This is a genomic window from Parendozoicomonas sp. Alg238-R29, from assembly GCF_947331445.1.
Taxonomy (GTDB): Bacteria; Pseudomonadota; Gammaproteobacteria; order Pseudomonadales; family Endozoicomonadaceae; genus Sansalvadorimonas.
This window is the reverse complement of the sequence record NZ_CAMZOG010000013.1, coordinates 1-57,671: the sequence shown is the minus strand read 5'-3', so window position 1 is coordinate 57,671 and position 57,671 is coordinate 1. Positions and strand designations below refer to the sequence as shown.

The 57,671-nt window shown below is 47.7% G+C and carries 53 protein-coding genes (1 of these 53 running past the window's edge); 17 read left to right on the top strand and 36 right to left on the bottom strand.

What is annotated here, in order from left to right; translation table 11 throughout:
* From sctE to QMA35_RS05390, 5 genes are all read right to left on the bottom strand, one after another.
* A protein-coding gene (gene sctE, locus QMA35_RS05410) for a type III secretion system translocon subunit SctE (RefSeq protein ID WP_281646113.1) crosses the window boundary here: on the bottom strand, window positions 1–526 show its 5' portion. Its footprint begins 1,262 nt before the window's first position; 526 of the gene's 1,788 nt are visible here — the first part of the coding sequence; it begins with the start codon at window positions 524–526; the stop codon falls past the left edge of the window.
* A 5-nt stretch (window positions 527–531) separates the two neighbouring features.
* A complete protein-coding gene (locus QMA35_RS05405) occupies window positions 532–1,026 on the bottom strand; it encodes a SycD/LcrH family type III secretion system chaperone (protein ID WP_281646112.1) in 495 nt (164 codons plus the stop codon).
* A gap of 32 nt (window positions 1,027–1,058) precedes the next feature.
* Window positions 1,059–1,679: a hypothetical protein gene (locus QMA35_RS05400; RefSeq protein WP_281646111.1), complete on the bottom strand. Its 621-nt coding sequence runs from the start codon at window positions 1,677–1,679 to the stop codon at window positions 1,059–1,061.
* A gap of 26 nt (window positions 1,680–1,705) precedes the next feature.
* The gene (locus QMA35_RS05395) at window positions 1,706–3,202 is read right to left on the bottom strand and encodes a hypothetical protein (RefSeq protein WP_281646110.1); all 1,497 of its coding nucleotides are present in this window, start codon (window positions 3,200–3,202) and stop codon (window positions 1,706–1,708) included.
* Between the two features lie 141 nt (window positions 3,203–3,343).
* Window positions 3,344–3,763 (bottom strand): CBS domain-containing protein, encoded by a 420-nt coding sequence (locus QMA35_RS05390; protein WP_281646109.1) that lies wholly within the window; start codon window positions 3,761–3,763, stop codon window positions 3,344–3,346.
* Window positions 3,764–3,930: 167 nt separating this feature from the next.
* Between QMA35_RS05390 and ppa the strand changes: the two genes are divergently transcribed.
* From ppa to QMA35_RS05330, 12 genes are all read left to right on the top strand, one after another.
* Complete coding sequence (gene ppa / locus QMA35_RS05385) at window positions 3,931–4,455, top strand: inorganic diphosphatase (RefSeq protein WP_281646108.1); 525 nt, start codon at window positions 3,931–3,933, stop codon at window positions 4,453–4,455.
* Between the two features lie 117 nt (window positions 4,456–4,572).
* Window positions 4,573–6,432 (top strand): protein-disulfide reductase DsbD, encoded by a 1,860-nt coding sequence (gene dsbD, locus QMA35_RS05380; RefSeq protein ID WP_281646107.1) that lies wholly within the window; start codon window positions 4,573–4,575, stop codon window positions 6,430–6,432.
* 136 nt (window positions 6,433–6,568) lie between these two features.
* Window positions 6,569–7,012 (top strand): type II 3-dehydroquinate dehydratase, encoded by a 444-nt coding sequence (gene aroQ, locus QMA35_RS05375; RefSeq protein ID WP_281646106.1) that lies wholly within the window; start codon window positions 6,569–6,571, stop codon window positions 7,010–7,012.
* A gap of 44 nt (window positions 7,013–7,056) precedes the next feature.
* Entirely contained in the window at window positions 7,057–7,509 is a 453-nt protein-coding gene (accB, locus tag QMA35_RS05370; RefSeq protein WP_281646105.1) for an acetyl-CoA carboxylase biotin carboxyl carrier protein, read from the top strand.
* A gap of 17 nt (window positions 7,510–7,526) precedes the next feature.
* Window positions 7,527–8,867: an acetyl-CoA carboxylase biotin carboxylase subunit gene (gene accC, locus QMA35_RS05365; RefSeq protein ID WP_281646104.1), complete on the top strand. Its 1,341-nt coding sequence runs from the start codon at window positions 7,527–7,529 to the stop codon at window positions 8,865–8,867.
* A gap of 126 nt (window positions 8,868–8,993) precedes the next feature.
* Window positions 8,994–9,881: a 50S ribosomal protein L11 methyltransferase gene (gene prmA / locus QMA35_RS05360; protein ID WP_281646103.1), complete on the top strand. Its 888-nt coding sequence runs from the start codon at window positions 8,994–8,996 to the stop codon at window positions 9,879–9,881.
* A 77-nt stretch (window positions 9,882–9,958) separates the two neighbouring features.
* Window positions 9,959–11,026: a zinc-ribbon and DUF3426 domain-containing protein gene (locus QMA35_RS05355; protein WP_281646102.1), complete on the top strand. Its 1,068-nt coding sequence runs from the start codon at window positions 9,959–9,961 to the stop codon at window positions 11,024–11,026.
* A gap of 296 nt (window positions 11,027–11,322) precedes the next feature.
* Window positions 11,323–12,327 (top strand): tRNA dihydrouridine synthase DusB, encoded by a 1,005-nt coding sequence (gene dusB / locus QMA35_RS05350; RefSeq protein WP_348650929.1) that lies wholly within the window; start codon window positions 11,323–11,325, stop codon window positions 12,325–12,327.
* 35 nt (window positions 12,328–12,362) lie between these two features.
* Window positions 12,363–12,635: a DNA-binding transcriptional regulator Fis gene (gene fis / locus QMA35_RS05345; RefSeq protein ID WP_348650930.1), complete on the top strand. Its 273-nt coding sequence runs from the start codon at window positions 12,363–12,365 to the stop codon at window positions 12,633–12,635.
* A gap of 176 nt (window positions 12,636–12,811) precedes the next feature.
* On the top strand, window positions 12,812–14,398 hold the full coding sequence (gene purH / locus QMA35_RS05340; protein WP_281646100.1) for a bifunctional phosphoribosylaminoimidazolecarboxamide formyltransferase/IMP cyclohydrolase: 1,587 nt from the start codon (window positions 12,812–12,814) through the stop codon (window positions 14,396–14,398).
* A gap of 77 nt (window positions 14,399–14,475) precedes the next feature.
* On the top strand, window positions 14,476–15,759 hold the full coding sequence (gene purD / locus QMA35_RS05335) for a phosphoribosylamine--glycine ligase (RefSeq protein ID WP_281646099.1): 1,284 nt from the start codon (window positions 14,476–14,478) through the stop codon (window positions 15,757–15,759).
* An 89-nt stretch (window positions 15,760–15,848) separates the two neighbouring features.
* Window positions 15,849–18,227: a response regulator gene (locus QMA35_RS05330; RefSeq protein ID WP_281646098.1), complete on the top strand. Its 2,379-nt coding sequence runs from the start codon at window positions 15,849–15,851 to the stop codon at window positions 18,225–18,227.
* A 30-nt stretch (window positions 18,228–18,257) separates the two neighbouring features.
* On the opposite strand, the gene hemE is transcribed toward QMA35_RS05330, so the two are convergent.
* Window positions 18,258–19,313, bottom strand: coding sequence for a uroporphyrinogen decarboxylase (hemE, locus tag QMA35_RS05325; protein ID WP_281646097.1), 1,056 nt, complete (start codon window positions 19,311–19,313; stop codon window positions 18,258–18,260).
* A 429-nt stretch (window positions 19,314–19,742) separates the two neighbouring features.
* Here hemE and QMA35_RS05320 point away from each other — a divergent pair, with 429 nt between their 5' ends.
* Window positions 19,743–20,117: a RidA family protein gene (locus tag QMA35_RS05320; RefSeq protein ID WP_281646096.1), complete on the top strand. Its 375-nt coding sequence runs from the start codon at window positions 19,743–19,745 to the stop codon at window positions 20,115–20,117.
* Window positions 20,118–20,193: 76 nt separating this feature from the next.
* Here QMA35_RS05320 and QMA35_RS05315 read toward each other — a convergent pair whose 3' ends face one another.
* The 9 genes from QMA35_RS05315 to QMA35_RS05275 form a co-directional block, all read right to left on the bottom strand.
* On the bottom strand, window positions 20,194–21,612 hold the full coding sequence (locus QMA35_RS05315; RefSeq protein WP_281646123.1) for an FAD-dependent oxidoreductase: 1,419 nt from the start codon (window positions 21,610–21,612) through the stop codon (window positions 20,194–20,196).
* A gap of 120 nt (window positions 21,613–21,732) precedes the next feature.
* Entirely contained in the window at window positions 21,733–26,190 is a 4,458-nt protein-coding gene (gene gltB, locus QMA35_RS05310; protein ID WP_281646095.1) for a glutamate synthase large subunit, read from the bottom strand.
* A gap of 347 nt (window positions 26,191–26,537) precedes the next feature.
* Window positions 26,538–27,617 carry a 3-dehydroquinate synthase gene (gene aroB / locus QMA35_RS05305; protein WP_281646094.1) on the bottom strand — a complete coding sequence of 360 codons (1,080 nt, stop codon included), beginning with the start codon at window positions 27,615–27,617 and terminating at the stop codon, window positions 26,538–26,540.
* 41 nt (window positions 27,618–27,658) lie between these two features.
* Window positions 27,659–28,174, bottom strand: a complete 516-nt coding sequence (aroK, locus tag QMA35_RS05300) for a shikimate kinase AroK (RefSeq protein WP_281646093.1) — start codon at window positions 28,172–28,174, stop codon at window positions 27,659–27,661.
* A gap of 10 nt (window positions 28,175–28,184) precedes the next feature.
* Entirely contained in the window at window positions 28,185–30,308 is a 2,124-nt protein-coding gene (pilQ, locus tag QMA35_RS05295; protein ID WP_281646092.1) for a type IV pilus secretin PilQ, read from the bottom strand.
* A gap of 112 nt (window positions 30,309–30,420) precedes the next feature.
* Window positions 30,421–30,945 (bottom strand): pilus assembly protein PilP, encoded by a 525-nt coding sequence (locus QMA35_RS05290; RefSeq protein WP_281646091.1) that lies wholly within the window; start codon window positions 30,943–30,945, stop codon window positions 30,421–30,423.
* Window positions 30,945–31,562 (bottom strand): type 4a pilus biogenesis protein PilO, encoded by a 618-nt coding sequence (gene pilO, locus QMA35_RS05285; RefSeq protein WP_281646090.1) that lies wholly within the window; start codon window positions 31,560–31,562, stop codon window positions 30,945–30,947. Before pilO ends, QMA35_RS05290 begins: the two co-directional genes overlap by 1 nt.
* Window positions 31,559–32,125 (bottom strand): PilN domain-containing protein, encoded by a 567-nt coding sequence (locus QMA35_RS05280; RefSeq protein ID WP_281646089.1) that lies wholly within the window; start codon window positions 32,123–32,125, stop codon window positions 31,559–31,561. The genes pilO and QMA35_RS05280 overlap by 4 nt, the downstream gene beginning before the upstream one ends.
* The gene (locus QMA35_RS05275) at window positions 32,125–33,189 is read right to left on the bottom strand and encodes a pilus assembly protein PilM (protein ID WP_281646088.1); all 1,065 of its coding nucleotides are present in this window, start codon (window positions 33,187–33,189) and stop codon (window positions 32,125–32,127) included. The genes QMA35_RS05280 and QMA35_RS05275 overlap by 1 nt, the downstream gene beginning before the upstream one ends.
* Before the next feature lie 186 nt (window positions 33,190–33,375).
* Between QMA35_RS05275 and QMA35_RS05270 the strand changes: the two genes are divergently transcribed.
* On the top strand, window positions 33,376–35,832 hold the full coding sequence (locus QMA35_RS05270; RefSeq protein WP_281646087.1) for a penicillin-binding protein 1A: 2,457 nt from the start codon (window positions 33,376–33,378) through the stop codon (window positions 35,830–35,832).
* Between the two features lie 85 nt (window positions 35,833–35,917).
* Here QMA35_RS05270 and QMA35_RS05265 read toward each other — a convergent pair whose 3' ends face one another.
* Complete coding sequence (locus QMA35_RS05265) at window positions 35,918–37,186, bottom strand: malic enzyme-like NAD(P)-binding protein (protein WP_281646086.1); 1,269 nt, start codon at window positions 37,184–37,186, stop codon at window positions 35,918–35,920.
* Between the two features lie 327 nt (window positions 37,187–37,513).
* Entirely contained in the window at window positions 37,514–37,729 is a 216-nt protein-coding gene (rpmE, locus tag QMA35_RS05260; protein ID WP_281646085.1) for a 50S ribosomal protein L31, read from the bottom strand.
* 289 nt (window positions 37,730–38,018) lie between these two features.
* Between rpmE and QMA35_RS05255 the strand changes: the two genes are divergently transcribed.
* Window positions 38,019–40,280 carry a primosomal protein N' gene (locus tag QMA35_RS05255; RefSeq protein WP_281646084.1) on the top strand — a complete coding sequence of 754 codons (2,262 nt, stop codon included), beginning with the start codon at window positions 38,019–38,021 and terminating at the stop codon, window positions 40,278–40,280.
* On the opposite strand, the gene QMA35_RS05250 is transcribed toward QMA35_RS05255, so the two are convergent.
* The 11 genes from QMA35_RS05250 to QMA35_RS05200 all read right to left on the bottom strand — a co-directional run bounded on the left by QMA35_RS05250 (window position 40,277) and on the right by QMA35_RS05200 (window position 47,291).
* Window positions 40,277–40,984, bottom strand: a complete 708-nt coding sequence (locus tag QMA35_RS05250) for a 16S rRNA (uracil(1498)-N(3))-methyltransferase (RefSeq protein ID WP_281646083.1) — start codon at window positions 40,982–40,984, stop codon at window positions 40,277–40,279. The two genes, QMA35_RS05255 and QMA35_RS05250, sit on opposite strands and share 4 nt — an antisense overlap.
* A gap of 48 nt (window positions 40,985–41,032) precedes the next feature.
* Window positions 41,033–41,824 carry a twin-arginine translocase subunit TatC gene (gene tatC, locus QMA35_RS05245; RefSeq protein WP_281646082.1) on the bottom strand — a complete coding sequence of 264 codons (792 nt, stop codon included), beginning with the start codon at window positions 41,822–41,824 and terminating at the stop codon, window positions 41,033–41,035.
* 34 nt (window positions 41,825–41,858) lie between these two features.
* Window positions 41,859–42,326: a Sec-independent protein translocase protein TatB gene (gene tatB / locus QMA35_RS05240; protein ID WP_281646081.1), complete on the bottom strand. Its 468-nt coding sequence runs from the start codon at window positions 42,324–42,326 to the stop codon at window positions 41,859–41,861.
* 15 nt (window positions 42,327–42,341) lie between these two features.
* Window positions 42,342–42,593, bottom strand: a complete 252-nt coding sequence (gene tatA, locus QMA35_RS05235; protein ID WP_281646080.1) for a twin-arginine translocase TatA/TatE family subunit — start codon at window positions 42,591–42,593, stop codon at window positions 42,342–42,344.
* A 41-nt stretch (window positions 42,594–42,634) separates the two neighbouring features.
* Window positions 42,635–42,970 (bottom strand): histidine triad nucleotide-binding protein, encoded by a 336-nt coding sequence (locus tag QMA35_RS05230; RefSeq protein ID WP_281646079.1) that lies wholly within the window; start codon window positions 42,968–42,970, stop codon window positions 42,635–42,637.
* A gap of 13 nt (window positions 42,971–42,983) precedes the next feature.
* Entirely contained in the window at window positions 42,984–43,337 is a 354-nt protein-coding gene (locus QMA35_RS05225) for a phosphoribosyl-ATP diphosphatase (RefSeq protein ID WP_281646078.1), read from the bottom strand.
* Between the two features lie 32 nt (window positions 43,338–43,369).
* Window positions 43,370–43,765 (bottom strand): phosphoribosyl-AMP cyclohydrolase, encoded by a 396-nt coding sequence (gene hisI, locus QMA35_RS05220; protein ID WP_281646077.1) that lies wholly within the window; start codon window positions 43,763–43,765, stop codon window positions 43,370–43,372.
* Between the two features lie 10 nt (window positions 43,766–43,775).
* Window positions 43,776–45,380 (bottom strand): ubiquinone biosynthesis regulatory protein kinase UbiB, encoded by a 1,605-nt coding sequence (gene ubiB, locus QMA35_RS05215; RefSeq protein ID WP_281646076.1) that lies wholly within the window; start codon window positions 45,378–45,380, stop codon window positions 43,776–43,778.
* A gap of 3 nt (window positions 45,381–45,383) precedes the next feature.
* The gene (locus tag QMA35_RS05210) at window positions 45,384–46,046 is read right to left on the bottom strand and encodes an SCP2 sterol-binding domain-containing protein (protein ID WP_281646075.1); all 663 of its coding nucleotides are present in this window, start codon (window positions 46,044–46,046) and stop codon (window positions 45,384–45,386) included.
* On the bottom strand, window positions 46,043–46,801 hold the full coding sequence (gene ubiE, locus QMA35_RS05205; RefSeq protein ID WP_281646122.1) for a bifunctional demethylmenaquinone methyltransferase/2-methoxy-6-polyprenyl-1,4-benzoquinol methylase UbiE: 759 nt from the start codon (window positions 46,799–46,801) through the stop codon (window positions 46,043–46,045). The genes QMA35_RS05210 and ubiE overlap by 4 nt, the downstream gene beginning before the upstream one ends.
* A gap of 103 nt (window positions 46,802–46,904) precedes the next feature.
* The gene (locus QMA35_RS05200) at window positions 46,905–47,291 is read right to left on the bottom strand and encodes a DUF971 domain-containing protein (protein ID WP_281646074.1); all 387 of its coding nucleotides are present in this window, start codon (window positions 47,289–47,291) and stop codon (window positions 46,905–46,907) included.
* Window positions 47,292–47,423: 132 nt separating this feature from the next.
* Between QMA35_RS05200 and QMA35_RS05195 the strand changes: the two genes are divergently transcribed.
* Complete coding sequence (locus QMA35_RS05195; RefSeq protein WP_281646073.1) at window positions 47,424–48,533, top strand: Wzz/FepE/Etk N-terminal domain-containing protein; 1,110 nt, start codon at window positions 47,424–47,426, stop codon at window positions 48,531–48,533.
* A 133-nt stretch (window positions 48,534–48,666) separates the two neighbouring features.
* Window positions 48,667–49,770 (top strand): Wzz/FepE/Etk N-terminal domain-containing protein, encoded by a 1,104-nt coding sequence (locus tag QMA35_RS05190; RefSeq protein ID WP_281646072.1) that lies wholly within the window; start codon window positions 48,667–48,669, stop codon window positions 49,768–49,770.
* A gap of 83 nt (window positions 49,771–49,853) precedes the next feature.
* Here QMA35_RS05190 and hslU read toward each other — a convergent pair whose 3' ends face one another.
* From hslU to trpE, 8 genes are all read right to left on the bottom strand, one after another.
* Entirely contained in the window at window positions 49,854–51,191 is a 1,338-nt protein-coding gene (gene hslU, locus QMA35_RS05185; protein ID WP_281646071.1) for an ATP-dependent protease ATPase subunit HslU, read from the bottom strand.
* Window positions 51,192–51,232: 41 nt separating this feature from the next.
* The gene (gene hslV, locus QMA35_RS05180) at window positions 51,233–51,775 is read right to left on the bottom strand and encodes an ATP-dependent protease subunit HslV (RefSeq protein ID WP_281646070.1); all 543 of its coding nucleotides are present in this window, start codon (window positions 51,773–51,775) and stop codon (window positions 51,233–51,235) included.
* Between the two features lie 206 nt (window positions 51,776–51,981).
* On the bottom strand, window positions 51,982–52,386 hold the full coding sequence (locus tag QMA35_RS05175) for a hypothetical protein (RefSeq protein WP_281646069.1): 405 nt from the start codon (window positions 52,384–52,386) through the stop codon (window positions 51,982–51,984).
* Window positions 52,387–52,699: 313 nt separating this feature from the next.
* Window positions 52,700–53,509: an indole-3-glycerol phosphate synthase TrpC gene (trpC, locus tag QMA35_RS05170; RefSeq protein WP_281646068.1), complete on the bottom strand. Its 810-nt coding sequence runs from the start codon at window positions 53,507–53,509 to the stop codon at window positions 52,700–52,702.
* A gap of 23 nt (window positions 53,510–53,532) precedes the next feature.
* Entirely contained in the window at window positions 53,533–54,570 is a 1,038-nt protein-coding gene (gene trpD, locus QMA35_RS05165) for an anthranilate phosphoribosyltransferase (RefSeq protein ID WP_281646067.1), read from the bottom strand.
* 54 nt (window positions 54,571–54,624) lie between these two features.
* Window positions 54,625–55,221 carry an aminodeoxychorismate/anthranilate synthase component II gene (locus QMA35_RS05160; RefSeq protein ID WP_281646066.1) on the bottom strand — a complete coding sequence of 199 codons (597 nt, stop codon included), beginning with the start codon at window positions 55,219–55,221 and terminating at the stop codon, window positions 54,625–54,627.
* Window positions 55,221–56,099, bottom strand: a complete 879-nt coding sequence (locus QMA35_RS05155; protein ID WP_281646065.1) for an ion transporter — start codon at window positions 56,097–56,099, stop codon at window positions 55,221–55,223. Before QMA35_RS05155 ends, QMA35_RS05160 begins: the two co-directional genes overlap by 1 nt.
* 53 nt (window positions 56,100–56,152) lie before the next feature.
* Window positions 56,153–57,625: an anthranilate synthase component I gene (trpE, locus tag QMA35_RS05150; protein WP_281646064.1), complete on the bottom strand. Its 1,473-nt coding sequence runs from the start codon at window positions 57,623–57,625 to the stop codon at window positions 56,153–56,155.
* Between the last annotated feature and the right edge of the window lie 46 nt (window positions 57,626–57,671).

The following is a 57,671-nucleotide window of genomic DNA, read 5'->3' as shown; positions in this document are numbered from 1 at the left end:
CAGCCCCTGCTATAAGATCAGGTGTACTCTGTTGACCTCCTGAATGGCGCCCGCCACTGTCATTACCATTGCCCTGTTCTCCCTGCCCTGCTTTCTTTTTTCGGGACGCACCATAGACAGTTGAACTGCCAGCAGTTTCTCCACTTTCCAGCTCTTCACTCTCTGCATTGAGCTGATTTAACAGTTCATCAAAGGTAAACAACATTTCTGTAGTATCCATTGACTGGGCTATTTGAGCTTGCATATCCGGAGTCGTAACCCGTCCGGGATCAACTTTAGGGTTAGGTAATCGTACTGCCCTTTCGGTTCTGGCACCTCGTTCCGCTTTCGCACGGCCCTCTTTATGGGACACACTGTTATCATTTGAAAAGCCCCTAGCTACGTGCTCAGCAGCCTGCGCTTTACCAGATTTAGACTTTCCTGCATGGCCTGCCTTTCCTGCAACGCTCCCTTCCTTCCCTGCCAACCCGGGAGGAAGTTGCACTCCTGCACCATGATTTGCACTGACTCCACCTGTATTACTCATAGGCTTCAGTCATCCTCTTCCATAACGGCACTGGCACTCGCAGCCATGTTGCTGGCACGAATCAGTTCTTCCTTATACTCGTCCTGTTCTCCGGCCCATTCGGCAGCAGTCTCATAAGCAACCTTGGCGGCCTTGGGTTTACCCATTGCCATATGACAATCTCCGATGTAGAGCATACCCCGTGGATCATCAGTATCCAGAGCACTGGCAAAACTGAAGAGTTCTACAGCCGTTTCAAAATCCTGCTGCATCATCTGGCAAGCCCCAAGGCCAAGAAAATATTTTTTGTTGTAGTGGTCGTAAAAACAGAGGAACTGAAAAACTTTTTTGGCTTCATCGTAGCGACCGCCCTGATACAGGTTGAATGCAACGCTGTAAATCGCTTCCATGGACTCATCACTAAGATTTTTCAGCTCCTTGAAAGTGCCACCCCGGCTAAAATAGTCAGCTAAAAGGTCATCAACCTTCTCCTGTGACCAATCCATATCTTTTGTATCCACTGCCAGCCCTCCTAGCTCTTACAGCACTTTCATTAAATATTCTTGATAATGTTGTCGCCAGTTCTGTAATACTTCGAAATAAACTGCGACATCATTTCAAACGTTTGGTTAAATTTACCGGATGTTGATTGAAGCTTAGTCATATCCAACTGGGATGAACTTGTCAGGCTCTCAGTCCAGCCTTTCATGTTTTCTATTGCCAGATCCCACTCTCCAGAATTGAGCTTATGGGTTTGATTCGGATCTATCTTGCCACCGCCACTTCCCCAGGAAATATCATTTTTAGCAAAAAACTCTTTCACTTCCTGAGGCATTTCAGTCTTGCTACTCTCTTTGGAACCTTTCTTGGCAGCACGAGCTTTAGCCATGATTTTGTTGGCATCTTTCAACTTGTTATTTTTGGTTCTGACTTCCTGAACCTGTTCTCTTAATGTCTCTTCAAGGATTTCAGCCTTCTCACTCATAACTGCCAACATCAACGCATCAATACTGGCCTTATCGATAAAATCCTGGCTCATAGGAGCGCCCGCAGCAGAGTTGATCATCTTGACGGATTCTTTCATCATCTGCTGACCAGTCATCTGACCACCATTCTCACGAACAGTGTCTTGCCGGATCTGCTGAGCAGATTTAGGTCCATGAACGGCTGACACGTTTTGTGCTCCTTATCCCCGAATTTTTAATTGCGCTGCGGCAAAAGTATTTTGATACTCTTGCACCATTCATCTAATGCCTGCTTATAATCGTGCGGGTCGCCCCCCATAATTCTTTGAACTAAAGAGCAATTAGCTATATCTGCTGGCAAATCTGGTTCTACAGGTAAACCAATTCTTCGAGCGGCCTCTTCCACTAACTGTTGCGTGTTTAAGCCGTGCCTGGATTTATCTCCCGAACTGGCGGGAATGGAACCATGGTTGCGAACGTGCTCAAAAAGCTGATTAATAACTTCTTTCGTCAGCGCATTTTTGATTGCCTTCAGATCGTTAGCATCAGGACCCAAACGGCCTACCTCTTCACGAACTTCCACTGGCTGGTATTGCAAGGAAACACGATTGGCTTGACTGGCGATTGCTTCGCGTAGATTTGCTAAATCATTTGCTGAAGCATGGCTGAAGTTATAAGTGCCACCTGTAAACTGTTGAGAGTTAATGTAGCCAGACGCATCAAAAGTTTGATAAGTATGTCGTTCAGGTGTTTCTTTCAGCGGAGACTTTTGCATAAGCTCGAGTGCCTCTTTCAACTCAGGCCCATCTGCTGTCCCTTTCACCTTCAGGGTATGACCGGGATACCCGGCTGCCTTTAGTTTCTGGGCGGCTTTACGCCTTAATTCATCGGCCTTACGCTCATCTTCTGCTTCACGACGCTTCTTATCCGCATCTTTTGCCGCTGCATCAGCACCATCAGGGCTTTTCGGTTTTGGATTGTTTGGATCATCGCCATCAGTTGGCTTTGATTTCGTACCGGAAGGATCATTTCCATCAGGAGTTTTGTTGGAATTATCCGGCGTTGGTTGTGGTGGCTGACTTTCTGGGCCAGTCAGCATCGGATTATCAATAAATCCGTTAGCGAAAATCAGAATAAACGGCCCAACTCCTATCAATAGTACAGGGCAGAATGCCCCGCCAATAATGCAGGCTCCGATACCAACCAAGCCGATGCCGGTCTGAAATTTTTTGTTATGCATCAGGAAATCAAGAGCTGTACTGGCTCCTGATAAAAACTTTTCCATTTTGCTTTTTTTGGCACCATCAATTTTTCCGCTTTTTTCCAGCTGATGAAACTGATCCCGCAACTTATCTTTTACAGTAGGTAGATCGCCATCATTTACCCGTTCAAAGATAATCTCTCCTCCATCCCCAGTGTCGATCTTTCCTCTCGATGGAATGTCGGCTGATAACGAAGTTGGTATACGCGCCGCAAGATCCGGATCAGCTGAAGAAACAGATCTGTCACCAATAGAAAGTGAGCTTTGGTTCGAATCACTGCTGCCAGTTGAAGAGGTACTGCTCGTTGACAAGTGCCTTTCAGGTGTGTGGGGTTTAATATCCGAACGAGCCATACGCCCACTAAGGCTACTGGTATCGAGCTTGGCCCTACGGTCAGGGTGACTAACGCTATGTCTTAAGTGCTCTCTTCCTAAAGAAGGGCGAGCACCGTCTGTGCTACCAGTCGCCATAAACGCTCCCTGCATAAACTCCGGGCATAGAAACCCATCAACAATTAAGTATTAGCTTAGATGATGAGAGCAGTCCTCTGACTCATTGAATCTGGTGCAAATGTGCCGGAAATATGGCTTTTTTGATAAAGAAACCAGCGTCTACCCATTTGTTTTTATAGGTTTTTCGTAATATTCCAGAACTGTTGCCATAAGATCCTTGGGGCTTAGCATCCCGACAATAGAGCCGTCATCATTAAGAACAGGCACCCGCAGGGCTTTTTCGGTCATACAGCGTTCATAAACATCAATAATGCTGTCGGAACAATGAGCGGTCACAACATTTTTCTCCATAAACTCAGAAACAAGCCCACTGTCCTGAGAATAATAGCTCCCTGTTAAAGTCCCCTGAAGACAGTCAGTCTCCGATAAAATACCGTTCAGGGAACCATCCTCTCCGACTACAGGAGCCGCTGTAATATTGTGTTTCAGTAATACCCGGATAGCTTCAACAACGCCCATGTCCGGCTGGAGGGTAACGACTGAACGGGTCATACATTCTTCGACAGTAATTGATCGCATAATCACGTCCTCCTACAAAGATGCCTGTAAGCCTCACAAGGCGCCAAATACCCCTTCTACTGCTATAGCTCTCCAGCGCTGGACTGGCAAGAAAAATAGAGCTGGAGCTACTCGGTTTGCAGCCTTATAATCCGCGAGCTTACTTACAAAAACAGGGTTTCCACCTAATGAGCTTCGACAGCATTTCTCCTGGCAAGGACATCCCCAACGATATCTACGTTGTCATTGAGATTCCTGCCAACAGTGATCCTATAAAGTACGAAATAGACAAGGACACCAACTCCCTGTTTGTTGACCGGTTTATGTCAACGCCTATGTTCTACCCAGCCAACTATGGTTATGTGCCTCAGACTCTGGCCGATGACGGAGACCCTCTGGATGTGCTGGTTGTTACCCCTTACCCAGTGGCTCCGGGTTCCGTTATTCGCTGTCGCCCTGTAGGCATGCTGAACATGTCAGACGAGAGCGGCCAAGATGAAAAGGTTGTTGCTGTACCCCACGACAAACTGACCAAAATCTACAGCGATGTTAAAGAGTACACCGACCTTCCCCCTCTGCTGATCCAGCAGATTGAGCACTTCTTCGAAAACTACAAAGACTTGGAAGAAGGTAAGTGGGTGAAGATTGATGAATGGAAGGACGCTGATGCTGCCCGCCAATCCATCATCAAATCTGTTGAAGCAGCCAAGTAAGTATTGGCTTTCTGGGGTAGATTTCTCTACCCCAGCTCCAGAATTCTCTATAAAAGCTTCCGGCAGAGAATCCATTGCTCTATGGTTGGCGTAAGGCAACAATAAGCCGCTGATTTCATGAGCACTGAGCCAATGCAGAAATTGCTGAAATATTCCTTCTTATCCCTTTTCCTTCTTGTGCTGGGAATATCCTCCCCGGCTTCCGCTGTCAATTTCAAATCTCTACTTGGCAATGCTACGACCCCTTCAGAATCAGAGTTTTTACCCGTTGAAGAGGCTTTTCAGGTGTCCGCTACGATGGAGCAGAATGCAGTAGTGATTCGCTTTGCCGTCACACCTGAACATTATCTCTATCGCCATATGTTCAGTTTCCAGCCCGTAAATACTGAACGAACCCAGTTGGGTAAACCGGTATTTCCGGCAGGGCTCACCAAGTTTGATAAATTTATGAAGCGGGACTTGGAGATTTTCCCTGAAGACATTGATGTTCGCATTCCCATTACAACGAGCGAAGAATTCCCAGAAATAAGAGTAAACTTTCAGGGATGCGCTGATGCAGGGCTCTGCTACCCTCCAACCACTCAAAATATTATTCCTTTACAAGATTCCACCAGCTCGAGTGCTGTACAACTACCATCTTTGCCAGTTAAGCCAAACACTGTTTTGCAGGAAACAGGCGAAGATGATTTCCTCTCGGCACTTTTGAATGATCAAGGCCTGTTAAATATTCTGGGACTGTTTTTTCTTGGCGGACTAGCTTTAACGTTTACTCCCTGTGTGTTGCCCATGATCCCTATTGTTTCAGCAATGGTGGCGAACAGTAATGGATCACGCTCCCATAATATTTTCCTAACCGCGTGTTATGTGCTGGCAATGTCTGCCACCTATGCCATTGTTGGCATGTTGATGGGATATTTCGGTGCCAGCCTGAACCTTCAGGCTCGTTTGCAATCCCCCTGGTTATTGATTCCCTTTGCCATTTTATTTGTTGCTCTGGCTCTCTCTATGTTTGGCCTCTACGAGCTCCAACTTCCGGAAAAGCTTCGCTCATTGCTAACTCGCGCAGATCAAAAAAGTCAGGATGGCCGTCAGGGAACCTGGATAGGTGCATCACTGGCTGGCGTGTTCTCTACATTGCTGGTTTCGCCCTGTGTGTCTGCCCCACTAGCAGGATCTTTGGTTTATATCAGTGGAACCGGAGATGTAGTTGTAGGCGGCCTTTCCTTGTTTGCTCTTGGGTTAGGTATGGGCACGCCACTGTTTATTGTTGGGGCCGGCGGAGCAAGCCTTCTACCCAAAGCCGGAGCATGGATGAACGGCATCAAAGCAGTATTTGGTGTTCTGATGCTGGGTGTGGCGATCTGGATGATTGAAAGACTGATTCCAGAACCTGTTACTCTTCTGCTGTGGGGGGCCCTGCTCGTAGGCAGTGCTATCTATCTCGGAGCCCTCGATTTTAATCAACGCAGAGGATCACAGGCTTTCCGGCAGGTCATTGGTGTTCTACTTCTGATTTATGGAGTCACACTGTTTGTTGGTGGCATTCAGGGCAATACAAACCCACTCAAACCCCTTGGTTCAGCTCCAGCAAGTCAGATATCTGCATCTCACAGCGCAATAACCACCGTTACATCGAGCCAAGAGTTAAATGCAGCTTTACTGACGGCATCTTCTGCTAAAAAACCTGTAATTGTGGACTTTTACGCAGACTGGTGTATTTCCTGCAAAGTCTTTGAAAGAGAGGTGCTAACCCAATCCTCTGTACAAAAGGCTTTAGAGAATTATTCATTTTTAAGATTCGATCTTACTGACAACTCCGCCGATCAACGGGACATCTTGCGTAAATATGGCCTCTTTGGCCCACCAGCCTTCCTTTTCTTCAGTAAAACCGGTCAGGAACTGGAATTTTTAACAAAACAGGGAGAAATCGGCGCTGAAACGTTTATTTCTCTTCTGGAAAGGGCTGCCACACAGTAATCTGCAAAGAACATCTCGCCGGGAAAATAAGGAAACATGCTGATAACGTGCTGTAACATGCATAATATAGACTAGCTATTATGCATGGGGCACAATACGCTCCTATTATTGGCGAGAATTCAGCGAGAGTTACCTTATGGCCTCAATCCTCGTATTGCACGGTCCTAACCTGAATCTGTTGGGAACCCGCGAACCGGGTGTCTACGGATCAACAACTCTGAACGATATCAATCAGACCCTTACTGAGCAGGCCCAGCTTGCTGGCCATCATATTCAGTGCCTGCAAAGTAATGCTGAGTATGAACTGATTGAACGAGTTCACGATACGGCCAATCAAGGTATAGACTTTCTGATCATTAACCCGGCGGCATTTACCCATACAAGTGTTGCTCTGAGAGATGCAATCCTAGGTGTTTCACTACCTTTTATTGAAGTTCACATCTCCAATGTGCACAGCCGGGAACCATTTCGCCATCACTCTTATTTTTCAGATGTTGCCATTGGGGTTATCTGTGGGTTGGGAGCGGCAGGCTATGAATACGCCTTACAGGCTGCCATCAAACATCTCGACGCCTCCTGAGCGCAACATTTTCCTTATAAGCCAAAAGCTAACTGGAATTGAGCATGGATATCCGTAAAGTAAAAAAACTAATCGAACTCCTTGAGGAGTCCGGCATCGATGAACTAGAAATTCACGAGGGTGAAGAGTCTGTACGCATCAGCCGCAACTCCAGTAACCCTGCTCCAGCCCCGCAAACAGTTGTTGCCGCAGCTCCCGCTCCTATAGCAGCCGCTCCAGCCGTTGAAGCAACAACAGAAACTCCCGCAGAACCAGCAGCAACAGGCCATCAGGTTCACTCCCCAATGGTTGGCACCTTCTATCGCTCTCCATCACCCAACTCCGCCGCATTCATTGAAGTGGGCAGCCAAGTAAAAGAAGGCGATGTACTCTGCATTGTTGAAGCTATGAAAATGATGAACCAGATCAAAGCTGACAAGACCGGAGTTATCGAAGCGGTTCTGGTCGAAAACGGCTCTCCCGTTGAGTTTGACCAACCTCTGTTCACTATCGTCTGATTGGCAGGTACTCATCCATGCTGGAAAAAGTTCTTATTGCCAACCGGGGTGAAATTGCCCTGCGCATCCTTCGCGCATGCAAGGAAATGGGCATTAAAACAGTTGCAGTTCACTCAAAGGCTGATGAAAATTTGATGCATGTACGACTGGCAGACGAAACAGTTTGTATCGGTCCTAACAATGCTACAGACAGCTATCTGAACATCCCGGCAATTATCAGTGCAGCAGAAGTCACCGACTCCGTGGCCATTCACCCCGGATATGGCTTTCTTGCTGAAAATGCCGATTTTGCCGAACAGGTGGAGCGCAGTGGCTTCACCTTTATTGGCCCATCACCTGAAGTAATCCGTCTGATGGGAGACAAAGTTTCCGCCATCAAGGCGATGAAAAAATCGGGTGTTCCCACCGTACCTGGCTCAGACGGCCCGCTAACAGACGACCATGAACGCACGTTAAAAATTGCCAGAAACATTGGCTATCCCGTTATCATCAAAGCCTCTGGCGGCGGCGGCGGTCGCGGCATGCGTGCTGTTCACCGGGAACAGGGGCTATTGAATGCTATTAGCGTGACCCGCACAGAAGCTGGTGCCGCATTCAATAACGATGTTGTTTACCTTGAGAAGTTTTTGGAAACACCTCGCCACGTAGAAGTACAGGTTCTTTCAGATGGACAAGGCAATGCCATTCACCTTGGTGACCGGGACTGTTCTTTACAGCGTCGCCACCAGAAGGTTATAGAGGAAGCTCCAGCACCTGGAATTCCAGAGGAAGCACGTCAGCGCATTTATAAAGCCTGCACCGATGCATGCATCGAAATTGGTTATCGCGGCGCTGGCACATTTGAGTTCCTGTATCAGGAAGGTGAGTTTTACTTCATCGAAATGAATACACGGGTTCAGGTGGAACACCCAGTTTCTGAAGAAATTTCTGGCTTTGACATAATCAAGGAGCAACTGCGCATTGCCAATGGCGAAACACTGTCTGTTACCCAGGATGATATTAAATTCAACGGCCATGCCATTGAATGCCGAATCAATGCCGAAGACCCAAAAACCTTTATGCCTTCTCCCGGCAAGCTGACCCAACTGCATATGCCTGGAGGCAATGGTGTTCGCGTAGATTCACACCTGTACCAAGGATATTCCGTACCGCCATTCTACGACTCCATGATCGCCAAACTGATTACTTGGGGCCCGGACAGAGAAACAGCCTTGACCCGTATGCGTAATGCTCTGGATGAGTTGGTAATTGAAGGTATTCGCACCAACACCCCTCTGCATCAAGAGTTGGTACGTGATACCGGGTTCATAGAAGGTGGTGTCAATATTCACTACCTGACCAAAAAACTGGAAGGTTAACTCCCAACACCACCTTCAATACAGAACGGCTGTCGTTTGACAGCCGTTCTGTCTCTCTCTACCCTCCCCGATCAAACATACAATCACTCCAATTGTCCCAACCGCTTTCACGCGTATTAAGAGCCTATGTCCTGGATTCAGCTGAAACTCGATACAACCCCCGACCAGTCTTCTGAGTTGGAGGATTTACTGCTGGAATGCGGAGCCTGTGCGGTAACCTATCAGGACGGCTGTGATCAGCCTCTGTATGAACCTGACTTAGGCACAACACCGCTCTGGAACAACCTTCGACTGTTTGGCTTGTTTGCAGCTGATACAGATATGGAAGAAGTTATGGTGCAGTTGAACAATGTTGCCCTCGGCAGTTACAGCGCTCACAGAATTGAAATTGTGGAAGACAAAGACTGGGAGCGAGAATGGATGACTCACTTTCACCCTATGCAGTTTGGAAAGCGTTTATGGGTATGCCCAAGCTGGAAAGAAATCCCTCACCCCGAAGCCGTAAACCTGATGCTCGACCCCGGTCTGGCTTTTGGTACTGGTACCCACCCAACCACAGCTCTGTGCCTGAAATGGCTTGATGCGCAGGAGCTGGATGGCAAGCAAGTTATTGATTACGGCTGCGGTTCAGGAATCCTTGCTATTGCAGCGTTGCTGCTTGGTGCTAAACACGCTGTGGGTGTTGATACTGATCCACAGGCTCTGGAAGCCTCCCGGGATAATGCAGGCCGAAACAATATAGAAGAAGGCAAACTGCACGTTTATTACCCGAAAGATACTCCTGACGTGAAAGCCGATGTGATGGTGGCCAACATTCTCGCCGGCCCGCTTATCAGTCTTGCCAAGACTCTGGCCCGCCACACCCTTCCCGGTGGAAAGCTTGCCCTTTCCGGCATTCTGGCTGAACAAGCCGACGACGTTCTTACAGCCTACAGTGAATGGTTTACTATGGACCCAGTCACAGAACTGGATGGCTGGGTGCGCTTAAACGGTGTCCGCAAACAAGAAAGCTGACATCCGTTAGTTTTTACCCGTCAAAACTGGCAGAATGACAAAAGTCTTCTGCCAGCTGCACCTTTAATTACCAAAACATGCAAGCAACGACACACGATCACGACTCTGTGGAATCCTGGATTACACGCTGCCCAGAATGCAGCACCGCGTTTCGTATTACCCGTCGCCACCTGATGGCCGCCAAAGGCTCCGTGCGTTGCGGCTCTTGCCTGCATGTTTTTAAAGCTGCCCATTACATTGTTGGCAGCGAGCTTCCGGAGAGTCTTCAATTTCAGACAAGTCCTGCACCAGAATTCGAAACCCAAACAACCAGATCTTCATTGGATTTTTCTGATGACGCTTTTTCCATAGAGCCGTCTGAGTCATTTGGTGAACACTCTTCGTCTGATCAGGAGTCATCCTCGGATGATGAAGCCTGGGCAAAAGCCATGCTGGAAGAAATGGATCTGGAAGAAGATGGGCCAGAAACCAGTGAACAGTCAGCAACTCTTCCTGAGGCGCAGGATTCTCCAAAACAAAAAAACGAAGACAGCACGAGAGAAAAAGCTCCAGATAAGTCAATTGCGAGCAAAGCCGGGGTCACTGAGAAAGCACAGACAACGAAGCAAGCAGCCAATAAGCTCAGCAGCCTTAAAAACGAGCCACTCGACCTCAGTTATGAAAAGAAGTCGTTTGGCGCACACCTGCTCTGGCCAGCGGCTTGTTTTGTTGCCGTGCTTGTATTGCTGGTACAGTTCAGTTCAGCAAAATTTTCTGAAATCAGCCGAACCCCTGCTTTGCGCCCATTAGCTTCCAGCATCTGCCAGGTTCTGTCCTGCCAGTTGCCAGACCAGATAGATGCATCCCGAATTCAGGCCAGTCATATCGTCCTTCGGGCCGACCAGAACTACCAAAATACTCTGGCTATTGATGCCATTATCACCAATGAAGCGGACTTCGAGCAGCCATATCCTAAATTGATCATGACTCTGCTCGACGCAAACCAGAATATTTTAGGAAAGCGCACTCTTTCCCCTGAGCAATACCTCTCTGGAGAAGCAGCTGGAGCATTAAATATGCCCGTTCAGCAGCCAATTCATCTGGCCCTGAAAATCACCAGCCCCAAACAACCCCCACAATCCGTAGATTTTTCATTTACACAATAAAAACAAAGCCTGAGGTCAAAAATTGGCACTTCTGATCCAGATCAATACCTGATCATATTGACTCACTCTGTTCTTGTGATTTTTGGCGATTCCGTCAACATGAGACTGCCTGATATTTGTACAGCAATGCATTGGGTTAACACCTATTGAGATATACTCATTCACTTGCCGTTCATATCCACCGCCCTTAGTAATCGATGTCAGCAGGGTGGTATCCGGCTTTATCCGGGAGAGTCTACGGGTTATCATACCCGGCCAAATACGGTTACTTTTTAACCAGTTAGCATTCCTAAATTTTGAGTGTAAGCACGTTGCTAAAGATCGGTTCCTACCAGATTCAATCACCGGTCGTTCTGGCTCCTATGGCTGGAGTTACCGACCGCCCGTTCCGCAGACTTTGCCTGCAACAGGGTGCCGGTCTGGTTGTATCTGAAATGGTTACCAGTGACGTGCGCCTGTGGAACACCCGTAAATCCCGTTTGCGGTTGGACCACACCGGCGAACCTGAACCCAGATCTGTGCAAATTGCCGGTGGTGACCCTGCCATGATGGCTGAAGCTGCTCGACGCAACGCAGAAATGGGAGCCCAGATCATCGATATCAACATGGGTTGCCCCGCAAAAAAAGTCTGTAACAAGGCTGCTGGTTCTGCCCTGATGAAAGATGAAGTGCTGGTTCAGGAGATACTGCAGGCCGTTGTGGCAGCAGTTGATATACCGGTCACCCTCAAAATTCGTACAGGTTGGAGCCCTGATAAACGTAATGGTGTTTCTATTGCCCGCATCGCTGAGGACTGTGGCATTCAAGCTCTGGCTGTTCATGGCCGGACCAGAAGCTGCATGTATAAAGGCGAAGCGGAATACGACACAATTGCCAGGATTTGCTCCGCCATATCCATTCCCGTCATAGCCAATGGTGATATCACATCACCAGATAAGGCCCGCCATGTTCTCGAACACACCGGCGCCAGTGCTGTGATGATTGGTCGTGCAGCTCAGGGACGCCCCTGGATTTTCAGGGAAATTGCTCACTATCTGGAACACAATGAGTACCTGTCTTCACCCTCAGTCGAAACTGTCTGCAACACCCTGTTAACTCATCTGCAGGACCTGCATGACTTTTACGGCGACGTGATGGGCACTCGTATCGCTCGCAAGCATGTTGGCTGGTACCTCCAGGCAACTGAAGGAGCGGCCCCGTTCCGAAAAGTATTCAACCAGTTGGAAACACCCTCGGCCCAAATTGCCGGAATCAGGGAACACTTTGCGCATATCATCGAAGGAAAGGAGTTTGCGGCATGACGGTGACTGATATTGAAGCCCAGGAAACAACAGTGATGGGCTCTACCGGTCAGCATCTGACCAGCCCGGTTTCCCAGGAAACCCAAACACTGCGAGACAGTGTTGAAAAGGCTATGAACAATTACTTTACCCACCTTGAGGGTCACGACGCCACAAATGTCTATAATATGGTACTTTCTGAAGTAGAAGCTCCATTGCTGGAGTGTGTGATGACCCACGTTAAAGGCAACCAGACCCGAGCAGCGGTAATGTTGGGTCTGAACAGGGGAACTCTCAGAAAAAAACTCAAGCAATTCGGTTTACTGTAAGCAGAATTTCAAAAACAGGCGCTTTTCCCGCCTGTTTTTTTATGCTTACCAGTTGCAGCAAGCTGACTGATGCTGTTTCATACGCCAAGTAAAAATAGCCAGGATGGCAAAAATAATTCGGAACAGGGAATGCTTTCCTGTTCCCGCTACGCTCAACGACCCAAAGCGAGACTGTAATGGCTGACAACCCTAGCATCCGTCCTGTACGCAGAGCTCTTATCAGCGTTTCTGACAAACAGGGTGTGGTGGAGTTTGCCCGTCGTCTGACGGCTCTCGACATTGAAATACTGTCAACAGGCGGCACCTTTCGCCTGTTGAGTGAAAACGATATTCCGGTTACGGACGTTTCTGACTACACCGGCTTTCCGGAAATGATGGATGGAAGGGTGAAAACTCTACACCCTAAAATTCATGGTGGCATTCTTGCCCGTCGTGGTCAGGATGATGAGATTATTGCTGCCCACGGCATTAATCCTATCGATATGGTGGTTGTAAACCTCTACCCCTTCGAAAAAACTGTAGCAAACCCGGAATGCACTCTGGATGACGCTATCGAGAACATCGATATCGGTGGTCCCACCATGGTCAGGGCTACAGCCAAAAATCACAAATATGCAGCTATCGTTGTTAACACCAATAACTACGACGGTATTGCAGACACACTTGAAAGCAAAGGAGGCCTGAGCGACTCCTTACGTTTTCAACTGGCAGTCGAAGCCTTTGAACACACTGCAGCCTACGACGCAGCCATCGCCAATCATTTAGGCCTTCGAAACTTCGAACAACCTGAGCAGAAAGCGACTTTCCCCCGGACATTTAACACCCAGTTCATCAAATCTTCTGAGATGCGCTATGGGGAGAACTCTCACCAGAAAGCCGCTCTCTTTGTTGAACGTGAACCCTCCGAAGCCTGCGTAGCCGGCGCGGATGTATTACAGGGGAAAGCCCTCTCTTATAACAATATTGCTGATACAGACGCAGCCCTTGAATGCGTGAAAAGCTTTGAGCAGCCTGCCTGTGTCATTGTTAAACATGCAAACCCCTGCGGTGTTGCTATTGGCACGGATATTCACGAAGCTTACTCCCGCGCATATGCCACTGACCCAACATCCGCTTTTGGGGGTATTATTGCTTTTAACCGCCCTCTGGATGCAGCAACGGCTCGTACAATTCTGGATCGCCAGTTTGTAGAAGTTATCATTGCGCCGTGCATCCCTGACGACTCCCTGGAAATCCTCAGCGGCAAACCAAATGTACGCATACTTGCCTGCGGTAAGCTGCCAGAATCACCAACTCCATTCCTGGATTACAAGCGCATCAATGGTGGACTGCTGGTTCAGGATGCTGACATTGGCCGGGTTTCCACGGAAGAATTGAAAGTTGTCACTGAGCGACTGCCTACCGATGCAGAAATGCGTGACCTGCAGTTTGCCTGGAAAGTAGCCAAATATGTGAAATCCAATGCCATCGTTTACTGCAAAGATCACCAAACAATTGGTGTTGGCGCTGGCCAAATGAGCCGTGTATACAGCGCTCGAATCGCCGGCATAAAAGCGTCAGATGAAGGTTTGGAAGTACGTGGCTCTGTTATGGCCTCAGATGCCTTCTTCCCCTTCCGGGATGGTATTGATGCGGCTGCTGCCGCTGGTATCACGGCCGTCATCCAACCTGGCGGCTCTATGCGCGATCAGGAAGTGATTGATGCCGCAAATGAGGCAGGCATGGCGATGGTATTCACCGGCATGCGTCATTTCCGTCACTAAAGACATAAGTTAAAAGCTCGCGCAAAAGTGGTTCACCCGCCGCTTTTGCAAAACTAAAGATCAAAGGATCTGAAGTTATGAAAATCCTGATTATTGGTAGTGGTGGCCGGGAACATGCTCTGGCCTGGAAAACCCTGCAGTCTCCGTTAACGTCTGAAGTGTTTGTAGCTCCCGGCAATGCCGGTACAGCACTCGTTAACGGCGTCTCCAACATTGCAATTGAAGCGACGGATGTTGAGAAGTTAGTCGACTTTGCCAAAGACACTGGTATTGAATTGACTATCGTCGGACCTGAAGCTCCGCTGGTTATTGGCGTAGTTGACCGCTTCCGGAAAGAAGGTCTGACTATTTTCGGCCCGGATCAGGGCTCAGCCCAGCTTGAAGGCTCCAAGGCATTTACTAAAGACTTCCTGGCTCGCCACCAGATCCCCACTGCAGCTTATGCCAACTTTACTGAGATTGAACCCGCTGTCGCTTATATCCGTGAACAAGGTGCACCAATTGTTGTTAAGGCGGACGGATTAGCCGCTGGCAAAGGGGTTATTCTTGCTCAGACAGAAGAAGAAGCTATTGCAGCCGTTGAAGATATGCTGGCAGGCAATGCCTTTGGGGAAGCCGGCCACAGAGTCGTTGTTGAAGAGTTCCTGCAGGGTGAGGAAGCTAGCTTCATCGTCATGGTCGATGGAAAAAATGTTCTACCTTTAGCTACCAGCCAAGATCATAAAGCCAGAGATAATGGCGATACTGGCCCGAACACAGGAGGTATGGGAGCTTACTCCCCAGCACCTGTTGTTACACCTGCCATGCATTCCCGGATTATGGACGAGGTTATTTATCCAACCGTTCAGGGTATGGCCGAAGAAGGCTATCAGTATGTTGGCTTCCTGTATGCCGGGATCATGATTGCCTCAGACGGCACCCCAAAGGTTCTAGAGTACAACTGTCGTTTTGGTGACCCCGAGACTCAGCCCATTCTGATGCGAATGAAGTCTGATCTGGTTGAACTCTGCCTTGCAGGAGCCAAAGGGGAGCTCGCAAATAAAACCTGCGAGTGGGATTCCCGCGCAGCTTTAGGTGTAGTTATGGCCGCCGGAGGGTATCCAGAAAGCTATAACAAAGGAGATATTATTTCCGGATTGAACCAAACGGTACCAGCTCAAGTTTTTCAGGCTGGTACATCTCTTAAAGATGGTGACGTAGTAACAAACGGTGGTCGTGTACTGTGCGTTACCGCTCTTGGTGACACAGTGGCAGAGGCACAAAAACAGGCTTACACCGCTATTGAAAGCATCTTCTGGAACGATTGCTATTTCCGAACAGACATTGGACACAGAGCAATTGCCAGGGGATCTGGTAAGTAACATTATATCCAGTGGCTCCTAAACAGCCACTCACGTTATACTGACGATAATGACATCCCGCAGACAGCTTTACCTGTTTGCGGGATTGTATGGACACAAACGTCGGTTATAATGTGCACTATAAAAACAAAAAAACTTATTTTTTTCTTATCTTCTTCCTTATCAGCTGGAGCCATGCCGCCCTTGGCATAGTCACAATCAGTCGTACGGATTTCAGTCAGCAAATCACAGACCCAGATTACTTTCTGGACAAAAAAGGCAACCTGACGATTCACGACTTAGAACGCTCTGAGTACTCTTCATCTTTTTCCCGATGGAATGATCCCCAACTCGTGCTTCCAGCACAAACCCATGTTTGGCTCCGGTTAGTGATCCGAAATATCACTAACTCCAACTCCACACTTGTACTAAGAACCAGCTTTAATGACAGCCCCTCGCCAGAAATTTATTTCTCTCCTTTGTCTTATGAAACTCTGAATGCAGACACGCTTCAACTTCAGGGAAAGGTTTTCCCCAAATTAAAGCAGATACCTGTTATTACAGGTGCGGGAGAAACAACAACGGTTTATATAAAAGTCTATTCAGAGCATAAGCCAAAGCTTAACCTGTCTCTCGAAAGCCCTGATAATGCAGTTATCAGCAACCAGTTATTCTTCTTACAAACAGGAGCCTTACTGGGAATAAACCTGCTTTTGTTATTGTTTTGCGCTGTTAAAACAATCCAGGAACGAAATAGTGTCCAGAAGAGCTTTTTTAAATCATTATCCTTTCTAGCCGGCACACTGTTTATTATTCAGCTTGCCTGGACAGGTATCCCAATTAAGCTTTGGTCATCACTTCCTCTTGAACGTTACGCCTTTCTTCACGCGTCACTACTTATAGGGTATGTATGCGCCCTGCAACTTGCCCGACAAATACTACAAACCAGAGAGGGAGCAAAACTTGCTGATCGCATCCTGACCCTGTTAATGGCTGTCAATATTATTGCTTCCATATTGACGACCATATTCCTTGGTTTATTTACTGACCCGTACCTCCAGATTCTTGCCTCGTTGAACGCTATTACACTGACAGCTATTGGCGTTGCGAGGCTTTATGAAGGGCATCAGCAAGCCAGCCAGTGGCTAACTATTCTTATTCCTTTCACCATTATTCAGATTACCCTGAGCCTGGCATCCACACTGGTTCTTCCATTCAACACCTTAGATATTGAAAGCTTTTTACTGTTTGCATCATTGATGGTGATATTCGGATTAATTGTTATTCACCCTAAAGAAGCGCCGAAACAAACACCCAAAGAATCCCCTCCGGAAGAAACCAGTCATTCCATAACCGACTGGAGCCATCTTGGTCATGAACTTCGCACACCTATGAATGGTATTCTTGGAATGGCAGAGCTTATGGCCAGTACCCCACTTTCCAACAGGCAACAAGACTATCTGCATACTATCCAGCTTTCAGGCCAGGAGCTACTGACGCTTATCAACCAGATTGTTGATGTCAGTAAAATAGATCGCGGTGAACTGGCCATAGCCACAGAAACGTTTGATCTGGATGACTTGCTTCATAACTGCATTGAACGCTACAGCTATAAAGCAGAACAACTGGGGTTGGATTTAGCCTGTTGGATAGATTCCGATGTTCCAAACCTGCTCAAAGGTGATACTGCACGAATCAGCCGAATCCTGAATACCTTTATGACCCACGCGATAAACCATACAGAGCAGGGAGAACTCTTACTGACCGCAGCTTTGTCCTCCAGCAGCACGTCTTCCCAACTATTTCCAGAAAGCTCTGTGACTATCCGATTTATGGTGCAATCCAGTGACAATGGAGCAGGGTACAGCACAGCTGCTCAATCCCTGAAAAGTAAGCTCAGGGAGAAGATCAATAACAGTGAATCCTCCAACGGAATTACCCTTGCTAACCAAGTTATCAATTACCTCAAGGGCAACAGCGGAGCCTCAAGAAGCGAACAGGGAACCCACTATTGGGTAAAACTTCCCCTTCATGAATCGAAAGATCATATTGAACAACCTGTTGCAGCCACAGACTTGATCAGTTACCGGGCGCTCGTTGTTGATGACAACGACACCTGCCGTAATATCCTGGTCCAGCAGATTCAGAAATTAGGTTTGCAGGTTGAACAGGCAAGAGATGCGACTGAAGCCATGGCTCTGTTGAGAACTGAGTCCACCCTCAATCGCCCGTTCGATATAGCATTACTGGATCATCAGATGCCTGGCATCAGTGGTATACAGTTAGCCCGCAGAATTTCAGACTCTGCGGATTTCAAATCCCTGCGTATTGTTATGTTAACAGGCCTGAGCCAACTTCCTGATTCAACCCTGGCGGCTCACACCAGAATTAACAAAGTTCTGACAAAACCAGTCAGCGGTAAACGTCTGAAAAAAGTTCTGGATGAACAACTCGCTACCAAAAAGGCGGAAGCAATAACTTCCGCCTGATATAACATTCCGTGTTACTAAAAAAGCAGATTAACGCGCAGACAACTCATGGACAGCGTCAACAAACGCGCCAGCATGGGTAGGGTCTGCAAACTGGTGAATACCATGACCAAGGTTGAAGACATGACCACTGCCCTCACCATACGCATCCAGAATACGACCAACTTCTTCACGAATGCGTCTTGGAGATGCATACAAAACACAGGGGTCCATATTCCCCTGCAATGCCACTCGATTACCTACACGACGACGTGCATCGCCAATATCTGTTGTCCAGTCCAGACCTAAAGCGTCAGCTCCAGTGTCAGCCATGGTTTCCAGCCATTGTCCACCATTCTTGGTAAACAAAATAACAGGCACTTTGCGGCCTTCATTTTCCCGTAGCAACCCGGCAGTAATTCTCTCCATATATTTTAGTGAGAACTCACGGTATTCACGACTACCAAGCACACCTCCCCAGGTATCAAAAATCTGTACTGCCTGAGCGCCCGCAAGAATCTGTGCGTTCAAATAATCAGTCACAGAATCAGCCAACCGTCCCAGAAGCTGATGCAGTACTTCAGGCTGGTCAAACATCATGGCTTTGATATGACGGAAATCTTTGGTGCTACCGCCTTCCACCATATAAGTAGCCAGTGTCCACGGACTGCCAGAAAAACCAATCAATGGCACACGACCATTAAGCTCATGGCGAATGACCCGAACAGCATTCATCACATAATCGAGCTCGTCATCCATATTCGGCTGAATCAAAGCCTCAACATCTGCCGCAGTTCTAATAATTTTGCGGAACTTTGGCCCTTCGCCGACTTCAAAATAGAGCCCCTGCCCCATTGCATCGGGAATGGTCAAAATATCGGAAAATAAAATAGCCGCATCTAGCGGGTAACGCTCAAGAGGCTGAAGAGTTACCTCACAGGCCAGCTCTGCATTTTTACAGAGACTGAGAAAGTCGCCAGCTCGACTGCGGGTTTCACGGTACTCTGGCAGGTAACGCCCTGCCTGACGCATCATCCATACGGGAGTGTAATCAACGGACTCCTTCAACAGTGCACGAAGAAATGTGTCATTTTTGAGTTTAGTCACTGTGCATCCCCTAAAATCCAACGTGCCGACTTTAACTGATTACAGATTGCACTTACACCGAAACCTGCCAAACTTTCTTCGAACTTAAGCTGCTATCAGGTTACGGTTGCAAATGTACTAAACCTTTCCCTTTGTAAGGCTGATCTTAATAAAACACGTCATTAAACTTTTTTTTAAAATACCTAGATCAAGTTGAATTAGTCGGTGTTTTTTTGACCAACATCAAAACACCACCTTGGCAAATGGCTAGTATCTGCGCCCTTGTTCTCACCAGAATTTTTCTGCCTTCAGAGAGATCTCAGCTAGATAGACCTGAGGGCTGCAGAGGCTCTTTGCGGCCAGCCTTCCAGTTATAAAAGATCAAAGCCTTATGGCCAGAGTCTGATGGTAGGCATTCCAAATAACGTTAAACGCTAGATATTATCGACAATGGAAAGAGTAATCGAAACTTCTGATGCACCTGCAGCTATTGGCCCATACTCACAGGCTATGCAGTTCAATGGCATGATCATCACCTCCGGTCAGCTGCCAATCAATCCTGAGACTGGCGAAATGCCAGAAGACACTAAAGCTCAGGCTCGTCAGTCTTTGGAAAATGTGAAAGCCATTCTGGAAGCCGCTGGTTCCAGCATGAGCAAAGTACGTAAAACCATGGTCTTTGTTAAGGACATGTCAGACCTCACTGACATCAACGAAGTATACAAGCAGTACTTCACCCTTCCTTTCCCAGCCCGCAGCTGTGTTGAAGTTGCGCGTCTGCCAAAGGATGCCAAGGTTGAGATTGAAGTAATTGCCAGCTGTTAATCGCTGCAATACCCCATAAAAAAAGAGAGCCGTAGCTCTCTTTTTTGCGTCAAATATCACTTATTTCACAAGACTCTCAGACATCCAGATAGTCCAGAATACCTTCCGCAGCCTGGCGCCCTTCCCACACCGCAGTCACCACCAGATCAGAACCTCGAACCATATCGCCACCGGCAAAGATCTTGGGATTAGAAGTCTGGAATGGAAACTCAGCCTGTTCAGGCGCAACGACCCGTCCCCAATCATCAGTTTTAATATCGCTGGTGGAGAACCAATCAGCAGGACTAGGTTGAAAACCAAAAGCTACCAGTACCGCATCAGCCGGTAGAACCTCTTCACTGCCCGCAACCGGTTGAGGACGGCGACGACCATTTTCATCAGGCTCACCCAGCTCAGTAGTGATAACCTTTATCCCTTCCACCTTGCCATCACCAACAATTTCCACTGGCTGACGATTAAAGAGGAACTGCACACCTTCTTCTTTGGCGTTCGTCACCTCTCGGCGAGAGCCAGGCATATTGGCTTCATCACGACGGTAGGCACAAAGAACTTGTTTTGCCCCCTGGCGGATGGAAGTCCGGTTACAATCCATTGCGGTATCACCACCACCAAGAATCACAACCTTCTTACCTTTCATGTCGATGAAATCTTCTGGAGATTTCTCAAAGCCAAGATTCCTGTTCACATTAGAAATCAGAAACGGCAGAGCATCATAAACGCCAGGCAAATCTTCGCCAGGGAAGCCGCCCTTCATATAGGTGTAGGTGCCCATTCCCATGAAAACGGCGTCATAATCAGCCAGCAGTTCATCGATTGTAATATCGGAACCCACTTCTATCTCAAGGCGGAATTCAACCCCCATTTCCGTGAAAATTTCACGGCGACGGGACATAACACCCTTCTCAAGCTTGAACTCGGGAATACCGAAAGTCAGCAGACCGCCAATTTCCGGGTTCTTATCGAAGACAACAGGCTTCACACCGTTACGCACAAGCACATCGGCACAGGCCAAGCCTGCGGGCCCTGCACCAATAACAGCAACCTTCTTTTCAGTCCAGGCAACACTGGACATATCCGGGCGCCAACCCATAGAGAATGCCGTATCGGTAATATATTTTTCTGTTGCACCAATAGTAACTGCACCAAAACCATCGTTTAGTGTGCAGGCACCTTCACATAAGCGATCCTGAGGGCATACACGTCCACAGACTTCTGGCAAAGAGTTGGTCTGGTGAGACAACTCCGCCGCTTCAAACAGCTGCCCTTCACTCACCAGCTTCAGCCAGTTAGGAATATAATTGTGAACTGGGCATTTCCATTCACAATACGGGTTACCGCACTCCAGACAACGGTGTGCCTGATGTTTCACTTCCGGTTCATTATAAGGCTCATAAATTTCAATAAATTCTTTCTTACGAGCACGAATATTTTTCTTGGCAGGATCTTTTCTATCCACCTGCACGAACTGGAAATTATTACTCAGTCGTTCAGCCATACACACCTCATCAATTCTGCGACCTGATTCCATCCTTATCCGGAGCTGTTTTTACTTCTCGCTCTCTGGATGGCGACAGCCTGTTCACGGGCAGGCTGTCGGGACTCATTTATTAACCCTTTATTCGGGCCGCCCTCTGGTATCAGCCAGAAGGGTGTCGAGGCTTGCCGCTTTTGGCTTCACCAGCCAGAACAGGCCAACATAGTCCTCGAAGTCCTCCAGGATCTTCTCCCCCCATTCACTGCCGGTTTCCTGAACAAACTCGTCAATAATCCCCTGCAAATGAGTTTTGTGATCTTCCATGCTCTCAGAATCAATTCTGTGAATTTCAACTAGTTCATGATTGTAACGATCCACAAAATTTCGCTTCATATCGAGCACATAAGCAAAGCCACCAGTCATGCCCGCACCAAAGTTGCCTCCAGTTGAACCCAGCACTGTGACCAGACCACCAGTCATATATTCACAACAGTGATCCCCTGCGCCTTCAACAACAACATGAGCACCAGAGTTACGCACACCGAGACGTTCACCGGCACGGCCCGCAGCAAATAACTTACCGCCGGTCGCCCCATAGAGGCAGGTATTACCAATAATGGATGTGTCTTCACTAGCAAACGCGCTACTCTGAGGAGGCCTGATAACGACCTTACCGCCAGTCATGCCCTTACCAACGTAATCGTTGGCATCACCTTCCAGATACATGTTCAGACCACCGGCATTCCAGACACCGAAGCTCTGACCTGCACTGCCTTTCAGGTTAATGGAGATAGGCTTATCGGCCATTCCCTGATTGCCATACCGCTTGGCAATCTCACCGGACAGTCGCGCACCAATGGAGCGATCACAGTTTCCAATGGTGTATTCAAATTCACCACCAGATTTCGCTTCGATTGCAGGCAGCATATCAACCACCATGCGTTCCGCCATTTCACCTTTATCAAACGGCGGGTTGCGATCCACTTCACAGGCATTCGGTTTATCAGCCGGAATAGCACTGTTACCCAGAACAGGTGACAGATCCAAATTCGCTTGACGTGGAGTCAGACCATCTTTGACTTTTAACAGTTCTGTACGACCAACAAGCTCGTCCAGACTGCGATAACCCAGCTTGGCCAACCACTCACGAACTTCTTCAGCAAGGAAAGTGAAGAAGTTCGTTACCATTTCGACGGTACCAATAAAGTGCTCATCACGAAGATGTTGATCTTGCGTAGCAACGCCCGTCGCACAGTTATTCAAGTGGCAAATACGGAGGTATTTACATCCCATGGCAACCATCGGAGTTGTACCAAATCCGAAACTTTCAGCTCCAAGCAAGGCTGCTTTAATAACATCCAGACCGGTTTTCAACCCCCCATCTGTCTGCAGCCGTACATTCCCACGTAAATCATTGGAACGCAGCGCCTGTTGAGTTTCCGCCAGACCCAGCTCCCATGGAGAACCCGCATAACGAATAGACGTCAGAGGGCTTGCAGCAGTACCACCATCGTATCCGGATACAGTAATCAGGTCTGCATAAGCTTTGGCAACACCTGCAGCAATTGTTCCCACACCGGGTTCAGACACAAGTTTCACGGAAACCAGCGCTTCCGGATTCACCTGTTTCAAATCGAAAATCAGCTGAGCCAAATCTTCAATAGAGTAAATATCATGGTGCGGAGGTGGTGAAATCAACGTCACACCCGGCACAGAGAAACGGAGTCGCGCAATCAGATCATTAACTTTGCCGCCCGGTAACTGTCCACCTTCCCCAGGTTTCGCGCCTTGGGCCACCTTGATCTGCAGAACATCGGCATTTACCAAATAATGAGGTGTCACACCAAATCGGCCAGAAGCGATCTGCTTGATTTTGGACACCTTATCGGTGCCAAAACGAGCAGGATCCTCACCGCCTTCTCCAGAGTTTGAACGACCGCCTAAACGGTTCATAGCCTGGGCCAGAGACTCATGAGCCTCTGGGGACAAAGCACCAAGACTCATCGCTGCAGAGTCAAACCGACGGACGATAGCGGATACAGGCTCAACCTGATCCAGCGGAATAGGCTGACAATCACTATCCAAGTCAAACAGGTCACGAATAACCGCAACCGGACGTTCATTGACTAAAGTCGCATAATCACGCCATGCAGAATAATCACCATTTTTAACCGCTTTCTGCAGAGTCTGAACCACATCAGGATTAAAGGCGTGGTATTCGCTATCGTGCACAAACTTCAGATAGCCACCCTGCTGCATTGGCTTGCGCTTGCGGGATGCTTCTTTCGCCAGTAACTGTTGATCTTCGTGGAAATCGCTGAAGCGAGCACCTTCGATCCGACTCAGCACACCGCAGAAACAGAGATCCACAACATCCTGACTGATACCCACAGCCTCAAACAGCTGGGCACCGCGGTAGGAAGCGATTGTTGAAATGCCCATCTTGGACATGATTTTCAACAACCCTTTACTAATTCCTTTGCGGTAGGACTTAAAGGCCATCAGAGTGTCGGCAATCATGGTGCCACTCTGAATCATGTCCCGAATCACTTCATAAGACAGCCATGGATATACAGCTGTCGCACCAAAGCCAAGCAATACTGCAAAGTGATGAGAATCACGAGCCGTTCCGGTTTCAACCAGAATATTGGCATCGGAACGCAGACCTTTACTGATCAGGCGATGATGAACAGCACCAGTAGCCAAGGCTGCATGAATAAGAAGCAAGCCCGGTTTTTGCCCCTTATCCGTGAGATGCAGCAAAACCTTACCATCACGAATGGCCTGTTCAGCTTTGTCACAAAGGGCAACAATGGCAGCTTCTAAACCGACCTGCTCTTCATAGCCGAGATCAAGGCGCTCTACTTCCAGATCATCGTGTTTGTGCTCGCCATGCACCAGATTCAAGAACTTGGTGGTAGACAGTACAGGGGATTTCAAAATCACCCGTTTGGCATGCTCAGGAGTTTCCTCGAACATGTTGCGCTCGCGCCCCATGCAGGTTTCCAGAGACATCACCACGGCTTCCCGCAGAGGGTCAATCGGTGGATTGGTTACCTGTGCAAACTGCTGGCGGAAGTATTCATAAACAGGGCGAACTCGCTGAGAAAGCACTGCCATAGGTGTATCGTCACCCATGGAGCCGACTGCTTCCTGTCCGTTCTCAGAGAGTGGGCGGATAACCTGATCCATCTCTTCAAAAGAAACCTGAAAGCGCTTCTGTTCACTGAGCAGTGATTCTGCAGAGAGTGGATCAACTTTATGATCGATCTCTACAAAACGGGACTGGATACGGCAAGCGTGTTTCTTCAACCACTGTTTATAAGGCTGGCGACTCTTAAGCTGCTGATCAATATCATTAGCCTGAAAGAACTCACCGGTTTCGGTATCAATCGCCAGCACCTGACCAGGACCTACCCGGCCTTTAGCAACAACATCTTCGGGCTTGTAGTCGTAAACGCCAACTTCTGAGGCAACGGTCAGATAACCATCTTTGGTTTTCACCCAGCGAGATGGGCGCAAGCCGTTCCGATCAAGAGCACAAACAGCATAACGACCATCAGAGATAACCAAACCTGCAGGGCCATCCCATGGTTCCATGTGCATGGAGTTGTACTCATAGAAGGCCCGCAGGTTCGGATCCATGGTATCAACATTCTGCCAAGCTGGTGGAACCAACATCCGTACAGCACGGTATAAGTCCACACCACCTGTAACCAATATCTCCAGCATATTATCTAACGAGGAGGAGTCAGATCCGGTACGGTTAACCAGTGGGCGAATCTCACCCAGGTTTGGCAGAAGCTCAGACTGGAACTTCTCGGAACGTGCCACAGACCAGTTCCGGTTGCCCATAATCGTGTTGATTTCACCATTATGAGCCAGCATGCGGAATGGCTGAGCCAAAGGCCAGCGGGGCATAGTGTTGGTAGAAAAACGCTGATGGAAAACACAGATCGCTGTTTCAAAGCGGGTGTCTCCCAGATCAGGGTAAAAGCTCGCCAGATCAGCAGGCATCATCAAACCTTTATAAGTGATGACCTTGCTGGACAGGGAGCAAATATAGAAATCTTCGTCCTCAGCAAGCTTTTGGCTTGTCTTACGGTGAGACATAAACAGCGCTGCTTCCAGCTGATGGGCGTCTTTATCGCCAGCCGGAGCTACAAACACCTGTTCAATACGGGGAAGCTGATCCAGAGCGATTGGCCCCAGACACTCTTCATTAGTGGGTACTACTCGCCAGCCAATAATATCCAGCCCCTGACTTTTCAACTCCTGCTCAAAAGTGAGGCGACTTTCACTGGCTCTACGTTCGTCTTGACTCAAAAACACCATACCAATGGCGTAGAGGGACGGCAGTTGAATATTAAAGGTTTCTTTTGCTATGGAACGCAAGAAAGAATCGGGAAGTTGGATCAATAATCCACAACCATCGCCGGTACGCCCGTCTGCGGCAATACCTCCACGATGGGTCATACAGGTTAGGGCTTCAATTGCTTTTTCCAGCAGGTCATGACTTTTCCTGCCTTCTGTGTGGGCAATGAGTCCAAAACCACAATTGTCCCTGAACTCACCGGGATGATACAAACCTGAACTCATAGGCGATCTCTCAACAGCCATTCTGGTAATCGTTATTTTGGCGTCTACAGGCCTCCTGGCCGAGCGGCAGCATCCATGTTGATTTGCCCTAACACCTTATACTTATCCCCCAAATCGGGAACATCTGCAAACTGCCTGGCAGCAGTCATCAACAGACGAACCGGCACCGACAAAGGTACTAACCCAGCCGGGCGGCGGCTCATTGTACATGGGCAGCATGGCGTTAACAAATAGCAACAATCGAGACAATCAGGGAATCGCACAAAAGACAGCCGATTTTTATAAAAAACGTCTGTCTTTGTGGAGTTTTTTAGAGAGAGTTTTTGGAAAAAACGTCAATAGTTGTTTTATCGACAAACAAGCTCAAGCTGCTCTCGTAACAGTTGAGCAGGAACCTCTGCCGTGACAACAGCATTGCCTATCGACTTAAGAAGAATTAATCGTAATTGACCATCAATAACTTTCTTATCAACACTCATCAACTCAAGAAAATCATCAGGTGTCATACCTTCTGGAGGATGCACTGGAAGGTTGGCCTTTTCCAAAATAGAAACGGTTCGCTCCACAACAGAAGTATCAACCCATCCCATATGCTCAGACACCGCGGCCGCCATAACCATGCCGGTAGCAACTGCCTCACCGTGAAGCCAACTACCATAACCCTGATGAGTTTCTATAGCATGCCCAAAGGTGTGACCAAGATTGAGCAATGCACGACGGCCTGCTTCTTTTTCATCCTCAGCAACAACCTGGGCTTTGTTATCACAGGAACGATAAACCGCTTCTGTCAACGCTGCATCATCCCGCCCAACCAAGCGAGACATGTTTTCATCTAACCAAGCAAAAAATGGTTCATCACAAATCAAGCCGTACTTAATAACTTCTGCCAAACCGGCAGACAGTTCTCTATCTGGCAGAGTTTTGAAAACACTAATATCTGCAAGAACGCACTGGGGTTGATGAAAGGCGCCAATCATATTTTTTCCCAGCGCATGATTAACGCCAGTTTTACCACCAACAGAAGAATCAACCTGGGAAAGAAGAGTTGTCGGAATCTGAATAAAATTCACTCCCCGCTGGTAACTGGCAGCAGCAAAGCCACACATATCCCCAACAACGCCACCACCGAGGGCTATCAAAGTCGTTGTACGGTTATGGCGATCCTGAAGCAAACCATCATAAATCCGGTTGAGTACTTCCAGATTTTTATACTCCTCACCATCGGGAAGAATAATATCTGTTACCTGATAACCTTCGAGAAGACTATGCAGACGTTCAAGATATAAAGGCGCGACGGTGGTATTGGAAACTATCGCAACCTGCTTGCCTCTAATATGAGGTATAATCAGTTCCGGACGATCGAGCAGCCCGGAACCAATACGAATAGGATAAGATCGATCACCGAGATCAACACTAAGGGTTTGCACAGCATACTTCCTGATAGATCGCCTGAAGGTCGATCAAGATACTAACCACCCTGTACAGCCTCGACAATCTCACGAATAACCTGTCGAGGACTTCCTCGATCCGTACATACCACCAGATCAGCTGTCTGGCGATAAAGCGGTTCCCTGATTTTATAGAGATCAGTCAAAACCTGCTTACGGTCGGGACGCTGTAACAAGGGACGACGTTTATCTTTCGCGGTGCGTAGCATCTGGGTAGCCACAGAAGTCTGAAGAAAAACAACAAAACCGCCAGACACCATTAATCGGCGATTTTCTTCCTTCATGACTATCCCCCCTCCTGTCGCAATAATCTGAGGAGGCTCCCCCTGAAGAATTTCCAGCACAGAGGTTTCGCGCTGCCGAAAACCGGCCTCGCCCTCCATATCGAAAATCCAGGGAATATCGGCACCACAGCGCTCCTCTACCTCCTGATCAGTATCAAGGAAGGGTAGATTCAGCTCCCGGGAAAGCATTCGGCCAATGGTGCTTTTACCAGCACCCATTGGCCCGATTAGATAAATAGTGCGTGACTGCATACATCCACTGTCAGCGCAAGGCCATTGTCTCCGAAAGAATTCGAGGTGTAATAAAAATAAGTGTCTCGGTCTTAGTATCACGCTTAGTATCTTTGCGGAACAAACGACCCACACCAGGAAGATCCCCTAAAAGAGGTACTTTTTCTACACCCTGACTAGTTGTGTTTTTGAAGATACCACCAAGAACTATGGTCTGACCATCTTCAATCAATACTTTGGTCTCAACTTCTGTGGTATCGATGATGGGAATACCTGTGGATGTGGACGTAGTACTGTCATCATTGTTAACTTTGATTTCCATAATAATCCGGCCATCCGGAGTTATTTGAGGAGTTACCTCAAGGGATAATACAGCCTCTTTAAAGGAAACTGTGGTTGCACCACTGGAACTGGCTTCCTGGTAAGGAATTTCCTTACCACTCTTTATCACAGCCTTCTGCTTATCTGAGGTAATAACCTTAGGCTGAGAAATAATTTCCCCCCCCCCATCACTTTCTAGAGCTGAAAGTTCCAAATTAATCAAAGCTCGATTTGAGGCAAAACCGATAGCTAGAGCTGACGAACCAGCCCCCGAAACACTTAAATCAGTAAATAATTGATTATAAGTATACTTTCTCTCTAGCGTTGGGTTTCCATTAGCATCGTCATCTCCCTCTTCGATGGTTCTCTGAGCACTTTGACCACCGAGAAGTACAGACTGATCCTCTCCTTCCCGGGTTGCATCAATAAAGCCTCCCCACTTGACCCCTAATTCTTTACGAAAGTTAGTATCCGCGGCAACAATACGAGCCTCTATTTGAACCTGCCGAACAGGAATATCAACCTTTGAGACAAGCTCACGAATCTCGTCAAGCTTCCCCTGAGTCTCTTGAACCAGCAAACTATTGGTTCGCTCTATAATTTGAACGCTACCACGCTCAGATAATATACGATTCCCTTCACCACCAAGAAGAACTGCAGCAATCTCTCCGGCATCGGCATAATTAATCTGTACCAACTCAGTAAACAGCGGTGCCAGTTCGCGTATCTGCTGTTGTGACTCAAGCAGTTCACGCTCCTGCGCTGCCAGCTCTGCTGCTGGGGCCACCACAAGAACATTATTCTCTCTACGCTGCCCCAAACCTTTGGACTTCAGAACAATATCCAGAGCCTGATCCCAGGGCACACTCTTCAAGCGCAGAGTTACTCGACCGGAAACCGTATCACTGGCTACAAGATTCAAATCTTTAAAATCTGCCAAAATCTGGAGAACATCCCGAACCTCAATATCCTGAAAGTTCAAAGAGAGCTTATCGCCACTGTAAACCAGCTTTTTGCGAGCCTTCTGCTCAGCCTGCTGAGGCGTAAGTGCTTTAACGCTAATGGTAAGATTTTCATCAGTCTGCCAGGCCAAATAGTCATATTCCCCCTTGGGGTCAATAACAATCACAGCATTGCCATCTTCAATTTTGGCATCAACAAATTGCACCGGAGTGGAAAAATCATTCACATCAAGGCGATTACGCAGTTTCACTGGAAGCTCGGAGCCTGGGAAAGTTAAACGAATACGCCCCCCCTGCTCTTCCAGATCCATCTTCACCGCTTTCGAAGACAAGCCAATAATAATATTACCTTCACCATCCGCACCTTTTTCAAAGTCGATGGCTGTTACGCCTTCAACACCGGCAGAAACACCTCTCGTAGCCGGTGAAGAAGAAACTGATGAAGCAGGAGCTGATGCAACATGTGACGAAGACACCTCATCGGCAGAGTCACCGACAAGAACATAGAGGTGATTGCCTTCTACCCTGGTGGTATAGCCAGCCGGCTCAGCCAGATTAACAATCATCCGGGTCCGACCTTTAGCCTCAATAACCGTCACACTACGGGTATTGGCAAAACCCACATCATTATATTTATCAATAGCACTGGTGGTTTCAGGCAGATCCAGAGCAATACGGGCAGGCTGCTCAATAGCATAACCACGCACATCTGGTGGAGGGGAATCAAATGTCAGTTTCATCTCGACACGCTCACCAGGCAGTGATGTCACATCAAGATTTTGCAGTGTCCCGGCAAGCACTGGTACAGCCAGAACACCGGCCACCCCCCCCAGGCAACTCGCCCACTTTGCAAAAGTGCTCGATTTCATCATTTGATCACACCCATATTGTCTCAATTCTTTCCCTGCAGTGACCAGCTCCAGAAACCAATCACATACTTGTATCTGTTATTTAGAGATCCGTAGACAGGATTCCAACCACCTGTCAACTTTCGTTCAACGCCAGAGTCCTTGGCCGCTCAACCCAGCTATCAACCCCGCTGCGGACAATCTCTATGACTTGAATCTCTGCGTCTGTGATGCCAATCACACGTCCATGATTTTTCCCAAGATAATCACCCACCTCTACCTTATATACATTGCCATCGGCAGAGATCAGAGCATAAAAACCCCTGTCGTCACTTAAGGTGCCAACCATTGAGAAACTGTCAAAAGAAAAACTTTCAAGAAACTGCTTCACTCTGTCCAAATCTGGACTGATATCACTTTGCACTTTCTGCTTGCGGACAATCTCAACTTTTACAGGCTTATCAAAAGGACTGCGCTCCCCGGAAGCTCCGTAGGTAAAGGCTTCATAAGGGTTAAACTTAGGCAGAGGTTCGATACTGCCTTTGGGTTTAGCTCTCACTTCGTCCATATAACGGGACAAATCCTGGTAATCACCACCACCGTCACAGCCCGCCAAAAGCGCCGTTGTCAGCAACCCACAAGCGAGGATTATACGATTCATTACGCTCCTCCCTTGTCGTTATAGCGATAAGTTCTGGCAATAATCTCCATACTGAGGCGACCGCCATCCTTACCATCAGTAATTTTAAAGTCATGGAGTGTCACAATCCGTGGCAGACCTGCTACACCACTAACAAAATTACCGAGATCGTGATAGTTGCCCTGCACGTTAATGCTGATGGGCAACTCAATATAAAACTCGTGGGTTACTTCCGGCTGGAGAGTGATGGTATTGATTGTCAGTCCGGCCCCCAGACCTTTCTCAGTAATATCTTCCAACAACCCTGGGACTTCCGTATCACTGGGAAGCTGCCGAACCAGTGCACCAAATGAGGCTTCCATCTCGGTCATCTGAGCCCGATAGGAATCAAGGTTAGCTGCCTGAAAAGCCTTTATCTGAAACTCCTGCTTTAACTCAGTTTCTTTACGGGCTTCTCTATCCAGAGTCTTACCTAAAGAACTCAGATGAAAGTTAAATCCAAGGAATAAAACCAGGCCAAAGACCGCTACACAGATAATCGCTTTAACCGGTGTGGGCCAGGAGCCGACATTTTCAAAATCAAGATCGTTAAAATCGATATTATTGATTTTATCCAGTGTTTCCTGCAAAGAACTCATGCGCCATTCTCCTTGGAATCATCCAGGGACGGGGTAACCTGCTGGAACGTCAGGTCAAAACCACTCCCCCCACCTTCCTTAAGCGCCTTAACGGCGGTCAGGTTAGGATTATCAAACCAGTTTGATTCATCAAGCTGTCGCATCAGTTTGGAAATTCTGTTATTCGATTCAGAAACCCCCTGAACATTAATGGTTCTTCCGGTCATGCTCAGACTGGTGAAATACACACCATCAGGAAGTACCCGCACCAACTCATCAAACATCCGGACAATAACGGGTCGGTTACCCTGGAGACTTTGAATAACCTCCATACGGGCAAGCAGCTCTTCTTTCTTTTCCTTCAGCTCATTAATTTCCTTGATTTTGCCATCAAGGGTCGAAATCTCGGTCTGAATAAACTGACTTCTGCCACGCTGATTCTCTATGGCTGAGTTGAGCATCATATCCCGCAGAAAAATTAACGCCACAGCGATAGCAACGGTTATTCCCAAGGCTATCAAGAAGTTTTTCTGTCGCTGCTGACGAAGCTCTTCACGCCAGGGGAGAAGGTTAATTCTTGCCATCAGTCGAAACTCCTCATAGCCAGACCACAGGCAATCATCATTGCCGGTGCATCATTAGCCAGAGCACTGGCATTTACCTTGCTGGCAACAGACATCCGAGCAAAAGGATTAGCAAGAACACACCGGGTGCCGATCTTCTCGGCAATCATTCCTTCCAAACCGGGTGTTGATGCCGTACCTCCGGCAATAACAATGCAATCAACATCGTTAAAGTGACTGGAGGAATAGAAGAACTGCAAACTTCTTGAAACCTGTTGAACCGCAGCAGTTCTGAATGGTTCCAGAACCTCAGGCTCATAATCATCAGGTAGTTCGCCGGTTTTCTTAGCCAAACCGGCTTCTTCAGGAGACATACCATACCGGCGCTGAATTTCATCCGTCAGCTGGCGACCACCAAATAGCTGTTCACGGGTATAAACAGTATGGCCATTCTCGAGAACACTGAGGGTGGTCATAGTTGCGCCAATATCAACAATAGCGACCAGAGGGTCTTCATCCGGCAGTTCGAGCTGCGGTTCGATCAACTCATAAGCCCGTTCCATAGCGTAGGCTTCTACATCAACAACCTTTGCCGTCAAGCCCGCCAGATTGAGAGCCGCTTCCCGGCTTTCAACATTCTCCTTACGGCAGGCTGCAACCAGAACCTCAGCACGCTCAGGATTGCTTTCACTCAATCCCTGAACTTCAAAATCCAGTGCAACTTCATCAAGGGGATAAGGAATATACTGATCAGCCTCTACGGATATCTGACTTTCCATTTCCTCATCACTGAGAGAAGCGTCCATCTCCATCGTCTTTGTAATAACCGCAGAACCGGCTACAGCCACAACGGCATTTTTCAACGAGGTACGTGACTTGCTCACAAGAGATCGAACACTCTCACCGACGATTTCAAGTTCGTTGATGTTTTTTTCAACAACTGCGTTTGGCTGCAGGGGTTCTACGGCATAAGATTCCACTCGGTATTGGTTACCACTGACACTGAGTTCGAGTAACTTGGCCGAAGTAGAACTAATATCAATCCCCAGCAGTGCACTGTTTTTTTTCTTTAACAGCCCTAGCACTTATATTTGCCCCGCAAAGATTCAGCTTCTTTATATAGTTTTTCGTTGTATTCTCGCACCATTAAATAACAGTCTGCGATATATGGCAATTGTGTCAGAGCCATAACTCTTGCTTATAATGGGCTATTCAGGGACATGGCATGGCCGTGCAGATAACCCTAACCGGTTCATTTATTAACAATACTTATGAATAAAACTGTCAGTGTGGTTCGTTTTGGCCTGTGGTCAGGTTTTGCTGCGATTTGTGGCGCAGCGCTCATTTTTAGCAGCGCCTATCTTTATCTGAGCCCAGGTCTCCCCCCCGTTGAGACTCTCAGAGACGTTCGCCTGCAGACGCCGCTACGCATTTATGCAGCGGATAACAGCCTTATTGCCGAATTCGGTGAAAAGCGTCGCTCACCTGTCAACATTGAAGAGGTACCACAAAATCTGGTTAACGCTTTTCTTGCGGCAGAAGATGACCGCTTCTATTCACACAATGGTGTAGACATCGCCGGTCTGGCTCGCGCCACGCTGCAGCTAGTATCCACCGGGCGCATCCAGTCTGGCGGCAGCACTATAACCATGCAGGTGGCGAAAAACTTTTTCCTGAGCCACGAAAGAGTATTTTCCCGTAAGTTCAATGAAATCCTGCTGGCTCTAGAGATTGAGCGAGAACTGAGTAAAAACGAGATCATCGAGCTTTACCTCAACAAAATTTACCTTGGTAACCGAGCTTACGGTATTGAGGCTGCCGCCCAGGTTTATTACGGAAAATCCACTCGGGATTTGAGCTTGGCTCAAATGGCTATGATCGCAGGCTTACCGAAAGCACCATCCCGCTATAACCCTCTGGCCAACCCCGAGCGCTCACTGATTCGCAGGAACTGGATTCTGAATCGCATGCGCACTCTTGGGTATATCACCCAAGCCGAATACGACCCGGCTCTTCAGGAAGAAGTTACAGCCAGGTATCACGGCCTGCCCATCGATCTTGAAGCCCCCTACGTCGCCGAAATGGTGCGCATGCAGGTCGTTGAGATGTTTGGAGCCAACGCCTATACAGACGGCTACGAAGTTTACACATCCATCAACTCCGCCCAGCAACGTGCGGCCAATATGGCCATCGACAAAGGCTTGCAGGCCTACGATGAACGCCATGGCTACCGCGGCCCTGAACTTTCTCTGGAAGATCCAGAAAGCTGGCAGCAAACCCTGAAAGACAGCAGCCCTATTGGACAACTTCATCCAGCCATCATTACAGAAGTCACTGATGAGTCTGCCACACTTTTATTCCGCAACAACACTATTGGTATTCTGAACTGGGAAGGGATGAAGTGGGCTAAACCTTATATAGACGTCAACCGTCAAGGGAAAGCACCAACCACTCCGTCAGACGTGGTTGCAATCGGCAACCTTGTGCGGGTCAGAGATAACAATGGCAGCTGGAGGCTCAGCCAAATCCCTGAAGCCCAAGCAGCGCTTGTCTCTCTGAAGCCAGAAGACGGTGCCATTACAGCCATTGTTGGTGGCTTTAATTTTTACGACAGCAAATACAACCGCGTTGTTCAGGCCAGCCGACAGGTTGGCTCTGCATTCAAACCCTTTGTTTACTCTGCCGCTATCAATAAAGGCGCAACTGCCGCCACCCTGATAAACGACGCGCCTGTTGTGTTCAATGATGATCAGCTGGAAAGCCACTGGCGCCCACAGAACGACAACCAGAAATTCTATGGCCCTACCCGCATCCGGAAAGGCCTGTACCGCTCACGTAATCTGGTTTCCATCCGCCTCCTGCAACGTACTGGTGTAAATTACACACTGGACTTTATCGAACAGCTAGGCCTTCCAAGAGATAAACTACCAGAAAACCTTTCCCTGTCTCTCGGTAGTGCCGCGCTAACGCCCATGGAGCTGGCGACAGGTTACACAGTGCTTGCCAATGGAGGCTTTCAGATTGAGCCCTACATCATTGAGCGGATTGATCGTCTTGATACGACGGTCATGGAGTCAGACCCTCTGATCGCCTGTCGCGATTGTGAGAAACAACAGGAGAAGCTGGACAAAACCAAAGCCTTCCCAATCCCTGATGCCGCCGGACTTGGTATCAATGATCCACTGTTTGCTGATACCACACTACCAGAGCAGCAGTTCCAAAAGCTCCCAAGAATCGCACAACGGGTTATGGATAAACGAGTTAACTACATCATGTATGACATGATGAAGGATGTTATCCAGTCTGGAACAGGGCGTCGCGCAAAAGTATTAATGCGCTCCGACCTTGCAGGAAAAACCGGTACAACCAACGATCAGCGAGATGTCTGGTTCTCAGGTTTCAACCCAGAACTGCAGACAACAGTATGGATGGGCTTCGATCAACCAAAGACCCTTGGTCGCTGGGAGTATGGCGCTAACGCTGCATTACCTATCTGGATTGACTTTATGAAAGTCGCGCTACAGAACATTCCAGAAACCAACCTTCCTCAGCCGGAAGGCATGGTCACCATGAAGATCAATCCATCAAATGGAAAGCCAGCCAGCCCCGGAGAAAAAGACGCGATTTTTGAAGTTTTCCGAGCAGAAAATGCACCGAAAGCAGATTTGATTGAACAAGAGAGCAAATCTGGGGAAGAAGAAAGCTTTAACCCCAGCGACATTTTCTAAACCAAAGTCTTAAAAGGCTCCAGCAAAAAACCCTGCTTACAAAGCAGGGTTTTTTATATGCCACTAAAACGTGCCAGGAAAGGTATCAGTAAGCGATATCATCCATAGACTTCATAGGATAGTGCGCTGGGTACTCCGCACGGGCAACGCCAGTATCAACGGCAGCCTTGGCAACTGCGGCAGATACAGCGCCTAACAGGCGAGCATCCATTGGCTTAGGAATGATGTAGTCACGACCAAACTCCAGAGAGTCCAAGCCGTAAGCATCCAGAACGTCCTGAGGCACAGGTTCCTTAGCCAGCTCTTTCAGTGCGTAGGCCGCAGCAACCTTCATTTCTTCATTGATCTTGCTGGCACGAACATCCAGTGCACCACGGAAGATGAACGGGAAGCCAAGAACGTTATTTACCTGGTTCGGGTAGTCAGAACGCCCGGTCGCCATAATAACATCTGGGCGAGCTTCAACAGCTTTCTCAGGCTTGATTTCTGGATCAGGGTTGGAGCAGGCAAAAACTACAGGGTTCTTAGCCATACGGCTCAGCTGCTCTGGAGACAACAGGTTAGGACCTGACAGGCCAAGGAACACATCGGCGTTCTCAATAGCATCATCCAGTGTACGACAGTCTGATTCTACAGCGAATGCTGCTTTGTACTGGTTCAGGTCAGTACGCTCAGATTGAATAACACCCTTACTGTCCAACATCAAAATATTTTCTGGCTTCATACCACAGCTGATTAGCAGCTTGGTGCAGGAGATAGCAGCAGCGCCAGCACCCAGACAAACCATACGCGCCTGGTCAACTTCTTTACCAGCCAACTCAAGAGCGTTCAGCATACCCGCTACAGTCACGATAGCTGTACCGTGCTGATCATCGTGAAATACTGGAATGTCACACAGATCAATCAGGGCGCGCTCAATTTCAAAACACTCAGGAGCCTTGATATCTTCCAGATTAATACCACCAAAAGTGACAGCAATACGCTTAACGGTATCGATAAACGCCTGTGGGCTTTCGGATTCAACTTCCAGATCAATGGAGTCAACACCAGCAAAACGCTTGAACAGAAGAGACTTGCCTTCCATTACCGGCTTACTGGCCAGAGGACCGAGATTACCAAGCCCCAGAATGGCAGAACCGTTACTGATTACAGCAACAAGGTTACCCTTTGCCGTATATTTATAAGCCAGCTCAGCATCACGTGCGATTTCGCGCACCGGCTCAGCAACACCTGGGCTATACGCCAAAGAAAGATCACGGGCAGTCACAGCTGGTTTGGTCAACTCAACACTGATCTTGCCAGGTCTCGGATTTGCGTGATAATCGAGAGCAGCTTGCTTCATGTCCTCAGCCATTTTATTTCTTCCAGTTTTTTATTGCCTGCCGGGAGGCATGAGAATATCGGAAAGGGTGAACACGCTCAACAGACGACAGCCAACCAAATTACAATAAGTACTTATAACGACCATTTTCCTGCTGAATTACGGCTTTGATAATGCAGTCAGACAAAAACTTGGAGGAAATGAAAAGCGTAACCGGCTAAAAAAGAAAGTGACCTGAAGAAAACAACAGAGACACCAGAATATTTATTCACCTAACCCTGATCGTAAAATTGCAATAAAAAAACAGATCAAAGCATGAAATCAAAAGAGGCACCTGAAAAGGTGCCTCTTTTATTCTTCTCAACGCTTGGTGCTGAGTGCCCCGAAACGCTTGTTGAAGCGTTCGATACGACCGCCAGCGTCCATAACCTTCTGAGTGCCAGTGTAGAATGGGTGGCACTTGGCGCATACGTCCAGGCCGATATCCTTGCACAGAGTAGATTTAACCTTGATCACGTTACCGCAGCTGCAGGTAGCAGTGATTTCTTCGTACTTAGGATGGATATCCTGTTTCATTGGGCTCAGCCTCTAGCTTATCTGCACGCCGCCACCAGCGCCCGGGAATCTATACATTCTAGCCCCGCCAGCCTCTGGCACCGCATGCTGTTAATCAGGAGCAATAAACTCCTGACAGAAGATCGCGAATATTAGCAGACCCGATTCCCAGAGCAAAGCAGGGAAACAACAACTCAACCGTTGTTAACCACTATTCCTGCCAACACAGGCTTTTGTAACAAGCTCGCCAATCAGACACAGGACGAAAGTATCTGATAAGCTAGCCTTTTTATTCAGCGCACAATTGTTTATGTCTGCGAACTCCAGCGGAATTTTACGCCTCGCACTCCCGGTTAATCTGCGCCGCCTGTTTGATTACCTTCCGCCACACAACATCCATACCGGTTCGCTGACGCCTGGGGTACGGGTAAGAGTTCCTTTCCGCAACCGGGAAATTGTCGGCATATTGATCAGCCTGGAAACAGAATCCGAAGTGCCGGATAACAAATTACGCCCTGCCAGTGAGATCCTTGATTCCAATCCCATTTTCTCAGAAGCATTAATCAAGCTGGTCAATTGGTCGGCAGATTATTATCACCACTCCATTGGGGATACCTTCAGCCAGGCACTGCCCGCCTTGCTGCGTCAGGGCTATGACTTAAGTAGAGAAGTCCACGAATTCTGGCAGCCAGCCCTCAACCTTGATACGCAGGCAGAAACAGCTTTATCACGAGCCAGGGCTCCACGCCAACAGGAAGCCTGGAACCTGATAAAACAACATCAGGACGGTATTTCTTCCGAGGCTCTGCGCAGTATGGGCTTTGATCGTACACTACTCAAAAACCTGGCAAACCGGGGGCTTATTGAAGCGATCGAGAAGGCTCCCGAGTTTCAGCTTTTCTACCAGCATGAGCCTTTGCTGAAATCCTCCCCGCTGGTTCTGAACAATGAGCAGGAACGCGCCCTCGAATCCATAACCTGCGAAATGCATCAATTCAGCGCGACTCTACTGCACGGTGTAACAGGCAGCGGTAAAACCGAGGTTTACCTTCAGGCCATCGCTCATGCCCTTGCCAACAAACAGCAGGCATTGGTATTAGTTCCCGAAATCGGCCTGACACCACAAACAATGGCCAGGTTCCGTGAGCGCTTTAATGTTCCAATTGCCGTGCTTCACTCAGGCCTGACGGACAGAGAACGCTTGAATGGCTGGCTCGCAGCTCGCCGCGGTGAGGCCGGCATTGTGATAGCCACCCGTTCAGGTATTTTTACGCCATTACTCCACCCTGGCATTATTATTATCGATGAGGAGCATGACCTTTCTTATAAGCAGCAGGACAGCGTCCGTTACTCTTCCCGTGATTTAGCCCTTTACCGGGGAAGACTTGAAAACATCCCCGTAGTTCTGGGTTCGGCTACTCCCAGCCTCGAAACCCTTCACAATAGCCAGACCCATAAATTTCGTTACCTGCAACTTCAGCAACGGGCAGGCAATGCCCGTCCGCCAGCTTTAGAGCTTATTGATATCCGCAACCAGCAACTGCAGGGAGGGATTGCCCCGGAAAGCCTGGCAGCTATTCAAAATACCCTTAAACAAGGGCAACAGGTCCTGGTTTTCCTCAATCGCCGTGGTTACGCTCCCACACTTACCTGTGACAATTGCGGCTGGCTGATTGACTGTCTCAACTGTGATGCTCACCTGACTCTACATCGCTCCCCTTTACACCTGCATTGCCACCATTGTGATTATCGTCAGAGTATTCCAAATCAGTGCCCTAACTGCCACAGCCCGGAGTTAAGTCCGGTTGGTCAGGGTACGGAACGAACTGAAGAAATTCTGGAGCAGATCTTTGCCAAGAAAGGCAAAGTTGATGTTATGCGCATAGACCGAGACAGCATGCGCAAAAAACACTCTTTTCAGGAAATGGTTGAAAAAATTCACAAGGGCAACCCAGCCATTCTTGTTGGCACCCAAATGCTGGCCAAAGGGCACCATTTCCCCGCCGTTACCCTTGTAGTGATAGTGAATGCTGACACAGGTTTTTTCAGTGCCGATTTTCGGGGTGCAGAAAAAACCGGTCAGTTGATTCTCCAGGTTGCAGGCAGAGCGGGAAGAGCCGATCAACCAGGCAAGGTTTTAATACAGACTGGAAATCCTGAGAACCCACAATTACAAACCCTGATCCACCAAGGTTATGACGCATTCTCCCGAGACATCATTCACCAGCGCAGCACGATTGGGCTTCCTCCATTTAGCCATATTGCTCTTATTTCTTCGGAAGCCCCAAACTCTCAGCCTGTAGAAGAGTTTCTGAATAATTCAGCCCATATCGCCCGAGACATTATTGAAGCCAATAACTTAGGCGGGCCAGAAGGCGTTATAATAATTGGCCCTATGCCAGCCCCCATGGAAAAACGTCAGGGGCGCATACGCTGGCAGCTGCATCTGCAAGCTCGCAATCGAAAACCACTGCACAACTTGCTTTACAGGCTTCTTCCTTCCATGGAACAGGATCCACTAACTCGAAAAATCCGCTGGTCTATCGATGTAGATCCACAAGATATGAGTTAAAAGAGTCGACTCAACAATACAGGGACAGCTGTCTCTACTCGCAGGATTCTCGAACCAAGGTGCACACATTCAAAGCCATACTCCACCAAACGCTCTACCTCATATGGAATAAACCCGCCCTCAGGGCCGATAGCCAATATAGCAGGTTCATTAATGGCTCTGGGACATTCCTCACCACCCACAGGGTGAGCAACCAGCTTACGCATATTCTGCGACAACACTGGCAAACGATCTTCAACAAACGGCTTGAAACGTTTTTCAAGAATAACTTCTGGCAGAACTGTATCCCGCCCCTGCTCCAAACCTAAAACCAGCTGCTCACGAATAGCCTCCGGCCTCAGCCAGGGGCTTTGCCAGAAGCTCTTTTCCACCCGAAACGTATTCATCAGAACAATGCGTTTCACTCCCATAGTCGCCAGCGCTTGGAAAGTGCGCTTAAGCATTTTAGGTCGGGGAAGCGCCAGCAAAACCGTAACTGGTAAAGCCGGTGGCGACTCTTGGGTCACTGCATATTCCAGCTCAAGCTCGCTTTTATCCAAGCGAATAATGCGAGCCTCACCCATTAGGCCATTTAATTCACCTACACGAAGTGTGTCGCCTGGCTCAGACTTATGAACATCCTGAACGTGAGATAAACGACGCCCGCGCACTATGGCGCGACCGGGCCCAACAATATCTTCAGGTTCCAGCAGTAAAAGATTCATACAAACAAAAAAGCCGTCCCAAAGACGGCTCCTCCAATCCGTTCAGTATCACTCTGAAGCTTGCTGCTCTTTCTCTTTTTCAGCTTCCCTTTGAGAAGCCGAACTCTTGGCAAACCGTGAAAAAATAATGCCACACTCGAAAAGTAGCCACATTGGCAACGCCAGCAGAGATTGAGAAATCACATCCGGTGGGGTTAAAAGCATACCAACAACAAAGCAGCCCACAACGACATAAGGGCGCTTTTTCTTGAGATCTTCAACCGTTGTCAGTCCTGATGCCACCAGCAAAACCGTTGCTACAGGAATCTCAAATGCTATACCAAAGGCAAAGAACATCTTCAATACGAAATCCAGATAACGATTAATATCCGTCATAATCGTTACCCCTTCCGGGCCAACACTAGTAAAGAAACCGAAAACCAGAGGGAAGACAACGTAATAGGCAAAGGCCGCACCACCATAAAACAGTAATACGCTAGAGATCAGCAACGGTACAGCCAAACGCTTTTCATGTTGATACAAACCTGGAGAGATAAAAGCCCAGATCTGATGCAGCACAAAAGGGATACCAAGAAAAACAGAAACCACAAGTGTCAACTTAAATGGCGTCAGAAATGGAGAAGCCACTTCTGTTGCAATCATGCTGGCACCTTCAGGCAAATAAGCCCTCAGAGGCAACGAAACAAAGGCATAAATGTCATTGGCGAAATAAAACAGCCCAAGAAAAATGACAACAACAACAGCAACCGACTTCAGAATACGATTACGCAATTCCAAAAGATGTTGAACCAACGGTTGCTCTGTATCAGCCCCTTGACTGCTTTGCTGATTATTACTCATTAATAAGTCTGTTCAGGTGTACTTTATACACGGTTCAGGAAGATTGGCTGTCTGGTTTAGAGCCACTATTTTTCTCTGTAACGGAAGAGCCTACTTTTGAAGAAGGCCCTGCATCTGAAGAAGGCCCTGCATCTGAAGAAGGCCCTGCATCTGAAGAAGGCTCTGCATCTGAAGAAGGCTCTGCATCTTTCGCTGAAGCTTTATCTCCAGAAAACCCGTCCAGAGGGGTATTCAGGGTTTCCCGAACACTGTTTACACCCTGCTCCAGCTCTTCGCGGGTTTTCTTTAATTCATCCATGACACTGGCGTTATGAACTTCACGGCGAATTTCATCCACCTTCAATTCACGCTCAATTTCAGTACGGATTCCCTGAAAACTACGCTTGATTCGGCCAACCCATATTGCAGTGGTTTTGATAGCAACAGGAAGCCGTTCAGGCCCCAGTACCACCAGTGCAATCACTGCAATAATAACAAGTTCTAGAAATCCGATATCGAACACTTCTATAGGCTTCCGTTACGACTGCTTATCTTTCTGAGACTCTTTTTCAGCGCTCTTGCTTGCTGAAGCATCAAACTGGGCATCCTCACCTTCAATCTTGCGAGGCTCTTCGCTTTTAGCAACATTCTGTTCTTCACTGCTCATGGCTTTGCGAAAGCCTTTTACAGCACTACCCAAGTCACCGCCAATGTTGCGCAGGCGCTTAGTGCCAAACAGAAGAATCAGGATAGCCAGAACTATCAGAAGCTGCGGAATACTTATACCCATAATAAATCCCCTTTAAGCCTTACTCTTAAAATAGTTATACGTTACAGGGAGTGGAGTACACCACCGCCTAGAATATGAAAATGCAGGTGGAACACCTCCTGTCCTCCGCCAGTGCCAGTATTGGCGACCGTGCGGTATCCCTCTTTCAGCCCTTGCTGACGGGCGATTTTAGGAATGGTCAGCATCATATGGCTGACTAAGTCTTTGTCAGACTCAACCAGATCATCCAGATTTTCCACATGCTTACGGGGAATCACCAGCAGGTGGATCGGTGCTTTGGGCTGAATATCCCGAAACGCCAGACAGTGCTCATCTTCATAAACAATGTCTGCTGGAATATCTCCCTGCTGAATTTTGCAGAAAATACAGTCAGTCATCTTTCTGTCCTGTTCAGGAATCCCTGTTTTCGTCGGCGCCAGCCGAGCGTGCCGCCTTTTCCTCAAGACCGGACAGTCCAAAACGTCTGCCCAGTTCATTTAAAATCGCATCGGGCCCGGTGCCCAGATGAGCCAGCATAATCAAAGAGTGGAACCAGAGGTCCGCGGTTTCGTACACCAGATCATCCACATCACCACTGCGCTCAGCATCTTTTGCCGCCAGCAGTGTTTCTGTGGTTTCTTCACCCACTTTTTCCAGGATTTTATTCAATCCTTTCTGGTACAGCCCTGCTACATAGGAGCTATCGGGATCATCATTTTTACGCTGTTCCAGAACCTGCGCAAGTTGCTCAAGTATATCGCTCATTATCCATCCAGTGCAGCGTGCATCTTTACAATTTATTGATATATGTCATCGGGGTTCTTTTTCACCGGCTCAACATCGTGCCAACAGGTAGCATCCCCAGCCTGCAGCTGGCGGAAGAAGCAGTGCTCCCGCCCGGTATGGCAGGCAATACCACCATGTTGACGCACTCTCAACAATACGGTGTCTCCGTCACAATCAAGGCGCAAATCCACCAATTCCTGTGTATGACCTGAGGATTCCCCCTTGCGCCATAACCTTCCACGAGAGCGAGACCAGTAAATTGCGTGCCCTTCCCGTACAGTGGCTTCCAGAGATTCCCTATTCATCCACGCCATCATCAGCACTTTACCGGTTTCCGCATCCTGGGCAATAGCTGGTACCAGACCATCATCATTCCAGGTAACTTCATTCAACCATGCTTTGGACATAATACCCCCCCTACCTTCCAGAACGCCCAGATCCAGACTGACTCAACAAGTAACCGCCAACCCCACCTAACAGCAGAATATTCCAACTTGCCACTTCGGTAGTCTGAAAAGCCGCAAAAGACGCACCAGCCAGAACAACGACACCCAACCAACGTAAATCTCGCCCCAATGCTGATTTATTCACTACCGGTGATAAGGGTGTTTTGTGCAAAGCCTGAACATCTTCCAACATCTGATGAACCAGCATCGGAGCCTGCTCAATTAACTCGGGCATCGTATTATGCAGTCGTTTTATGACACCTTGAGGTGCGACACGCTCATGCATCCATTTTTCTAAAAATGGCTGTGCTGTAGCCCAGAGGTCCAGCTGGGGATAGAGTTGACGCCCCAACCCCTCAATATTCAGAAGAGTTTTTTGTAACAATACCAATTGGGGCTGCACTTCCATATTAAAGCGCCGCGCCACCTGAAACAGATTAAGAAGGACCATGCCAAAGGAAATTTCCGACAGTGGTTTTTCAAAAATCGGCTCACAGACTGTGCGAATGCCCGCCTCAAGCTCATTGACCTTGGTATCTGCAGGCACCCAGCCGGAATCAATATGCAGCTTTGCCACCATACGGTAATCCCGCCGAAAGAAGGCCAGCAGATTACGAGCCAGATAGCTTTGATCCTCAGGAGTTAAAGATCCCACTATTCCGCAGTCGATTCCGATATATTGCGGATCTTCAGGGTTTACCTTGGAGATGAAAATGTTTCCCGGATGCATATCCGCATGGAAAAAACTGTCCCGAAACACTTGGGTAAAAAACGTTTCGACCCCTCGTTCCGCCAACAGTTTCATGTTGGTGCCCTGAGTTTTTAGTGCTTCAAGGTCAGTTACCGGAACGCCATTGATGCGTTCCATTACCATCACTCGTGGACGGGAATAATCCCAATAAACTCTGGGAATATAGAGCAGATGGGACTCAAGAAAGTTCCGCCGCAGCTGGGAAGCATTGGCCGCTTCTCTTTGCAGATCCAACTCATCAAAAATGGTACTCTCATAATCTTCCACCACCTCAACCGGGCGCAGTCGCCGGCCATCGGAAGTCAGACGAATCAGGCGAGCCAGCATGTAAAGAAGAGAAATATCTTTGCGGATAACCTTATCAATGTTGGGGCGGATAACCTTCACCACAACAGCATCGCCATTATGAAGAACTGCACCATGAACCTGAGCAATGGAAGCTGACGCCATTGGTTCACGCTCAAAGGACTGGAACAGTTTATCTACAGACGCCCCCAGACTGCTCTCAATAATCTCAACAGCCTGATCACTACCAAAAGCTGGTACCCGATCCTGAAGCTGGGCAAGTTCGTCCCCAATATCGTCGGGAAGAAGATCCCTTCGGGTTGACAGGATCTGACCAAACTTTACAAAGATAGGGCCAAGGTCCGTCAGCGCCATTCGCAAACGGGCTCCACGGGTTGCCGGATTTGAATGCCAGCACCAGGGAAGCAGAGATAAAAAGAGACGCCCAAACCAGGGCAGAGAATCACGATCAATCAGGTTATCAAGGCGATAGCGGGCAATAACCCCGACAATAGTAAACATGCGAAACAGACGTTGCACCCGCTACAATCCCCCACCCTGAACACTTTTTTTGCGCATATTTTCCAGATGCTCAATACGAGCCTGCAACCGATCAGTCGCTAATCGCAGATCACTCAGATCTGCATAAAAGGCTTCTGTTTGTCCAGACGGAGGTAAAAGCCTGAGCTCTTCCTGCAGATACTCTGGCAGATTAGAGACAACTGTGCGATGAACACCTCTGGCAGCCATATCTCCCTGCCGAAAGGCAGCCCCCATAAAGTGGGCCAAAACTCCACCCGTGTACTGGGATATCATCTGTTCCCAGTCAATATCCGCTTCCCGAATAATGGCCGAAGCAGCTATCAGTAGACCACTGTCGCCTGAGAGTACAATATCTTCCTGCTGCAAAAATGCCATGGGGGCATCGGAAAGTGCCAACCGTAAAAGACTGACAGCAGATCCAGACAGAACACAATCAGCCTCCTGTTCGCAGGCTGCTAAAAATTCTGGTTTTTCACCAAAACGAACGAATAGTGCAATAGCAGGGGTTACAGAGTTCACCTGCAGAATTTTTCCATCCAATTTCTGCAGGCTTCTAGCTGTTACCACATCATAAGCAATCAAACTGGCCGTGGCTTTCTCCAAAGCCATTCTCACGGCAACACCGGGCATGGTTTCCAGAATAGAACCCTGTGGGCTCATCATGGTTTTATGCCTTTATGAAGGGCCACAACACCACCGGTCATATTGTGATAACCGGTGTTTACGAAGCCAGCGTCTTTCATCATGCCTTCAAGGGTTTTCTGATCTGGATGCATACGGATAGATTCCGCTAGATAACGATAACTTTCGGAGTCATTGGTCACCAGTTTGCCCATTAGAGGTAGAGCGGTGAAAGAGTAGGCATCATACGCTTTACCTAGCAAAGCACTGCGAGGCTTGGAAAATTCCAGAATCAACAACCGACCACCAGGGCGGAGCACTCGCAACATAGAGCGAATAGCGGAGTCCTTATCTGTAACATTGCGAAGGCCGAAAGCAATGGTAATCAGATCAAAGGTGTTATCTGCAAAAGGAAGGCATTCCGCATTGGCCTGAACATATTCAACATTGCCAATCGCTCCGCGATCTGTGAGCTTATCTCGCCCAACATGAAGCATGGAGTCGTTGATATCAGCGAGGATAACCTGCCCTTCAGAACCAACAATTTCTGAAAACTTCATTGCCAGATCACCGGTTCCGCCGGCAATATCCAGAACTTTCTGCCCCTTGCGAACAGCGCTCATTTCCAGGGTAAAGCGTTTCCACAGGCGGTGTACGCCCATAGACATCAAATCGTTCATCAGGTCGTAACGACCTGCTACGGAGTGGAATACATCCGCAACCAACTTTTCCTTGTCTTTAGAATCTACGGTCTTATAGCCGAAGTGGGTTTTGTCCCCGGTATGATTTTCGCTCATCGTAATAAATGGCCATAACCTGACTTCAAGGGCAACCATTCTATCTTCGGATGAGCGCTACGACTAGGAGGCTTTTTCTGACTTTGCCCATAAATCGCAATATTTACCCAAGTAGCCGTACAGGGCTTACATCGGGGTCACGGGAAGCACCGGCTTTCTCAAGCCGCTCAAGATAATTCTTCCACCAGACTTCCTGATTATCACAAAGCGCTCGCAGATATTCCCATGTGTATATACCGGAGTCATGTCCGTCATCAAATACCAGCTTGAGGCCATAGTTCCCTACTGGCTCAACAGCTGTTATGGCAATATTGATTTTGCCAGTTTGGAGAATTTCCTGACCTTCGCCATGACCCTGCACTTCAGCTGAGGGGCTGTGGACACGCAGGTACTCACAACTTAAAGAAAATAACGATGTATTTCTGTAACACAGTTCCAGTTTTTGACTGTGCTTATGAAGCCTTACAGATATTGGGAGAACGTCTGTCATACGATCCCTTTCGTTAAACAATGATATTCCATACAAAACTTTCCCTTCTCCGTTCACAAACAAAAATATGGGACAATTGTCTTTTTCCGCACTAAATATAGTTGGAATATAACGAATCAAGCGATTCAAGTCATGCCAACCGATTTTCCAGTCAGAGATGATGAGATAGACCTGTTTGAATTAGCCAACAGTTTATGGCAGCGCAAAAAAAACATCATTTTTATAACAGTAGTAACCACTTTAGCTTCTGTACTTTTTGCGTTCCTGACACCTGCCATCTGGAAAAGTGAAGTTACCGTTTTTCAAGCCAACCCTGCAGACTTAGCTGATCTGAACTCTGTCTGGGGGTTGATCAATGCAGATGAAACAGCAAACCCCATAAGCCCTTCAACAACTTACAATTACTTTTACCGGGCACTGACATCGCCAGCTGTACAGTGGCAAACATTCAAAGACAGCAACTTTTCTGGGAGAGCTTTACAAGCCTCCTACAAAGAAGAAATCACTCGTAGCAAATGGAAGAGCTTTCAAGAAAATCTTCAGATAAGCCGGTCAAGTGAAGATCCTAAAAACACAAGCCCCGCCCCCGCGATCACTGTAACATTTCAATCTGACGATCCTCAGTTTGCCACCAATTTGCTGAATAACTTTCTGATCCCTAATGCACAAAAAAGTGCGAAAAAGAGCCTTATTAACAACCTGGAAAGCGACAAAATCCGCAAACTTGAAAAAATTGATCGGGAGATAACCCAAATTGAAACAGCATTTCTTGAAGCTAGTGAAGTACAGGAAATAGCCCTTAAGGATGCCCTTGCTATAGCGAAAGCAGGCAATATCGAACAAGCAAAAGACCTAAATCTGTCAAGAACACTAGGTGAAAAGTCTTTTATGTTGGGTACAAACATCCTGAATGAGCAGCTTCGGATACAACACGAATCTTTCAATCGCTACAGGTTCATTAGCATTCCGAACGCATCCGATAACAACAAGCCCCTTCTTCCCGCTGTGGCTAGCATTATTCGGCAACAGCGACAAAAGATTGTAGATATCAATTTCAGTAGCATTCATTGGCAACCTGTTATTATTGACTTGCCTGCCCTTCTCCCAACCAGCCCTATAAAACCAAAGAAAATGCTAGTTGTATCTCTTGGGGCCATTCTAGGTACAATGCTGGGCTTTTTTATTACTCTTATACAAATAGCTGCAGACACGCGGAAAAAAGTTCTCAACACTAACCACTGAAAAGGTGACACGAATACAGAGTCACTTTTTCAAACTGAAACACCAACAACTTCTTTAGCGAACCAGCCAAATCCTCTAGTATCGATTCCCGAAGCACATCATAAAATAAAACCCGTTCATTTTCGGAGTAGATATGAACAAACCGGTTTACCAACCACAACATTTTCAGGACGACGAGATCGATTTGTTCGAGCTTGCGGAAAAGTTATGGGATAGAAAAGTAGTGATTACAGCCATAACGGCCATTGTAACAACTATTTCCATAGTCATTGCTCTAGTACTGCCCCCTACCTGGCAAAGCAAAACTAATATCCTTGTCGCACCTCTGAGCAGCTTTTCTAAATTAGAATCTATTTACCGAGAGGCAGGGCTCACCCCCATCATAACAGCCAATCTAGACAACTACAGACCTGCCCCCGATGAAGAGATCCCTTCATCAATAAACATTTATGATCTCTACCATCACATCTTAGTGAGAAGTGCCACCCAAATTGAAACACCTAGTGCAGCACTCGATATTTCACAAAGCCCTGACCAACGAAGCATTACTATAGTAGCAACCGCTTCATCTGCAGAAAATACCGCCGCCGCCATTAATAGTCTGATACAGATAGCTCATGACTTCATTTTTGAAACTATTGAAAAAGACTTCAAAGCAAAAGTTCACACACTTCAAACAAGTATTAATCAAAGCATTAGTATACTCGAGCAACAATTTCTCAATGCAAACCAAGTAGAACAGGAAACATTCATTCGTGATATCAGGATTGCAGAGAACAGTAATATCCCTCCGTTATCACAGTTAACCCTGCCTTCTGATTTAGAAGACTACCAATTTTTACTTGGGAAAAGCATCCTTGAAAGAAAACTAGAAGAAGTGCAAAAAGAGCGCTCTAACTATCGCCTGCTTTCGTCACCCAGAGCTGGCGACGAGAACAACCCCTTATTGCCAGAAGTATTCCCCCTTGCAATGAAACTAAAACCTCTTTTGTCAGAGCCCACCTTTTCAGTTCTCGAACCTGTTTTTGTGGCACAACCTGCTCCGGTGCCAACCACCCCCATCAAACCCAAGAAAAAACTGATCATAGCCCTGGGAATTGTCCTGGGCGGAATGCTGGGAGTGTTTATAGCCCTGATTCAAATTGCTATTGCCAGCCGCAAGGAAAAACTCTCAAACCGCGCGAGTGTTGACTCCATGCAACCAATAACTGATGCCACATTTCATCAGAAAACATAAAGTAATCCCCTTTCTTTACGACATGAAAAATCCCCAACATAAAGGTATGCTGGGGATCTTTACATTCAAGCAAAGAAATTTCGTTACAGAATATAGCGACTCAAATCTTCATCCTGAACCAAATCTCCCAAATACTTGGTGACATAATCACCATCAATACAAACCTTTTCACCAGCAGAAGCCATATCTGCCGCGGCAAAGGAAACCTCTTCCAACAGTCGCTCTAACACAGTATGCAGGCGGCGGGCACCGATGTTTTCAGTACTTTCATTCACCTGCCAAGCAACTTCTGCAATCTTGGTCAGGCCACTTTTATCAAAGGTAATTTCCAAACCTTCAGTTTGCATCAAGGCTTTGTACTGCAACGTCAGAGAAGCATCAGGCTCAGTCAGAATTCGTTCAAAGTCCTGAATGCTCAGCGCCTTTAACTCAACACGAATTGGCAAGCGTCCCTGCAGCTCGGGAATCAGATCGGAAGGTTTGGACAGGTGGAATGCACCGGAAGCAATAAACAGAATATGGTCTGTTTTGATCATGCCGTACTTGGTGTTTACGGTGCAACCTTCAATCAATGGCAGTAAATCACGCTGAACACCTTCACGGGAAACTTCGCCACTGCCACCACCGCCAGCACGCTTGGCAACCTTATCGATCTCATCGAGAAAGACAATGCCGTTCTGCTCAACGGACTGAACTGCTTTTACTTTCAGCTCTTCTTCGTTGACAAGCTTGCCGGCTTCTTCATCCTGCACCAGTTTGAAGGCATCTTTTACCTTAAGCTTGCGAGACTGTTTCTTTCCAGTATTCATGTTAGAGAACATGCTTTGCAGCTGGTTGGTCATCTCCTCCATACCAGGAGGCGCCATGATCTCTACACCCATTTTGGCTTCCTGAACGTCAATCTCGATCTCTTTATCATCGAGCTGACCTTCACGAAGTTTCTTCCGGAAGATCTGACGGGTACCACTTTCTTCCTTAGGCTGGCTATCTTCAGAGAAGTTGCGGGCAGGTGGCAACAGAGCATCCAGAATACGATCTTCTGCTGCATCGAGAGCGCGATGCTTAACCTTTTCCATTTCCTGTTCGCGCATCATCTTGATGGCAGCATCCATCAGGTCACGAACAATAGATTCGACATCGCGCCCAACATAACCAACTTCAGTAAACTTGGTCGCTTCAACCTTAATGAAAGGTGCATTGGCCAGACGAGCCAAACGACGTGCGACTTCTGTTTTACCTACACCGGTGGGGCCGATCATCAAAATATTTTTAGGGCTGATTTCATTGCGCAGATCAGCATCGACCTGCATTCTCCGCCAACGATTACGCAGGGCAATAGCAACTGCGCGTTTGGCTTCATCCTGGCCGATAATATGTTTGTCCAACTCATGGACAATTTCGCGGGGAGTCATGTTCGACATAATTTTAACTTCTGCTCAAGCATTCAAGAGAGATGAAGCGATTACTCGCAGTCCAGCTCTTCAATAGTTCGGGAGTGGTTGGTGTAAACACAGATATCGCCAGCAATGTTGAGACTTTTCTCTACAATCTCCAGAGCAGGCATATCAGTATTCTGGTTCAAGGCAATAGCCGCAGAACGGGCAAAATTGCTGCCAGAGCCGATAGCAAGAATGCCATCAACAGGCTCCATCACATCACCATTACCGGTAATAATTAGAGAAGCTTTACTGTCTGCCACAATCAACATGGCTTCTAAACGCTGCAAAGTACGGTCAGTACGCCATTCTTTTGCCAGTTCGACCGCAGAGCGAACCAGTTGCCCCTGATGCTTTTCCAGTTGGGCTTCAAAACGCTCAAACAGTGTGAAAGCGTCAGCAGTACCGCCTGCAAAACCAGCAATCACCTTACCGTTATATAAACGGCGAACTTTGCGGGCATTTCCCTTAATCACGGTATCACCCAAGGAAACCTGACCATCACCACCAATTACAACTTTGCCACCCCGGCGAACCGACAAAATGGTTGTGCCTCTGAACTGTTCCAAGAGAAACTCCTGTAAATGCATATATGCACTGAGATATGGGGAAAGTATGGTGGGAATTCAAGGGAAGAGAGGAAAATTCCTCCTTCCAGCTTGATATCCATGTTTACTTACCTCAACCTGAACAGGTTTCAAGATAGGCAGAAACACAGTTATATTCACAATCTCGTTCCCGAGTAAGATCGGGGCATATTTATGAAATATCCGAGCTAGCATTGCTTTTGTTGCATTCGGGTTGAGATTTGACCGAAATCGTTATGCTGCAGATTTTCTCGAGCAATGGTTTCGTTGCCCAAAGCTTTGGCACCCCGGAAACAGGTTTTTATGCCAGAGATCCCATATTTACTGACAAAAAAGGGAAGAGTCCTGAAAAAATATTGTACTTTGTACATCCGGGTTACTTTGTAGCTGGATAAAGCCTTAGGCCTGTTAGATGTTTCTTCCAGCATCGAACCAAGGTTAGCACCGTTTTGCAGCGCAGACTCATTCGACTTTTGTTGAGTTTCCGTTACAGTTCTGTTCCCCATTTTCCCAAAATCGAGATCTAGGACAGGAGGGGCAAAACGGTCTTTTGTATGCGGTCTGCAGACCGCACTAGCTCTGGCTATATGCATATGTTCTCTCCCTGACTAATATATTTGATTTATAGGAATAATAAACTCTCTGATTATTCCTTAAGTCTGGTAAAGGACTAGCAGGCAGACCATTAGACTCTAGTAGGAGAACAGATAGCTAACTATCCTGATTCTCCGCGCAACCGGCCCCCGTATCAGAGCTGCAAACATTTCATCCCAGCTTTCAATCAGCCAGGACGGGAAGTCACAAATGATCATGTTCCAGAGATAAACAGGGCTCCACAATGATAAAAGAAAGTGCTGGGTTACGAAGCTTCACTTCTAACCCAACCTACGGTATACCAACAATTAGTTACAACCACTCACCAAACAAGCGGGCCAGTTCATCCCCCGGCTCATCAGCTCGCATAAAGGCTTCACCAACCAAAAAGGCACCCACATTGTGTTTAAACATAGCGGCAATGTCTTCGCGGGTGTGAATGCCACTCTCTGTTACTACCAAACGATCATCTGGAATGCTTTCCAGTAAGGAATAAGTGGCATCCAAAGTCACATCAAAAGTGTGCAAGTTTCGGTTATTAATCCCCAACAGTTTATTATCCAGCTTCAGGGTTCGCTCCAGCTCTTCAGCATTGTGTACTTCAATCAGCACATCCATACCCAGCTCACCCGCAAGAGCATTAAGCTCTGCCATTGCCTGATCATCGAGAGAAGCCGCAATCAGCAAAATGCAGTCTGCCCCCAAAGCCCGAGCTTCATAAACTTGATAAGGGGAAATAATAAAATCTTTGCGAATCACTGGCAGATTGCAGGCACTGCGTGCTTCAACAAGATAATCTTCGTGCCCCTGAAAAAAGTCCCGATCAGTTAATACTGACAAACAGGCCGCGCCTGCTTTTTCGTAACTGCGGGCAATTTCGGCAGGATGAAAGTCTTCCCGAATAACACCTTTACTGGGAGATGCTTTTTTGATTTCCGCGATAATGCCAGCCTGACCAGCCTCTACTCTGGAAGCAACAGCATTCACAAACCCACGAGGCTTATCTGCTGCCAGAGCCTTTTCTTTCAACTTGGCCAATGGCACCAGCTCAGAACGTTCAGAAATTTCCTCTCGTTTGCGGGCAATAATTTTTTTCAGAACGGTTGGTGTATCCGGTGTCATATCTGTAATTCCCTGCCGTTCGTTTAGTCTTGTTTACAAACACTTGTGAAAGCAGCCAGCTCTTTCATTTTTTCGAGAGCCAGACCGCTGGAAATAGCATCCTGAGCCATTGCTACACCTTCTTTTAAGGAACTGGCAACATTGGCTGTATAAATTGCCGCTCCAGCATTCAATGCAATAACATCAGCAGCTTTACGGGCGTATTTTCCTTCCTGCTTGCCTAATGCATCTTTGATCAGCGCAAGAGATTCTTCCGGACTATTGACTTCCAGACCAATTAAACTCTGACTGTCTACACCCAGATCCTCTGGTCTGATGTGATATTCAATCACTTCACCATCTTTCAGCTCAGCAACAAGGGTTTCGCTGGCAAGGCTAATTTCATCCAGACCATCAATTGCATGAACAACCAGCACATGGTTGTTGCCTAACTGTTTGAGAACTTCGGCCATTGGGCGACAGAGTTCACCAGTAAATACACCAATCAAAAGATTAGGAACACCGGCCGGATTAGTCATAGGGCCGAGAATATTCATAAAGGTACGAATACCCAGCTCTTTACGAGGGCCAACAGCATGTTTCATCGCCGAATGGTGATTTGGGGCAAACATAAAGCCGATACCGACTTCTTCAACGGCCCGGGCTACCTGCTCAGATGTCAAATTCAGATTCACACCAGCCTGCATCAATACATTAGCACTGCCAGAACTACTGGAAACAGCCTGGTTGCCATGCTTCGCTACAGAGACACCCGCTGCAGCTGCTACAAAAGACGACGCCGTTGAAACATTAAACAGGTTGGCTCCATCACCACCGGTTCCAACAATATCAACAAGATTTTCAGCCTTTACTTCTACCTTGGTGGCCAACTCACGCATCACTGTGGCTGCACCAGCAATTTCATCGATACTCTCACTCTTCATACGCAAAGCGGTGAGGAAGGCGCCAATTTGTGCCTGAGTCGCACCACCGGTCATGATCTGGCGCATCACCGCTTCCATCTCATCAAAACTGAGATCAAGATGCTGCACCGCACGGCCAATCGCTTCTTTAATATCCATAGTCAATATCCATAGTCATTCGCTCTATTCCGATGTCTGGTGGCTTTGGCCGTATTAATTAGTTCGCTTCAAGCTGCTTTTCAAAAAATTGGCCAGCAAATCATGACCAAAATCAGTCATGATGGATTCTGGATGAAACTGAACGCCTTCAACCGCCAGTTCTTTGTGACGTAATCCCATAATTTCATCTATGGAACCATCTTCATTCTGGGTCCAGGCAGTAATTTCCAGGCAATCCGGCAATGTCTCTTTATCAACAACCAGAGAGTGGTAACGGGTACAGGTAAAAGGATTATCAACCCCTTCAAACACGCCTACAGAGTTGTGATACACGGGAGAAAGTTTGCCATGCATAACCTGACGAGCACGAATAACATCCCCACCAAACACCTGCCCCAAACTCTGGTGCCCCAAACAAATGCCCAGCAAAGGAATTTTTCCGGCGAAATGGCGAATGGTTTCCATAGAAACACCCGCTTCATTTGGAGTACACGGCCCTGGAGAAATCACAATATGATCTGGTTTCTTGGCTTCTATCTCAGCAACAGTAATCTCATCATTTCTGTATACCTGAACCTCAGCGCCAAGCTCACCCAGATATTGCACGACGTTGTAGGTAAAACTGTCGTAGTTATCAATCATCAAAAGCATTAATCGTCTCTCCGCTGAGAAGCTGTGCCTTGGTTGAGAAGAGAGCTGTTTTCCAGCTGTCGCTGCAGGCGAATGAGCGTGTCCTGCGTAGACTTTAGCTCTTGCAGAATTTCACCGCGGGAAGGCTCCCTGCATAACTCCTGCAAACGCTCGGCTTTTGCTTCTTCAAGATTATTCAGCACAACGGCAATAAATAAATTAATAACGACAAACGTGCCGCAAACCACAAAACTTACATAATAGATCCACGCCATGGGATAGAATTCCATCGACGCGTACATAACATCGGTCCAGTCTTCTAGAGTCACTATCCGGAACAGGGTTAACAGAGAAATCCCCAAGTTGCGCCAATGTTCAGGATCAACATCGTTGAACAGGTGATATCCAGCCACGGCATAGATGTAAAAAATCACCATCATCAGCAGTACAACATGCCCCATGCTGGGAATGGAGCGAATCAGCGTTGAAATGATCAACCTTAACTCAGGAAATGCCGAAACCAACCTTAGAACCCTCAACAACCGAGCCAAACGGGCCAGCGTTGCCATCGGCCCAATAGCGGGCACCAGACTCATTACCGTTACAGTGAAATCGAAACAGTTCCAGCCATCACCAAAGTAGCGACCTAACCTGGGAGCAACCGCAAAAATCTTCAAACTGGCTTCCATTACAAATACAGCAACGACCAGCTTGTTGATCATTTCAAACCAGCTGCCGTAGCTTGCAACCAGCCCTTCGCTGGTTTCCAGGCCATTCACAAGGCCATTCACAACAATCAGGCCAATAATCAGATTGCTGAACCAGACCCCTTCCACAATTGCCTGAACTCTCTGCTGTAATCCCGACGTTGAACCAGTCCCCGACACGCTTTCGCTCACTCCCTCTGTACTCCCTGCTAGTTACTTCTATTTATTCTTGCCTTCTTTATTGGTTAGAGACCGTCTCGTGCCATATCAACGGCACTGAAAATCGCACGGCCTTTATTGAGAGTTTCTTTCCACTCCATTTCTGGAACAGAATCTGCCACCACACCAGCTCCCGCCTGAATATTCAGCTGACCGTCTTTAATCACTGCTGTACGAATAGCGATGGCCGTATCCATATTGCCGTTCCAGGAAAGATAACCCACAGCACCACCGTAAATACCGCGCTTTACTGGTTCCAGCTCATCAATGATTTCCATGGCGCGAACTTTCGGAGCACCGCTCAGGGTTCCGGCAGGTAACGTAGCCCGTAGAACATCCATTGCGCTCAAACCTTCTTTCAACTGCCCGGTCACATTGGAGACAATATGCATAACGTGGGAATAGCGTTCAACAACCATTTTATCGGTGAGATTGACCGAACCCGTTTTGGCAACACGCCCCACATCGTTACGCCCCAAATCAATCAGCATCAGATGCTCGGCAATTTCTTTAGGGTCATCCAGCAATTCTTGTTCCAGTTCGAGATCACGTTCAACCGTCGAACCACGCTTACGGGTTCCAGCAATAGGTCGAACCGCGACTTCACCATGCTCAAGACGGGCCAGAATTTCTGGCGAAGAGCCCACTACATGAAAATCACGCAGATTCAGGTAATACATATAAGGAGAAGGATTTAAGCAACGTAGAGCTCGATAGAGATTCAGAGGATGCTCATCGTAAGGCAATGTCATGCGCTGAGATGGCACAACCTGCATCACATCGCCGGCCAAGATGTAATCTTTTACTTTATCAACTGCTGTCTTGTAGCCCTCTTCACCCCACAAAGAGGTGAAGCTTTCTTCTGCACGATCGCTCTTGCCATCTCCCGATGGCAAATACGCCCGCTTGTTTTTCAAGGCCTGTAATCGTGCATCAATCGCAGCATCCGCCCGAACTAAGGCATCAGCCTCTGACGGGTCAACATGGGTGATAAACACAACCTTTCCGGTCAGGTTATCGAACACCACAAGATCATCCATTACCATCAATAAAATATCAGGGGTTCCCAAAACATCTTTGGGTTGACTGCGCGCAAGGCGAGGTTCGATATAACGAACAGTATCGTAGGCAAAGTACCCAACAAGCCCACCATTAAAACGAGGTAAGTCTGGCAAATCTGGAACCTTAAATTGCTCCATAAAGGTTTCGATTTCAGCCAGCGGATCTTCTACCTGACGCTGTTCAACGATCTGACCATCGGTTTCTAAAATCCATTCATGGCCAGTCACTTTCAGCACAGTTCGGCTACCTAAGCCGATAAATGAATAACGCCCCCATTTTTCCCCTCCCTCAACAGACTCCAGGAGACAGGAGTAATCGTTGTCTGCGAGCTTCAGATAAGTCGAAAGTGGTGTATCGAAATCAGCCAGCACCTCGCGGGTGACAGGTATACGGTTATACCCCTGACTGGCCAGGTTCTGAAACTGTTCAGGCGTCATGGCAGGCAATCCCTGTAACGTAAATTTTTATGTGAAAAAGATAGTG

Excerpts from the sequence above, each read along its gene's own strand:
- QMA35_RS05395 (WP_281646110.1), bottom strand. The coding sequence starts at position 3,202 with ATGGCGACTGGTAGCACAGACGGTGCTCGCCCTTCTTTAGGAAGAGAG.
- QMA35_RS05390 (WP_281646109.1), bottom strand. The coding sequence starts at position 3,763 with ATGCGATCAATTACTGTCGAAGAATGTATGACCCGTTCAGTCGTTACC.
- ppa (WP_281646108.1), top strand. The coding sequence starts at position 3,931 with ATGAGCTTCGACAGCATTTCTCCTGGCAAGGACATCCCCAACGATATC.
- dsbD (WP_281646107.1), top strand. The coding sequence starts at position 4,573 with ATGAGCACTGAGCCAATGCAGAAATTGCTGAAATATTCCTTCTTATCC.
- aroQ (WP_281646106.1), top strand. The coding sequence starts at position 6,569 with ATGGCCTCAATCCTCGTATTGCACGGTCCTAACCTGAATCTGTTGGGA.
- accB (WP_281646105.1), top strand. The coding sequence starts at position 7,057 with ATGGATATCCGTAAAGTAAAAAAACTAATCGAACTCCTTGAGGAGTCC.
- accC (WP_281646104.1), top strand. The coding sequence starts at position 7,527 with ATGCTGGAAAAAGTTCTTATTGCCAACCGGGGTGAAATTGCCCTGCGC.
- prmA (WP_281646103.1), top strand. The coding sequence starts at position 8,994 with ATGTCCTGGATTCAGCTGAAACTCGATACAACCCCCGACCAGTCTTCT.
- QMA35_RS05355 (WP_281646102.1), top strand. The coding sequence starts at position 9,959 with ATGCAAGCAACGACACACGATCACGACTCTGTGGAATCCTGGATTACA.
- fis (WP_348650930.1), top strand. The coding sequence starts at position 12,363 with ATGGGCTCTACCGGTCAGCATCTGACCAGCCCGGTTTCCCAGGAAACC.
- purH (WP_281646100.1), top strand. The coding sequence starts at position 12,812 with ATGGCTGACAACCCTAGCATCCGTCCTGTACGCAGAGCTCTTATCAGC.
- purD (WP_281646099.1), top strand. The coding sequence starts at position 14,476 with ATGAAAATCCTGATTATTGGTAGTGGTGGCCGGGAACATGCTCTGGCC.
- QMA35_RS05330 (WP_281646098.1), top strand. The coding sequence starts at position 15,849 with ATGGACACAAACGTCGGTTATAATGTGCACTATAAAAACAAAAAAACT.
- QMA35_RS05320 (WP_281646096.1), top strand. The coding sequence starts at position 19,743 with ATGGAAAGAGTAATCGAAACTTCTGATGCACCTGCAGCTATTGGCCCA.
- QMA35_RS05315 (WP_281646123.1), bottom strand. The coding sequence starts at position 21,612 with ATGGCTGAACGACTGAGTAATAATTTCCAGTTCGTGCAGGTGGATAGA.
- gltB (WP_281646095.1), bottom strand. The coding sequence starts at position 26,190 with ATGAGTTCAGGTTTGTATCATCCCGGTGAGTTCAGGGACAATTGTGGT.
- aroK (WP_281646093.1), bottom strand. The coding sequence starts at position 28,174 with ATGCAGTCACGCACTATTTATCTAATCGGGCCAATGGGTGCTGGTAAA.
- pilQ (WP_281646092.1), bottom strand. The coding sequence starts at position 30,308 with ATGATGAAATCGAGCACTTTTGCAAAGTGGGCGAGTTGCCTGGGGGGG.
- QMA35_RS05290 (WP_281646091.1), bottom strand. The coding sequence starts at position 30,945 with ATGAATCGTATAATCCTCGCTTGTGGGTTGCTGACAACGGCGCTTTTG.
- pilO (WP_281646090.1), bottom strand. The coding sequence starts at position 31,562 with ATGAGTTCTTTGCAGGAAACACTGGATAAAATCAATAATATCGATTTT.
- QMA35_RS05280 (WP_281646089.1), bottom strand. The coding sequence starts at position 32,125 with ATGGCAAGAATTAACCTTCTCCCCTGGCGTGAAGAGCTTCGTCAGCAG.
- QMA35_RS05270 (WP_281646087.1), top strand. The coding sequence starts at position 33,376 with ATGAATAAAACTGTCAGTGTGGTTCGTTTTGGCCTGTGGTCAGGTTTT.
- QMA35_RS05265 (WP_281646086.1), bottom strand. The coding sequence starts at position 37,186 with ATGGCTGAGGACATGAAGCAAGCTGCTCTCGATTATCACGCAAATCCG.
- rpmE (WP_281646085.1), bottom strand. The coding sequence starts at position 37,729 with ATGAAACAGGATATCCATCCTAAGTACGAAGAAATCACTGCTACCTGC.
- QMA35_RS05255 (WP_281646084.1), top strand. The coding sequence starts at position 38,019 with ATGTCTGCGAACTCCAGCGGAATTTTACGCCTCGCACTCCCGGTTAAT.
- QMA35_RS05250 (WP_281646083.1), bottom strand. The coding sequence starts at position 40,984 with ATGAATCTTTTACTGCTGGAACCTGAAGATATTGTTGGGCCCGGTCGC.
- tatC (WP_281646082.1), bottom strand. The coding sequence starts at position 41,824 with ATGAGTAATAATCAGCAAAGCAGTCAAGGGGCTGATACAGAGCAACCG.
- tatA (WP_281646080.1), bottom strand. The coding sequence starts at position 42,593 with ATGGGTATAAGTATTCCGCAGCTTCTGATAGTTCTGGCTATCCTGATT.
- QMA35_RS05230 (WP_281646079.1), bottom strand. The coding sequence starts at position 42,970 with ATGACTGACTGTATTTTCTGCAAAATTCAGCAGGGAGATATTCCAGCA.
- QMA35_RS05225 (WP_281646078.1), bottom strand. The coding sequence starts at position 43,337 with ATGAGCGATATACTTGAGCAACTTGCGCAGGTTCTGGAACAGCGTAAA.
- hisI (WP_281646077.1), bottom strand. The coding sequence starts at position 43,765 with ATGTCCAAAGCATGGTTGAATGAAGTTACCTGGAATGATGATGGTCTG.
- QMA35_RS05210 (WP_281646075.1), bottom strand. The coding sequence starts at position 46,046 with ATGATGAGCCCACAGGGTTCTATTCTGGAAACCATGCCCGGTGTTGCC.
- ubiE (WP_281646122.1), bottom strand. The coding sequence starts at position 46,801 with ATGAGCGAAAATCATACCGGGGACAAAACCCACTTCGGCTATAAGACC.
- QMA35_RS05200 (WP_281646074.1), bottom strand. The coding sequence starts at position 47,291 with ATGACAGACGTTCTCCCAATATCTGTAAGGCTTCATAAGCACAGTCAA.
- QMA35_RS05195 (WP_281646073.1), top strand. The coding sequence starts at position 47,424 with ATGCCAACCGATTTTCCAGTCAGAGATGATGAGATAGACCTGTTTGAA.
- QMA35_RS05190 (WP_281646072.1), top strand. The coding sequence starts at position 48,667 with ATGAACAAACCGGTTTACCAACCACAACATTTTCAGGACGACGAGATC.
- hslU (WP_281646071.1), bottom strand. The coding sequence starts at position 51,191 with ATGTCGAACATGACTCCCCGCGAAATTGTCCATGAGTTGGACAAACAT.
- QMA35_RS05175 (WP_281646069.1), bottom strand. The coding sequence starts at position 52,386 with ATGCATATAGCCAGAGCTAGTGCGGTCTGCAGACCGCATACAAAAGAC.
- trpC (WP_281646068.1), bottom strand. The coding sequence starts at position 53,509 with ATGACACCGGATACACCAACCGTTCTGAAAAAAATTATTGCCCGCAAA.
- trpD (WP_281646067.1), bottom strand. The coding sequence starts at position 54,570 with ATGGATATTAAAGAAGCGATTGGCCGTGCGGTGCAGCATCTTGATCTC.
- QMA35_RS05160 (WP_281646066.1), bottom strand. The coding sequence starts at position 55,221 with ATGCTTTTGATGATTGATAACTACGACAGTTTTACCTACAACGTCGTG.
- trpE (WP_281646064.1), bottom strand. The coding sequence starts at position 57,625 with ATGACGCCTGAACAGTTTCAGAACCTGGCCAGTCAGGGGTATAACCGT.